The sequence below is a fragment of the Trichococcus flocculiformis genome, assembly GCF_900113645.1.
Classification (GTDB): Bacteria; Bacillota; Bacilli; order Lactobacillales; family Aerococcaceae; genus Trichococcus; species Trichococcus flocculiformis.
Map to the genome: position 1 here is coordinate 1 of NZ_FOQC01000017.1, position 45850 is coordinate 45850.

Annotated in this window: 42 protein-coding genes and 1 pseudogene; 24 read left to right on the forward strand and 19 right to left on the reverse strand. The window is 47.4% G+C overall.

What is annotated here, in order from left to right; translation table 11 throughout:
- From BMZ71_RS07600 to BMZ71_RS07615, 4 genes and pseudogenes are all read right to left on the reverse strand, one after another.
- Positions 1-200 (reverse strand): annotated as a pseudogene (locus BMZ71_RS07600) (IS5/IS1182 family transposase); the annotation flags it as partial.
- A gap of 127 nt (positions 201-327) precedes the next feature.
- Positions 328-1365 carry an Abi family protein gene (locus BMZ71_RS07605; RefSeq protein WP_086989362.1) on the reverse strand — a complete coding sequence of 346 codons (1038 nt, stop codon included), beginning with the start codon at positions 1363-1365 and terminating at the stop codon, positions 328-330.
- Between the two features lie 596 nt (positions 1366-1961).
- The gene (locus BMZ71_RS07610) at positions 1962-2363 is read right to left on the reverse strand and encodes a type II toxin-antitoxin system HicB family antitoxin (protein WP_086989363.1); all 402 of its coding nucleotides are present in this window, start codon (positions 2361-2363) and stop codon (positions 1962-1964) included.
- Positions 2364-2390: 27 nt separating this feature from the next.
- A complete protein-coding gene (locus BMZ71_RS07615) occupies positions 2391-2603 on the reverse strand; it encodes a type II toxin-antitoxin system HicA family toxin (RefSeq protein WP_086989364.1) in 213 nt (70 codons plus the stop codon).
- Between the two features lie 298 nt (positions 2604-2901).
- On the opposite strand from BMZ71_RS07615, the gene BMZ71_RS07620 reads away from it, so the two are divergent.
- The 4 genes from BMZ71_RS07620 to BMZ71_RS07635 all read left to right on the forward strand — a co-directional run bounded on the left by BMZ71_RS07620 (position 2902) and on the right by BMZ71_RS07635 (position 9079).
- The gene (locus BMZ71_RS07620) at positions 2902-4773 is read left to right on the forward strand and encodes a tellurite resistance TerB C-terminal domain-containing protein (protein ID WP_177187539.1); all 1872 of its coding nucleotides are present in this window, start codon (positions 2902-2904) and stop codon (positions 4771-4773) included.
- Positions 4766-6094 carry a BREX system ATP-binding domain-containing protein gene (locus BMZ71_RS07625; RefSeq protein ID WP_086989366.1) on the forward strand — a complete coding sequence of 443 codons (1329 nt, stop codon included), beginning with the start codon at positions 4766-4768 and terminating at the stop codon, positions 6092-6094. The genes BMZ71_RS07620 and BMZ71_RS07625 overlap by 8 nt, the downstream gene beginning before the upstream one ends.
- Positions 6094-8169: a DEAD/DEAH box helicase gene (locus tag BMZ71_RS07630; protein WP_086989367.1), complete on the forward strand. Its 2076-nt coding sequence runs from the start codon at positions 6094-6096 to the stop codon at positions 8167-8169. Before BMZ71_RS07625 ends, BMZ71_RS07630 begins: the two co-directional genes overlap by 1 nt.
- A gap of 196 nt (positions 8170-8365) precedes the next feature.
- On the forward strand, positions 8366-9079 hold the full coding sequence (locus BMZ71_RS07635; protein WP_086989368.1) for a GntR family transcriptional regulator: 714 nt from the start codon (positions 8366-8368) through the stop codon (positions 9077-9079).
- A 249-nt stretch (positions 9080-9328) separates the two neighbouring features.
- On the opposite strand, the gene BMZ71_RS07640 is transcribed toward BMZ71_RS07635, so the two are convergent.
- Positions 9329-9745 (reverse strand): bis(5'-nucleosyl)-tetraphosphatase, encoded by a 417-nt coding sequence (locus tag BMZ71_RS07640; protein WP_086989369.1) that lies wholly within the window; start codon positions 9743-9745, stop codon positions 9329-9331.
- A 328-nt stretch (positions 9746-10073) separates the two neighbouring features.
- Between BMZ71_RS07640 and BMZ71_RS07645 the strand changes: the two genes are divergently transcribed.
- Positions 10074-11387, forward strand: a complete 1314-nt coding sequence (locus tag BMZ71_RS07645) for a uracil-xanthine permease family protein (RefSeq protein WP_086989370.1) — start codon at positions 10074-10076, stop codon at positions 11385-11387.
- 104 nt (positions 11388-11491) lie between these two features.
- Here BMZ71_RS07645 and gloA read toward each other — a convergent pair whose 3' ends face one another.
- Both gloA and guaD read right to left on the reverse strand, forming a co-directional pair.
- Positions 11492-11872: a lactoylglutathione lyase gene (gene gloA / locus BMZ71_RS07650; protein ID WP_086989371.1), complete on the reverse strand. Its 381-nt coding sequence runs from the start codon at positions 11870-11872 to the stop codon at positions 11492-11494.
- A gap of 203 nt (positions 11873-12075) precedes the next feature.
- Positions 12076-13446, reverse strand: coding sequence for a guanine deaminase (gene guaD / locus BMZ71_RS07655; protein WP_086989372.1), 1371 nt, complete (start codon positions 13444-13446; stop codon positions 12076-12078).
- A 131-nt stretch (positions 13447-13577) separates the two neighbouring features.
- On the opposite strand from guaD, the gene BMZ71_RS07660 reads away from it, so the two are divergent.
- The gene (locus tag BMZ71_RS07660; protein ID WP_086989373.1) at positions 13578-14228 is read left to right on the forward strand and encodes a pentapeptide repeat-containing protein; all 651 of its coding nucleotides are present in this window, start codon (positions 13578-13580) and stop codon (positions 14226-14228) included.
- Between the two features lie 32 nt (positions 14229-14260).
- A complete protein-coding gene (locus BMZ71_RS07665; protein ID WP_086989374.1) occupies positions 14261-14917 on the forward strand; it encodes a YczE/YyaS/YitT family protein in 657 nt (218 codons plus the stop codon).
- A gap of 39 nt (positions 14918-14956) precedes the next feature.
- Here BMZ71_RS07665 and BMZ71_RS14850 read toward each other — a convergent pair whose 3' ends face one another.
- Complete coding sequence (locus BMZ71_RS14850; protein WP_177187540.1) at positions 14957-15172, reverse strand: hypothetical protein; 216 nt, start codon at positions 15170-15172, stop codon at positions 14957-14959.
- A 204-nt stretch (positions 15173-15376) separates the two neighbouring features.
- Here BMZ71_RS14850 and licT point away from each other — a divergent pair, with 204 nt between their 5' ends.
- The 4 genes from licT to BMZ71_RS07690 all read left to right on the forward strand — a co-directional run bounded on the left by licT (position 15377) and on the right by BMZ71_RS07690 (position 21385).
- Positions 15377-16216 carry a BglG family transcription antiterminator LicT gene (gene licT, locus BMZ71_RS07675; RefSeq protein WP_086989376.1) on the forward strand — a complete coding sequence of 280 codons (840 nt, stop codon included), beginning with the start codon at positions 15377-15379 and terminating at the stop codon, positions 16214-16216.
- A 131-nt stretch (positions 16217-16347) separates the two neighbouring features.
- The gene (locus BMZ71_RS07680) at positions 16348-18306 is read left to right on the forward strand and encodes a beta-glucoside-specific PTS transporter subunit IIABC (protein WP_086989377.1); all 1959 of its coding nucleotides are present in this window, start codon (positions 16348-16350) and stop codon (positions 18304-18306) included.
- A 239-nt stretch (positions 18307-18545) separates the two neighbouring features.
- On the forward strand, positions 18546-19964 hold the full coding sequence (locus BMZ71_RS07685; protein WP_068558760.1) for a glycoside hydrolase family 1 protein: 1419 nt from the start codon (positions 18546-18548) through the stop codon (positions 19962-19964).
- Positions 19965-19975: 11 nt separating this feature from the next.
- Positions 19976-21385 carry a 6-phospho-beta-glucosidase gene (locus tag BMZ71_RS07690; RefSeq protein WP_086989378.1) on the forward strand — a complete coding sequence of 470 codons (1410 nt, stop codon included), beginning with the start codon at positions 19976-19978 and terminating at the stop codon, positions 21383-21385.
- Between the two features lie 245 nt (positions 21386-21630).
- Here BMZ71_RS07690 and pdxT read toward each other — a convergent pair whose 3' ends face one another.
- Entirely contained in the window at positions 21631-22203 is a 573-nt protein-coding gene (pdxT, locus tag BMZ71_RS07695; RefSeq protein WP_086989379.1) for a pyridoxal 5'-phosphate synthase glutaminase subunit PdxT, read from the reverse strand.
- A gap of 2 nt (positions 22204-22205) precedes the next feature.
- Positions 22206-23096 carry a pyridoxal 5'-phosphate synthase lyase subunit PdxS gene (gene pdxS, locus BMZ71_RS07700; protein WP_086989380.1) on the reverse strand — a complete coding sequence of 297 codons (891 nt, stop codon included), beginning with the start codon at positions 23094-23096 and terminating at the stop codon, positions 22206-22208.
- A 147-nt stretch (positions 23097-23243) separates the two neighbouring features.
- Here pdxS and BMZ71_RS07705 point away from each other — a divergent pair, with 147 nt between their 5' ends.
- The 7 genes from BMZ71_RS07705 (at position 23244) to BMZ71_RS07735 (ending at position 31130) form a co-directional block, all read left to right on the forward strand.
- A complete protein-coding gene (locus tag BMZ71_RS07705; RefSeq protein WP_086989381.1) occupies positions 23244-24659 on the forward strand; it encodes an aminotransferase-like domain-containing protein in 1416 nt (471 codons plus the stop codon).
- A 108-nt stretch (positions 24660-24767) separates the two neighbouring features.
- On the forward strand, positions 24768-25781 hold the full coding sequence (locus BMZ71_RS07710) for a LacI family DNA-binding transcriptional regulator (protein ID WP_086989382.1): 1014 nt from the start codon (positions 24768-24770) through the stop codon (positions 25779-25781).
- A gap of 244 nt (positions 25782-26025) precedes the next feature.
- Complete coding sequence (locus BMZ71_RS07715) at positions 26026-27132, forward strand: Gfo/Idh/MocA family protein (protein WP_086989383.1); 1107 nt, start codon at positions 26026-26028, stop codon at positions 27130-27132.
- A gap of 15 nt (positions 27133-27147) precedes the next feature.
- Positions 27148-27879 (forward strand): ThuA domain-containing protein, encoded by a 732-nt coding sequence (locus tag BMZ71_RS07720; RefSeq protein WP_086989384.1) that lies wholly within the window; start codon positions 27148-27150, stop codon positions 27877-27879.
- Positions 27880-27930: 51 nt separating this feature from the next.
- Entirely contained in the window at positions 27931-28899 is a 969-nt protein-coding gene (locus tag BMZ71_RS07725) for a sugar phosphate isomerase/epimerase family protein (RefSeq protein ID WP_086989385.1), read from the forward strand.
- Positions 28900-28914: 15 nt separating this feature from the next.
- A complete protein-coding gene (locus BMZ71_RS07730; RefSeq protein ID WP_086989386.1) occupies positions 28915-29982 on the forward strand; it encodes a Gfo/Idh/MocA family protein in 1068 nt (355 codons plus the stop codon).
- A 173-nt stretch (positions 29983-30155) separates the two neighbouring features.
- Positions 30156-31130 carry an ROK family glucokinase gene (locus BMZ71_RS07735; protein WP_086989387.1) on the forward strand — a complete coding sequence of 325 codons (975 nt, stop codon included), beginning with the start codon at positions 30156-30158 and terminating at the stop codon, positions 31128-31130.
- A 93-nt stretch (positions 31131-31223) separates the two neighbouring features.
- On the opposite strand, the gene BMZ71_RS07740 is transcribed toward BMZ71_RS07735, so the two are convergent.
- The 6 genes from BMZ71_RS07740 to BMZ71_RS07765 form a co-directional block, all read right to left on the reverse strand.
- On the reverse strand, positions 31224-31847 hold the full coding sequence (locus BMZ71_RS07740) for an HD domain-containing protein (RefSeq protein WP_068558736.1): 624 nt from the start codon (positions 31845-31847) through the stop codon (positions 31224-31226).
- Between the two features lie 156 nt (positions 31848-32003).
- Positions 32004-33101 (reverse strand): RNA-guided endonuclease InsQ/TnpB family protein, encoded by a 1098-nt coding sequence (locus BMZ71_RS07745; protein WP_086989388.1) that lies wholly within the window; start codon positions 33099-33101, stop codon positions 32004-32006.
- Complete coding sequence (locus tag BMZ71_RS07750; protein WP_086989389.1) at positions 33088-33699, reverse strand: IS607 family transposase; 612 nt, start codon at positions 33697-33699, stop codon at positions 33088-33090. Before BMZ71_RS07750 ends, BMZ71_RS07745 begins: the two co-directional genes overlap by 14 nt.
- A gap of 114 nt (positions 33700-33813) precedes the next feature.
- Positions 33814-34257, reverse strand: coding sequence for a YaiI/YqxD family protein (locus BMZ71_RS07755; protein ID WP_086989390.1), 444 nt, complete (start codon positions 34255-34257; stop codon positions 33814-33816).
- A 381-nt stretch (positions 34258-34638) separates the two neighbouring features.
- Positions 34639-36126 carry a threonine synthase gene (gene thrC / locus BMZ71_RS07760; protein ID WP_086989391.1) on the reverse strand — a complete coding sequence of 496 codons (1488 nt, stop codon included), beginning with the start codon at positions 36124-36126 and terminating at the stop codon, positions 34639-34641.
- A gap of 185 nt (positions 36127-36311) precedes the next feature.
- The gene (locus BMZ71_RS07765; RefSeq protein ID WP_086989392.1) at positions 36312-37493 is read right to left on the reverse strand and encodes an acetyl-CoA C-acetyltransferase; all 1182 of its coding nucleotides are present in this window, start codon (positions 37491-37493) and stop codon (positions 36312-36314) included.
- Positions 37494-37752: 259 nt separating this feature from the next.
- Between BMZ71_RS07765 and BMZ71_RS07770 the strand changes: the two genes are divergently transcribed.
- Positions 37753-38925, forward strand: coding sequence for a hydroxymethylglutaryl-CoA synthase (locus BMZ71_RS07770; RefSeq protein ID WP_086989393.1), 1173 nt, complete (start codon positions 37753-37755; stop codon positions 38923-38925).
- Positions 38926-38950: 25 nt separating this feature from the next.
- Here the strand turns inward: BMZ71_RS07770 and BMZ71_RS07775 are convergent, their stop codons facing one another.
- Complete coding sequence (locus tag BMZ71_RS07775) at positions 38951-39178, reverse strand: hypothetical protein (RefSeq protein WP_086989394.1); 228 nt, start codon at positions 39176-39178, stop codon at positions 38951-38953.
- Positions 39175-40515 (reverse strand): hydroxymethylglutaryl-CoA reductase, degradative, encoded by a 1341-nt coding sequence (locus BMZ71_RS07780; protein ID WP_256957871.1) that lies wholly within the window; start codon positions 40513-40515, stop codon positions 39175-39177. Before BMZ71_RS07780 ends, BMZ71_RS07775 begins: the two co-directional genes overlap by 4 nt.
- 162 nt (positions 40516-40677) lie before the next feature.
- Between BMZ71_RS07780 and BMZ71_RS07785 the strand changes: the two genes are divergently transcribed.
- The 5 genes from BMZ71_RS07785 to BMZ71_RS07805 all read left to right on the forward strand — a co-directional run bounded on the left by BMZ71_RS07785 (position 40678) and on the right by BMZ71_RS07805 (position 44786).
- Positions 40678-41175, forward strand: coding sequence for an AI-2E family transporter (locus BMZ71_RS07785; protein WP_245734403.1), 498 nt, complete (start codon positions 40678-40680; stop codon positions 41173-41175).
- Positions 41176-41406: 231 nt separating this feature from the next.
- Positions 41407-41643, forward strand: a complete 237-nt coding sequence (locus BMZ71_RS07790) for a FeoA family protein (RefSeq protein ID WP_232309251.1) — start codon at positions 41407-41409, stop codon at positions 41641-41643.
- Complete coding sequence (feoB, locus tag BMZ71_RS07795; RefSeq protein ID WP_086989397.1) at positions 41643-43772, forward strand: ferrous iron transport protein B; 2130 nt, start codon at positions 41643-41645, stop codon at positions 43770-43772. The genes BMZ71_RS07790 and feoB overlap by 1 nt, the downstream gene beginning before the upstream one ends.
- Before the next feature lie 18 nt (positions 43773-43790).
- Positions 43791-44051, forward strand: coding sequence for a hypothetical protein (locus BMZ71_RS07800; protein ID WP_068558719.1), 261 nt, complete (start codon positions 43791-43793; stop codon positions 44049-44051).
- 213 nt (positions 44052-44264) lie between these two features.
- Positions 44265-44786 carry an NAD(+) diphosphatase gene (locus BMZ71_RS07805; RefSeq protein ID WP_086989398.1) on the forward strand — a complete coding sequence of 174 codons (522 nt, stop codon included), beginning with the start codon at positions 44265-44267 and terminating at the stop codon, positions 44784-44786.
- A gap of 97 nt (positions 44787-44883) precedes the next feature.
- Here the strand turns inward: BMZ71_RS07805 and BMZ71_RS07810 are convergent, their stop codons facing one another.
- Complete coding sequence (locus tag BMZ71_RS07810; RefSeq protein ID WP_086989399.1) at positions 44884-45480, reverse strand: 50S ribosomal protein L25; 597 nt, start codon at positions 45478-45480, stop codon at positions 44884-44886.
- Positions 45481-45850 lie beyond the last annotated feature (370 nt).

A 45850-nucleotide genomic window follows, 5' to 3' on the forward strand; every position in this document is an offset into this window, starting at 1 on the left:
AAGGCACCTAGTGCCATCCTTACCGGTTTGGCGATGTTTCCTCTGTCACTGTTGAACAGAGCAGCGTACTTATCTTCAATGACTGACCAGGGAATCGAATCCGCTTTTTTGACCCAACGGTTTTCTGGGTTCATCGTCAGGCCCAATGGCTGATCGAAGTCATAAATGGTTAATTGCCGATTCGTCTGCTTTTTGTACATTTTCATCGCCTCTTCGTATCATTTTTGAAAAAAGTGCACGGGTTTTTGGTGTTTTGCGCTGGATTCCATGCATCTATTATACCAAAAAACATCTAAAAACGCTGTTATGATAAGGTTTGTTAATTATTCAGTAGACATTATTTACAGGGTCTATTTCAATCACAAGGGCACTTTTCCAGTTTTCTCTTAGTCCATTTAAGCGATAGTTAATAATCTCAGTGTTGTCATTCAAAATCTCTTCTAAATTATCCATGAACAGATTCCATTCAGACTGTACTTGAAGGGAATGGAAGGAGAGAAGGGATTTTAGAACAAGCAAAGCTACGAAGAGGGTGTTTTTATCTCCATTAGTAACACCATATTGTTTCATGTCTTCCTTTTTTAATCTGGGAAGAACAATATACTTCTTCCCGTAAAAACGGCTATGGTGTGCGGATATATTCCGAAGGTAACGGGACACGGAGATCCAGCTAAGGACAAACTTTCTGTTTTCTCGTTCGAAAACCCTATCCGACCATTCATTTCGATAATCAGTATTCAATACGGATAGGAAGGTATCCACTTGGCCGAAGGTGAGTTCTTCCACCAAGACCCAAATAGGAATGCAACCATTCCGCTGCTTGAAATGGTGCTCAATAAATGGTTCCTTGCTCTTATGGAGTGCCCCAGCAAAGCTTTCCATCGTTTCAAGATATGTCTTATGGGAGTTATATAGAGCAGGATCGAGATAGCATTCCGCCTTTACATATTCGGTATTTTCATATATGTGACTGAGGTGATAGGCGACACTTGTTTTGATCCATTTCTCGATTCGAGAGGTGAAATAGTGGATTTCTCTGCGCAGGAATTCATCAATTTGGTAGATTCGTAGAGCGTCTGTGTAGGAATACTTATCCCCTTGACAAGGGAGAAGTTTCGGAAAGATGGAAAAGTTGTAATAGTTATTGTACTGGAAGAATTCTTGAGCAATTTGCCTCTCTTCTTCTGTAAAGGACAAGTTATGACCTTCATCCTCTCCAGAAAGGATTGTTATAAAATTTTCCAAAGTGGAGGGTTCCTTCATCAATTCCCCTACATCTTTACTTTTTTTGAAGTACCTTGGGCGGTTCTGCTGTTCCTCAATTACCTGTACAACTTGTTGGTATGTTTCAAAAAAATAGGTCAAACTAATCCACCTCGCTATCTACTCAAAAAAAAAGACTTACCCTGGTCCGCTATCGATCTTTCGATCAAGGAAGCGTGGTAAGTTCTAGTAGAATTATACTAACATGTCAGGCTGAAAATAACAAGGTTTTGGCTTATGCAATCTACCAATTCATTAGAAAGGTAAATTGATGAGAGATGAGAATTTCTACACATCTATTTCTACCATGATTGGAATATGATCACTGTAACTTATCCACTTGTCATAAGGTTCTATTTCAAATGATTGTAAGATGGTTGCCGGGCAGAAGAAATAATCTATGTGAAAGGGTCGAGTCTGGTGCCTGTATAAATAAAAGGTTTTTTGCGTTTCGCATCCTTGAATTTCTTTGTTCAATACATGATAGGCGCTATCAAGTCCTGCAGATTTTAAGTCATTAACAACTGCTGAGTGATTTCTGCGTTTATGCCCCTTGTTCCAGATAGCATTGCTATTGAAGTCTCCTCCGACAATACAATTTTCTAAATTATACCTATGGATTTGGACGTAGGTGTGAATATCTTCTATCCTAATGTATTTTGTGTGGAATATGTGTATGAAAAAAAGAGTCCAGCAGGCTAGACTCTTAATTTTTCTTTCAACGCTTCTGTTAACGTTGCGGAGAAATTGATGCCGGCTTCTTCAGCTTGTTCAGCCAAATCGACAGGAATCGTTGTATTTTTTCTGACAAAAGGCATTTTTACTTTTTTAGCGGCTGCAATAAGATCAACCATAATATAGCTCACAATCGCTTCGGGATTATCGGCTTGGACATCTGATAAGTGGGATGCTACGGGTAGGTTTTTTTCATCATAAAGCATCAATTCCAATGCTTCAGCACCTTTGGCCAGTGCATCTGGAATTCCGACTCCTTCGGAAATTGCTCCCGGGACATCCGGAAAGGTTACTGTGTATGTTCCTGTATCATTTTCGCTATCCTCGAGAACTGCGGGATAAGCAACATAGTGCGTGTGCGCCATAATAATTTCCCCCTCTATATAAATCATTTATTTTAGTCCGGCTTGCTTCAGAATATTGTTGTAAGTGCCAGGAGCTAGTTCATCTTTGAGACCACTGTAAGGCACCGTTACTTTATGTCCTGTTTCATCTTCGTAACGATGATGGTCACCAATGATGCGAACATCAATGAACCCATGTTCCTTTAATAACTTCAAAACTTTCCTGGCTGTTTGTGACTTCTCTGTAACTCCTGTCCACATTTACATTATATACGCACTATGCGCATTTTCCAATTCTGTAATTCATTGAAACAATTTAATTCTACAGATTTTACCTATTCCATCAATCCCTAGAATTTACGGGAATATACTCTGGAAACTTTAAAATTTCGTCTATGTGCAACTTATTTCGGACCGTGTTTCGCCAATCTAACTCTAATGCAATTGGACAGGGCTTTAATCCAAAATTCATAGAACACGCGTTCTTGAATATATGTCCCAATAGACGTATACTTAAATGGTATTCTACACAGCGACTGGGGAAGGGGGGGCGTCCAACATGTTCGAATTCATAAATAAAATATTCAAAAATAAAAAACTAACCGAAGAAGAAAAGATATCGATCATCGAATTGGTGCATACGGAGGAGTCTTTCATCAATCCACGAGATCTTATCGCGGAGCAGGAACGTCAGAAAATAGCTCAAAAGAAAGCTGAGAAAAAGGCTGCGGAAATGGCTTGGATCAGTTACGTTTCTCCGCCAGTAAGAATGAATGACAATTTTACAGAGCAAGTTGAGGAAGTGGTTGGTGCACTATTTGAAAGATTATGCACCATCGTCGATATGGAATTGAAGAAGAAGCGTAAAAATATCAAACATGTGAAATATGAGCGTTACTATTATCATGTGACTGCTTTTGACGAAATCTACCGGTTATCCAGAGAGGTGGTTTTCTCGTTTTACAGACAGGATAATATGCATCCAGAAGCCTATTTTTCCTATGACCTACAAGCCATGTTGCCCCGGGACATTCAAAAAATACTCGTCTGCGAGGTTGAAAAACATCGTAAATATTTACCTTTTCCGGATGAGGAGACCAGAATAAAATTTGGATTGACGCAATTCGGCACCAAAATTGTTTGGTGGGATCCGTCAGGAATGTTGCGCGAAAAACAAATTTTTGACGGGATCGAAATGGATTATTTCAATCACCTGAGGAGACGGGTGACGAGGTTTACCGAAGTACCGGCTGTCATGACCCTCTGTTTGGGGAAATACGTGGACCTTATGCAAATTGTCTTGCATGATCTTGAGGATGGATCCATCAAATGGAAGATCAAACCCAATAATTATTTCAGGAAATATTTCCACTTGCCACTGGATGATGAGCGTATCTGGGCAGAAACGGTCCGCTTGCCGGTAGACCTTTATCTCCTAGCCGAAAATATGATCCGCAAGGAGGTCGAGGGTCTCCGCGTGGTGCCTGCTGAGGAAAGCCTGCAGAATCTGCAAAAATATTTGCCTGATGAAACGTTCCTGAAAATCCAAGGATTTCTGAGCCAGGAAGTTGAGTTGGAGCTGGATTATCCGACCATCGCAGCCTTGCGGAACGTGAACAAGACCGTCTGGCATGAGGCTGGCAACCTGTTCATCAGCCAACCGCTGGAGCAGCTCAGTGGGCTGCTTGAGGATGTTGCAAAAGATCCGGATCTGAAAAAGATAGCTACGAAAGTGATCAAGCAAAGCGAGGATCAGGAGAAGCGTATCCTGTTTATTTTTTTGATGGAAAAGATGGATTTGCCGGTATCAAAAGCGGTGCAAAAACAACGGGATGGCTTCATTCATCCAACCAGACAGGCCGATTATCAGCAGCTCCTTCTTGATGCGACTCTGCCTTTCGAAAGTCTGCCTGAGCTTTTGAAGGAATGCGCGCAACCGATGCGCAGAGAAATCAAGCTGGACACAGCCTTGATCACTGCTTCGCATTCTGCCTTGGATACCATTATTGATATGGTCGACACCTACCTGAGTGAGGATGAAACAAGCGAAGAGCTGAATGCGGCTTTGAGCCTGAACATGTTTGCCGACATGGAGATGTCGCGGGCTGAGGAACAAAGCGAATCAGAAAGTGCGGTCTCCACATCGGTATCTGCTACCGAAACTATTATAGAAGAACCGGAAAATCTGGACAGTGAGCAGGAGTCTGAGCATATGCTGTTCCTGAAACAGTTGGTGGTAGGCAACGGGATATCTTTGGATGACTTTAAAGTACATGCAAAAAATAATGGAAAACTCCATCAGGCGTACCTAACAGAATTGAATGAAGTGCTGTATGAAATATTTGATGATCAAGTACTGGTGATCAGCCAGCAGCAGGTCATCATCGAAGAGGATTTTATGGAAGAAATGAGGGAATGGCTATATGGCTGAAAGTAGGTTGAGAAAGAAGGATGCCCAAACGATTATCGCCTCGCTTGAGGCAGGGGTCGTACCGGTAAAAGGGGTCCAGCACGTTTTGGTGGGCAGGAGCAATGAAGTCAAGGAAATCATCGAAACCTTGCAAAAGTTGGAAGACGGCAATAGCGATCTGCGGTTTTGGGTAGGTGATTTCGGGTCGGGCAAAAGTTTTGTTTTGCGGACGATCGAATCGTTGGCGTTGCAAAAGAATTTCGTTGTCTCCACAATCGACTTGACCCCGACGCGTCGTTTCTATGATTCATCCGGGAAAGCGTTGGCGTTGTATAACGAAGTCGTCAATAAAATCGTCATTAAGAATAACCGCGACGGTAATGCCATCGAGACAATCGTCCAGCAATGGATTCAGGTTCTGCTCGAGCAGATTGCCGCGGAAAACAGCCTCACCGTTCCCGTTTTGATGGAAAAGTCCCATTGGAAATTGGTGGAGAATGCCATTCTGAAGACGACGAATTCCTTCTATTCATCGGGGCTGTCATATGAATTCGGGCAAGCGTTGATGAAATATTTTGAAGGGATTGCCGGCGACAATATGTCCCTTCAGATTGAAGCGATTCGTTGGATCCGCGGGGATATCACGACAAAAACGGAAGCCTCCAAAGAATTGGGCATCAAGAACGTCATCAACGATGCAAACTATCTCATCGCCTTGAAAAATCTGGCGGAATTATTCCTGAAGATCGGCTACAAGGGATTTGTCATAAACTTTGATGAATCAGTCAATCTGTACAAATTACCCCGTTCTTTGACCCGGGAAAAAAATTATGAAATGATCCTCAATCTGTATAACGAAACGAAAACGAATGAAGCAAAAGGGTTGTTCATCAATTTTGGCGCAACGAAGAACACGGTTTATGACGAGCGGAGAGGGTTGGCCAGCTACGGCGCTTTGAAAACACGCTTCGGGAACGAATTGATGAAAAATAAGGACTATGTCAATGTGAACAGTACCGTCATCGATCTGAAGCCGCTGACACCGGAAGAAATCTTTATCCTTTTGACCAAGCTGTTGGAAATATACAATACGGCCTATCAAACGACTCTGGCGGTGAAGGACAACGAAATCCAGCAATACATGGAAGACCAGTTGAACCGGCCAGGAGCTGCAGCATTTTTGACGCCGCGGTCCGTCATCAAGGATTATATCGAAATTCTGTCCTTGCAGCGCCAGAACCCGGACCATTCTTTCGCTCAGATCCTTGCCGATCGCTTCGGCAGAAAGTCTTCAGTTGTGGCGAAGGATGCAGATGATCACGATGAAATAGAGGTCTACTGATGCAGGCATTCGACAGTCTCAGTCGAGATATCCAACAGTACATTTATGATAAAGGCTGGCCAAGCTTAACGAATATTCAAAGTGCGGCCATCAAACAGGTTGCCAATACCGATCATAACCTGATTTTGTCCGCTCCGACGGCATCGGGGAAAACGGAGGCGGCATTCATTCCGGCGTTGAACAGTGTCGAAGATTGGGAAACAGGGCTGAAGGTGCTGTACGTTTCCCCTTTGAAAGCTTTGATCAATGATCAATTTCAGCGCATCAGCGAGCTCAGTGAATATTTGGATATTCCGATTACGCGTTGGCATGGCGAAGTGTCCCAAACGCAGAAAAGAAAGGTTGTCAATCAACCGAAAGGTATTCTATTGATTACGCCGGAATCGATCGAGGGGATGCTGGTGAACCGGCCGGGTGAAGCGGAGCACCTCTTTAAAGGAGTGGAATGGATCATCATCGATGAACTCCATAGTTTTCTGGGGACGGAACGGGGCATTCACCTACAGTCGCTGCTGCAACGAATCAGCCGATTCATGCAAGCACCGCGGTTCATTGCGATGAGCGCAACCCTAAATAAAAAAGATTTTGGCTATGCGAAAGCCTTCTTCGGCAGCCCGCGCCATACGGATATCCTCGTGGACCGCGATAAAAATGATTTGTTCATCACGATAGACTACACGAGTGGTGAGGCGGGTCCATTCGTCGCACGGGAATCCTTGGAGGCGATCTATCGGTATTCCAAAACAGAAACGATGCTGATTTTTCCGAATTCGCGTAACCGGGTGGAAGAAATCACCCATAAGTTGGACAAGATGGCAAAAAAGGAGAACGCACCGATCCGCTATTTTGCGCATCATTCGTCAGTCGATAAACTGTTGCGTGAAGAAGTTGAATTTTTTGCCAAAAATAACGAGGAGCAGCTGTTCACGATCACCTGTACTTCCACACTGGAACTGGGAATCGACATCGGATCGGTGGACAGCGTGGTGCAGTATGGCTCCCCACCATCCACTTCTTCGCTGAGCCAGAGACTGGGACGCAGCGGACGGAGAAGCCACCAAAGCATCCTTCATATTGTGGAAGACGACTCCTGGGAAATGCTGCAAACCTATGCCGCACTGGATTTGCTCGAGCAGGGCGAACTGGATGCGACGGAAATGATCGAGACACCCTACAATGCCTTAGCGCATCAAGTGATGGCGATCCTCTTCCAAAAGGTCAGTGTACCGATGACACAATTGCTGCAGCTGAACAAGAATTTTCCAGTCTGGAGAACGATTCCGGATGAAGATTTGGCGCTGTTGATCGGCTACATGGTGGAACAGGATTTCATTGAAATCATGGATGACGAAGCCATCGTCGGCTTGGAGGGAGAACGTCTGCTACGCTCCAGGGATTTCTATGCACTGTTTTTCACGACCAGTGATTTTTCTGTGCACTATCAGCATGAGCGCATCGGCAGTCTGCCGTTCACACCGGAAATCCAAATCGAAAGCAAAATTCTGTTGGCGGGCCGGGTATGGATCGTGAAAGATATCGATGTTAAGGCAAAGCGCATCCAGGTGGAAAGATCAAAAGAGGGAAAACCGCCGAAATTCATCAGCGACGAAGGTTTCGTTTCCAATGAAGTACGGGAAAATATGGAAAAGTTACTGCGGACGGGAGAGTACCTGAATCTGAACAACGATAAGATTACGCGCGACTTTGACTTTCTGAAAAGTGCACTCTACTTTGATGCAGGCAATTATTGGTTTGAGGACAATCAGACCAATATCGGCATCGTGACGTTCAAAGGCACCAAGTTCAATATCGCTTTGCTGTTGCTCATCAAGAGTATTGTGGGTGAGGGGGAGAAGTATCAATTGCACGATAAGCATTCCTTGATTACCGGTCCCGACCTGAAAAGAATCATGCAAAGGCTGACTGATGAGGATGTTTCTTTGGACACCGTTGCGGCCTACCTAGATAGAAACGAGAAGGCCATCGAAGAATTGACGGTCCATCAAAAATTTATGCAATTGGTTCCCACATGCTTGAAAATCAAATGGATCCTGAACAACTTCTTTTCGGTTTGAATGTGACAGAGTACGAAATAGGGCATACCATCATTTTTGGTGTTGTGCTCTTTTTCGTGTCTATGAAGGCGGAAAGATTGTCTTAAAGCCATATTTTATGCATACTAAAAATATAGACTTTTTTCTATAAAGCCTAATTATTTTGACTTTTCTTGTTTAAAGCTAGATTATTTAACGAGAGGTGCAGTGCTAAGATATGCAAAAATATGTCGTCATATCCAACGATATTCGGAATAAAATCGTAAATGGAGAGTTCGTTGCTAATCAACAGATTCCCTTCGAAAAAGATATGTGCATCCATTACAACGCAAGCAAAATGACGGTCAAAAAAGCGGTGGATATTTTGGTTGCGGAAGGGTTGATCATCAAACGGAGAGGATCCGGTACTTTTGTGAAGGATCTGAATCTGGAGGAAATCGAGCGCGTGACGATGGCGAATCAATTCCGCGGCACAACTGCGCTCAATGCCGGGAAGAAGGTCCACAGCAAAATACTGAACTTTTCAATCGTGAAGGTGCAGGAAGATGCCGCGAAAAAGTTGAATATTTCTCTTGGCAGCTTTGTATATGACATCTATCGCGTACGCTATGTGGAGGACGAGCCGACCGTCATGGAAAAAATCTACATGCCGATTGATTTGATTCCTAACATCAAAGAAAAAAATATCAACGGATCCATTTATGACTACATCGAAAAGGATCTTCATTTGAAAATACAAAGTGCGCATCGGACGGTTTCTGTTCGCAAAGCCACTGATTTCGAAGCGGATGAGCTGGGACTGGAAAAGGGTGATCCTGTGGCGGTAGCCGAACAGGTCGGCTATCTCGATACCGGTCATGCGTTTGAGTTCTCCACCTCTGTCCATCGCTACGATAAATTTGCCGTCGAAATCGTTTTGACGCGCAATTGAGCGGAAGTTCTGTGAGGGCAGTTGCGATTTGGCGGCGCGGTGGCTTGAACTCCGGGGAAGCTGTCGTTGGACGGAGAAGGGGGGCAATCGCTCCCATCCTCTGGTGGCACAGCGCTAGCCTAAGAAGGATATCCGAAAAGCATCATGAACTCCTGCCAAGCCGTCATTCGCCGGAGAAGCATACATTATTGAAATTTTTAGCACAGAAGGTCCCCCTCGAAAAATGAGGCGGACCTTCTGTGTTTTCTATTAGTTTTTCATGCCTTCAATGAAATCGATGGCGGACTGCAGGATGCTTTTGTCGTTATCATAGGTGATGGCCTGTAAAGCTTCGTTGAACGGCATCCAGGCGAAGTCGGTGACTTCGGCATCCTGTTTTTCAATCGTTTCTGTGTGAGCGAAGGCGATGAAGTAGACGACTTCTTTCATTACGTCGGGAGCCGGAGAGTAGCTGACGGATTTCCGGAAAGCGGTGCTGAGGTCAGCGTTCAAGCCGGTTTCTTCCTTGATTTCCCTCAATGCTGTTTCGACTTCCGTTTCGCCGGTTTCAACGTGGCCTTTCGGGAAAGCCCAATGGCCGCCGTTTTCATGTTTGATCAAAAGTACTTTTCGGTTCGTGTTGTCTGGGGAGAGCACGATGGCTCCGCATGATTTTTCTGATTTCATAGTTGATGCTCCATTCATTTGTTTCGTCATCCATACAGATGTGTGCTTACAGTATAACAAAAAATTTGCCCACATAGCATTCAAATCAGCCATGGAATCTTTTTGCATAATTCGGATATTTCGGTACGAATACCCGTAAAAACTCTGGAATGTTCGCTTCCAATCCCTGTGAAGCTTGAAAATGTGAAGATTCTCATAATGAAAGCCCTTATAATTCGGTATTTACACTTTACAATTGTATGTGATATCGATATAATTTTATTTGTCGTTAATAAACGAATTATATTTTGTTTTGCAATAATTAATGTTCGTTATCAGGAGGAGAAGCATGGAAGAGAAAGTACATTCAGGCCTGACTTACGGTGTGGAAGATAAACCGGATTTAGGCACGACAATCGTTTTAGGATTTCAGAACGTCATCACCGCTTTTGGTGGTTTAGTGGCAGTACCGCTTATTATTGCCGGAATCGCAGGTTTCGGGGTTGAGGATACTGCTTATATGGTCAGCGCGGCGCTTTTGGCCTCGGGTATCGTTTCAATCATTCAATCAAAAGGTTTTGGTCCGAAATGGTTCCGCGTCGGTGCAGGCTTACCGACGATCATGGGAACTGACTTTGCCTTTGTGGCGCCGGCTGCTTCCGTCATCGGTGCTGGCGGCATCACTGCCTATTTCGGCGGTACGATGTTGGGGGCTTTGTTGGAAGTTGGTTTAAGTTATTTTGTAAAACCTTTGTTGAAATTTTTCCCGCCAGTTGTTACCGGATCGGTTATTTCTTTAATGGGGATGACGCTGATGTCCGTTGCGATGGGCTGGGCAGGCGGTGGTTTCGGATCTGAGGATTTCGGTAATCCGATGAACATCGGTATCGCAGTGCTTGTGTTCTTGGTCATCGCTTTGATCAACCATTATGGTCCAAGCAGAATTGCGCCAGCAGCTGTTCTGATTGGTGCCGCAATCGGTTATGTTGTCTGTATTCCGTTGGGGATGGTCGACTTCGGGCAAGTCGTTGCCGCTGAATGGTTCGCGTTTCCACAATTCTTCAAATTCGGAGTGCCTGATTTCAAACTTGAATACGCAATTCCTTTTGTATCCGGATATCTGGTGACAGTCATCGAAACAGTCGGCGTTATGCAGACATTGGGCGCTGTTACGGAAACGAAACTGACGGATGAAAGAATCGCTGCCGGTGTCCGTGCGGATGGTTTCGGTTCATTCATCGCGCCTTTCATCGGTTCCGGTCCTGCCGCAACCTTCAGCCAAAATGCTGGATTGATTCCGTTGACCCGCAATGCTTCCCGCAAAGTAGCCATCATGGGCGGTATCATCATGATCGTGATGAGCCTGTTCCCTAAATTTGCTACGCTGATTTCAATCATGCCGCAACCTGTATTGGGTGGTGCCGGCATCTTGATGTTCGGTACGGTTGCCGCTGCCGGTGTGCAATCATTGTCGCGTGTTGAATTCAACAACCGCAACATGATCATCGTCGCTTCTGCGTTGGGTGTCGGTCTGGGTGTTTCCTTTGTTCCGGATACAGTAGCGCAATTGCCAGGCATCTTGAGCGGATTGTTCTCATCCGGTATCTCCGCAGGAACAATCGTTGCATTGGTATTGAACATCATTTTGAAAGAAAAAGCTTAAACATACGCTGCTTAAGCAGCTTGAATGAAAAGAAACACGTAAGCATCCGCTTGGCTGCTTGCGTGTTTCTTTTCATACTATTTATTTTTAGAGTATTCGAAAAATTATTTTTCGCGCTTTACTTCAATTCGATAGCCATCAGGGTCCGTCACAAAGAAATAAGTCGGTGTGCCGCCTGAAAGTCCTTTTAACTCACCTGTTTCATAAGCAGAAGCTTTACAAACTTCATGCATTTTTTCTAGATCACTGACAGTCACACCTAAATGACTGAAGCCATTCCCTACATTATAAGGCTCGGCATCGTAATTGTAAGTGAGCTCAATTTGCACAGAAGAACCGGGAGAATTCAGATAAATTAAATCAAACTTATTTTCAGGGAATTTTCTGTGGCTGGCAACCTCAAAATCAAATAGATTCGTATAGAAGTCTAAAGTAGCGTCAATATCTCTGACACGCAGGCAAATCTCAACGAGTTTTTGGTTCATATATATTTCATCCTCCAATAGTTTCATATTTTCATTCTAACATGAATAGGTTATATAGGCACTTTATTCGCCTGAAGCCGAGCTTACTAAAAGAGTTAACTATCGATATGAAAAAAGCAACGACAAATGATAAGCTGGTTGTCCGATAACCCGAAAGAATCGGACATTCCGCTCTGCTAGTGTCAAAATATCGAATGCACGGGTTACGTCCGTTTGTGCACGCATTCGCCCTGGACCCAGACCTCGCGGATATTTTCCGGACGGCTCAAAAAGAGAATCTTGTGCAGCAGATCTTCTATGGAAATCTCCGCATCGAATATAGGCAATTTGGCATTAGGCGTGTTGACGTCGATCACTTGGACATCCCAGATGTAGTTTTCTTCCAAGCGTCCGATCGGCAGGCTCAAACTCTGTCCACCGCCGGCAGTCGCATAGTAAAATGCTTCGTTGGCGGAAATGCGTGATTTCGGTAAGCCGCGTTCCGCAGCCGGAAGTGCGGAATCAACACCTTCTTCCAGCATCCGCGCAGCGATGACCGCTTGTCTGATGTTGTCGTATAGACTCGGCGAGAAGCCGCCAGATATGTCAGTGCCCAAGCCGATGTCTATCCCTTTTTGAGTGAAACGTGCAGCCGGCAGGACGCCGTTCGAGAAAAAGACATTGGAGATCGGGCAATGCGCGATTGCGGTGCCGGTTTCGGCGAACAATCCGGCATCCTCATCCGATAGGAAGACGGCATGCGCCATGACCGCTTTGTCCTGCAGAAGACCCATCTCATGGAGCGCATATGCATCACTCTTATTCATCCGCTCATGGACAAAGTGATGCTCCCAATCGCTTTCGCTGCAATGCGATTGAATATGTGTATCATACTTTTTAGCTAACTCGCCGAGTCCCGCCAACGCTTCGTCCGTGCAGCTCGGAATGAATCGGGGCGTCACGACCGGATAGACACCTTGTTTGGTCGTCTTGTTCAATTCCAGGACCTGCTGGATGAAGCTTTCCGTATCCGCCAATGCGGCTTCGGTGCTTTCGTCCCGGTAATATTCTGGATTCTTTTCCTTGTCGTCCATGACCACTTTCCCGACAAAACCGCGTTGGCCTTTGTCGGCGCAGATCTGGGCCAACAGATAGCTTGCTTCCTTGTGGATGGTCGCGAAATAGAGCGCAGTCGTCGTACCGTTAGCCAACAAGGTCGTGACGAGATCCTGGTATACTTTGCGTGCGAAATCCAAGTCGGAGAATTTCGATTCCAGAGGGAAGGTATAGGTGTCTAGCCAATCCTGCAAAGGGATGTCCATGGCAGTGCCGGCTTGCGCCCATTGCGGAGCGTGGATATGAAGATCGATGAAGCCCGGCAGAAAATACTGTCCGTCAGAAAGCTCACGGAATGAGTCCCTTCCGCTGTAGGCAGCTAAGACCTTTGCATATTCAAGATCTTGCGGATGCAGAATGCGCCGGATCAAGCCCTCCGCATCCAGACAAAACAGACAATCCTCCAATGCGCGCACTTCCTGTGGCAACCTGCTCGTGAAAGCTGTCCCCCGAAACACTTTTTCAAATGAGTAATCCATGCTAATTCCCCCATGTCCTGTTTCCTTACCTCTATTATATCACTGCAGACGAAAGGGTGGCTCGCGCAAGCTTTGATATCTAAGCGAAGATTATTCAGGTATACTTAGAGTAAGAGAACCATCAGGAAGGAATGAACCAATTGTCCGCCAAAATTATGGAACCCGTAATGCCAAAAGATTTGCCTGAAAAAAATTTCACCGATTGTTTCGATCCGGATGAACCTTACCTAGAGCATGCCCTCTTCAAAGATACTGCCATTGACCTCGGCGACAGACGAGGAGTGGAGTTCACCGAAGTCAGATTCCAGAACGTGACTTTCAGCGAAGCGACAGTTCCGCAATTGTATTTGCGGGATGTCATCTTCGAAAGCTGCGATTTCGCCAATGTGCAGTTTGATGAAGTGACGATGAAACGCGTCCGCTTCGTGAATTGCCGGCTTATCGGTACCTCGATGACTGAAGGCGTCTTTGAAGATGTATTCTTCCGGGAATGCAACTTGCAGATGGCGGCTTTGGGATTCAGCAAGCAGAAGAATGTCCGTTATGAGAACTGCCGCTTGAATGAAGCCGATTTTTACACCTGCAAACTGAACAAAGTCGATTTTTCGGAGTGCGAGCTATCCGGCATCAATTTCACAGGAACAGCATTGAAGGCTATTGACATCAGCAGCTGCCGGTTCGAGCGCATCAGCGTCACGCTTGAGGACCTCAAGGGAGCAGTCGTCAGCGAGGAACAGGCATTAGACTTTGTTGTGATGCTTGGGTTAATCATCAAAAAGTAAAAAAATGCGAAAGACAGAATAAGGAGGAAGATATGGAGAAAAAAGTGTTGGCAAGTGAACTTGCTTTGGTGATGGGCGTGCTGTGTAATGCCATTGCCGTGTCGCTGATGATCAAAAGCGAATTAGGGGTGTCGACGATTTCCTCTGTACCGGTGGTTTTGAATGAAATGTTTGCGCACGTAACGATCGGCAGCTGGAACTTTCTCTTCCAAGTGGCCCTTGTGGTGGTGATGGCTCTGATTACGCGGAAGTTTTTGGGATATGTCTTTTCGATTGCATTGGCTTTGCTTTTCGGCTACTTGCTGGATTTCTTCGAATTGCTTTTTTCGGACATCGTTGCAAATATCCCGCTGCGGATCATCTTCTTTTTCACCGGATTTTTCATGTTGTCTGTGGGTATCAGCCTGATGCTGAATTGCCGTTTGCCGGCGCTTCCGTTCGACTTGTTCGTTCGTGAGATGGCCGAGCATTTCGGACTGACAGTCAAGCAGATGAAGACGGGATTCGATGTCGTTTGCGTCGGATTGAGCGTGGTATTTTCATTGCTGTTCCTGGAAGGAATCGCCGGAGTCGGGCTTGGGACCGTGTTCGCCATGCTCTTCACAGGCACGGTGACGCAACATTTCGTGAACCGATTGAACGACCGCTTCGTTTTCCGGAAAATGATGACAATCAAAGAGCGCGCGTAACGCAGTGGCCGCCTCCTAGCGAGGCGGCTTCTTTTGTCGTCAAAAGTCAGAATGTCGCCCACAAAGATGAATAAACGCAAAGAATCCATCTTTTTGATGCGGCATACGGCCAAAAAGATGAATAACTATAAAGAATTCATCTCTACGGCGCGAAATGTGATCAAAAACATGAATAAATGCAAAGAATCCATCTTTGTACCGCAGAATGCTGCTCCGCAACGCACTTGTCATAAAGCGAATGATATTCGTTTTCAAAAAAATGCTGTTCCACCAACGTGCTAAATGAAAACAAGTTTTTTTATGGAAAGGGCTTGCATCTTTTTCTTGGAAGTGCTAACATGTTGTTCATAGGATTGTTACTGGTTGTGCAGGCAAAACCTAAATTGATACGAGATGATGTGCACATCATTTGGTGTTAGTTTAGGTTTTTTTTAATGGAAGGGGGAATGGGGAGAAAAGATGAAAATCGGAAAAGTCTACAACAACAATGTGGTCTTGGCAGAGGCCGGAGACGCATCCGAAGTCATTGTGATGGGGAAAGGGATCGGATTCCAGAAAAGAACGGGAGACGCGATCGACAAATCGTTGATTGAGAAAACTTTCGTCATCCAAGAAAATGATTCAGCCGATCAATTAAAGGCCATTTATCAGGATTTACCGCAAGAAGAATCAGATGCCATTTTTAAGATCATTCAAGAGGCCGAGACACGGCTGGATCATACCTTCCAAGCAAACGTCTACCTGACGCTTGCCGATCACATCCATTACGCCATCCAGCGGACAAAGGAAGGGATCGACTTGACCAATCCTTTGGCCTTCGAAGTGAAGAAGTTCTATCGACGGGAATACGAGCTCGGCAAAATCGGGCTGGAACTCATCGCGGAGCATACAGGTGTCTTGATGGCACCTGATGAAGCGACATCCATCGCTCTTCATTTCGTGAATGCGCAGAAGGAAGGGCAATTGATCGAAGAGACGATGAAAGTGACTCGGATCGTTCAGGATATCCTGAACATCGTCCGCTTGCATTTCGGAGTCGCCTTCGATGAAGACTCGATTTCCTATAACCGGTTCTATACCCATCTGCAGTATTTCGCGCAACGGGTCGTCATGGGAGAAGTTTTCCAGACAGCTCCGGACACTTTCTTGTTGGAGCAAGTGAAGGGAAACTATCCGACTGCTTTTACTTGTGCCAATAAAATATCAACCTATGTCGGAGGGGCCCATCATTTCCAGGTCGGGACCGACGAAATTGTTTACCTCACGATCCATATCCATCGGGTTGTGCAGCAAAAGTGAATACCTAAGATGCTCTCAAGAGGATTGTTACTGGTAAAGCAGGCAAAACCTAAGTAGACAGCAGGGAAGAAATTCCCGTGCTCTCTATTTAGGTTTTTTTTATAAAAAAAACAGAAAAAGAGGGATACAACATGAAATATGAAGAATTAGCAAGAGACATTTTGACTCATGTCGGCGGCAAAGAAAACGTCCGCAGCTTGGCCCATTGCATTACGCGTTTGCGTTTCAAATTGGTTGATGAAAGCAAAGCGGACACGGAATACTTGAAAAAACGTGAAGGCATCGTCACCGTCATCCAAAGCGGCGGGCAGTACCAAGTCGTCATCGGCAATCACGTGCCGGACGTATACGCAGCAGTCAACGCAGTCGGGGGATTGAATGGCGGCGGCGAAGTGGAAGCTGAGGACGAAGGTCCAAAAGGCACTATTTTCAACCAATTCATCGATATGATTTCGAAGATTTTCCAACCGATTCTTGGACCTTTGGCAGCTACAGGGATGCTGAAAGGTGTGGCAGCACTTTTGGTGGCCGCGGGTATGTCAACTACTGATGGAGCCTATGTCCTGATTCAAGCGGCGGGCGACGGATTCTTCAACTTCTTGCCGATCTTCCTTGCTTATACAGCCAGCAAACATTTCAAAATGAACAGCTTCACAGCGATGGCAGTCGCTGCTGCAATGGTCTATCCGGGCATGGTCAATCCTGCTGGTGTGGATCCGTTGTACACTTTGTTCGCTGGCAGCATTTTTGAATCACCGATCTACATGACCTTCTTGGGCTTGCCAGTCATTATGATGAGCTATGCCTCATCTGTTGTTCCGATTCTGCTGGCCGTCTTTCTGGGTTCCAAAGTCGAAAATGTCTTGAAGAAAGTCATTCCGGATGTTGTGAAATTATTCATGGTGCCTTTCACGACTTTGTTGATCGTCGTTCCATTGACCATCTTGTTTGTCGGACCTATATCCACGTGGGCTGCAACGTTGCTCGGCGCGGGAGTATCATGGGTTTATAACTTGAGCCCAATCGTTGCAGGTGCTGTATTGGGTGGTGGCTGGCAAGTGTTCGTCATGTTCGGTTTGCATTGGGGCTTGGTGCCGATCGCAATCAATAACTTGGCGACTCAAGGCTATGACCAGTTGTTGGCTACTGTATTAGGCGTATCTTTCGCTCAGACCGGTGCAGTATTGGCTATTATGTTGAAAACGAAAGAAGCAAAAGTAAAACAATTGAGTATTCCGGCTTTCATATCCGGGTTGTTCGGAGTAACTGAGCCTGCCATCTACGGGATCACGTTGCCGATGAAACGTCCGTTCCAATTGAGCTGTATTGCAGGTGCCATCTCCGGTGTCGTGGCAGGTATTTTCAAATTAACGAGCTACCGTATGGGCGGCTTGGGTGTCTTCTCTTTCCCTAGCTACTTGGATGCAAATGGAACAATGAGCTTCAATTTTTGGGCTTCCCTCATCGTATGTGCAGTAGGACTTGCTGCAGGCTTCTTGCTTGTCTTCTTCTCAAAAATCCCGGTTCTTTACGGAGAAACTGAAACTGCAACACCTGCAACAAATTTAGCAACAACATTGAACACAAACTCCGTAGTTGTTGAAGCAATAAAAAAAGACTTGAGTGCAGCGGCTGAAAAAGATTTGGTCGCTAGCCCAATGATCGGCGAAATGGTTGTCTTGTCGGATGTTCCAGACGAAGCTTTTGCGACTGGTGCACTTGGTAAAGGGATTGCAATCCGTCCGACTGTCGGTGAAGTCTATGCTCCTGCAAATGCAACGGTGACGCTTTTATTCCCGACACAACATGCGATCGGTCTGACGACTGAAAACGGAACAGAAATCCTGATCCACGTAGGGATGGATACGGTCCAACTGAATGGAGAAGGTTTCACGAGTCATGTGCAACAAGGTGATAAAGTAATGGCCGGCCAATTGTTGTTGGAATTCGATATCGACTTTATCCAAAAAGCAGGCTATGAAATCATCACACCGATCATCGTCACAAACAGCAACGACTACTTGGATGTCATCACGACGAAAGAAGCAACCTTGACTGACGGCGACTATCTGCTGACGGTCATCGCATAAACAAAAATATTCGGGAAATCAATCTTTAATGCAAGCAATATTCCCGGATAAAAACCAGATATCCGGGAAAAAACCTAGACCGCAAGCCAAGTTCTCGAATAATAACCAGATATTCGGAAATTAGGTTTGTGGTCTCAGGCGCCCGAACCCATTTGGGATGAATTAGGATCATTCAGGGCTGTCACCTAAAGAGACAGACCCATAAATTAAAGATACAACAGAAGAACAGGAGCGATCACATGCAAACAGTATTTCCAAAAGGATTTTTATGGGGTGGCGCAACAGCCGCCAACCAATACGAAGGTGCTTATAATGTTGACGGGAAAGGATTGTCCGTTCAGGACGTAACCCCTCAAGGCGGCTTTGGACCGATTACCGATGGACCGACACCGGACAATATGAAATTGGAAGGGATCGACTTCTACCACCGTTATAAAGAAGATATCGCCTTGTTTGCGGAAATGGGCTTCAAAACCTACCGTACGTCCATCGCTTGGACGCGCATCTTCCCGAACGGCGACGAAACGGAACCGAACGAAGCAGGGCTGCAGTTCTACGATGATCTGTTCGACGAATTGGCGAAATACGGCATCGAGCCGCTGATCACACTGTCACATTACGAAACGCCGCTGCACTTGGCCCGCGAATACGACGGCTGGGTCAACCGCAAAATGATCGGCTTCTATGAGAACTACGTGCGCACGGTCTTCACGCGCTACAAAGACAAAGTCAAATACTGGTTGACGTTCAATGAAATCAACTCGATCATCCACGCGCCATTCATGAGCGGCGGGATTGCCACGGCTCCAGACAAGTTGTCTAAGTCTGATCTGTATCAAGCCGTGCACCATGAATTGGTCGCCAGTGCTTTGGCGACGAAAATCGGTCACGAAATCAATCCTGACTTCCAGATCGGCTGCATGGTGTTGGCGATGCCGACCTATCCGTTGACTGCACATCCCGACGATGTGATCGCTGCGATGGAAGCGGAACGCCAAAACTATTTCTTCTCCGATGTACATGTACGCGGCACTTACCCTGGTTACATGAAACGCTATTTCCGCGAAAACGGTATTGTGTTGGACATTACACCGGAAGACGAAGAAATCCTCAAGAACACCGTTGATTTCATCTCTTTCAGCTACTACATGAGCTCGACACAAACAGCAGACGAGTCCAAGAAAGTGAAAGGGGCAGGGAATATCCTCGGCGGGGTGATGAATCCTTATCTGGAGGCTTCCGAGTGGGGCTGGCAGATCGATCCCAAAGGCTTGCGCATCGTCTTGAACGACTTCTGGGATCGTTACCAAAAACCATTGTTCATCGTCGAAAACGGTTTGGGTGCAGTCGATCAGCTGGTGACCGGTGAGGATGGACAACCGACCGTCAACGATGATTATCGCATCAACTATTTGAACGATCACTTGGTGCAAGTTGCCGAAGCAATTGCGGACGGTGTCGAAGTGATGGGCTACACGACGTGGGGATGCATCGACTTGGTCAGCGCATCGACTGCAGAATTGAAAAAACGCTATGGCTTCATTTATGTCGACCGCCACGATGACGGATCCGGTACTTTGAACCGTTACAAGAAAAAATCATTCAACTGGTACAAAGAAGTCATCGCAACAAACGGCGCATCTTTGGTACAGAAATAGGAGGAATTGTCATGTCAGCAGGTAAAGGATTTCCGGAAGGTTTCTTCTGGGGCGGCGCTACAGCCGCCAATCAATTTGAAGGAGGTTGGGACGCTGATGGGAAAGGTCCATCGGTCATCGACCAACTGACCTGCTCGCGTGACTTCGCTGAGCGCTTCTCCGGAGTGGGCGATTATCACCCTTCACACATCGGTATCGATTTTTATAACCGCTACAAGGAAGATATCGCTTTGTTCGCAGAAATGGGCTTCCGGATGTTCCGGATGTCGATCGCTTGGACGCGGATTTTTCCGAATGGAGATGAACTGGAACCAAACGAAGCGGGCTTGGCCTTTTACGATGACGTCTTCGATGAATTGGCCAAATACGGCATCGAGCCATTGGTGACGATTTCCCATTTCGAAATGCCGCAATATCTGGTCGATCACTACGGCGGCTGGAAAAACCGTAAGCTGATCGGATTTTTTGAAAGATATGCGACTACCTTGTTCGAGCGCTATCAAGGGAAAGTCAATTATTGGCTGACCTTCAACGAAATCAACATGGCGACGTTCCTGCCGCAAATTTCAATCGGTTCGAAAGCCGAAGCGGGCGAAAACCAGGAAGAAATCATGTATCAAGCCTTGCATCACCAATTTGTCGCCAGCGCTTTGGCGACGAAGGCGGCACGGGCAATCGATCCCGACAACCGCATCGGCTGCATGATCGCCTATGCGCCGGTCTATCCGTTGTCGGCAAAACCGGAAGACGTTTGGTCAGCGCAACGAAAAGAAGAAGAAAAACTGTTCTTCTCAGATGTCCATGCCCGCGGGTATTATCCGCCGAGTAAATTGGCTTACTTCGCCACTAAAGGCATCAACGTTACGTTCGAACAAGGCGACGAGGAAATCTTGGCCGCACATACAGTCGATTTCATTTCCTTCAGCTATTATGCTTCCAGCGCAGCCAGCTTTGCGCAATCCGGCGTGCCGGGTGAAGGCAATGCTTTGATGGGCGAAAAGAACCCATACTTGGCGGAATCGGAATGGGGTTGGCAAGTCGATCCATTGGGGCTGCGCGTCGCTCTGAACACCTTCCATTCCCGTTACCAATTGCCGCTGATGGTGGTCGAAAACGGTTTGGGTGCTGTGGATGAAATCGTCGATGGCAAAATCCATGACGACTACCGCATTTCCTACCTCCGCGATCACGTCAAAGCGATGCGTGATGCGATTGTGCTGGACGGCGTGGATCTCGTCGCCTATACGTCTTGGGGCTGCATCGACCTGGTTTCGGCCGGGACGGGCGAGATGGCGAAACGCTACGGCTACATCTATGTGGACCGCAACAACGACGGTTCCGGCAGCTTGGATCGCCTGAAGAAGGATTCCTTCTACTGGTACCAAAAAGCCATCGCCAGCAATGGCGAAGATTTGGATTAAAACATTAAAAATCCCCTGTACCACGCAAGAGCGTGGTGGCAGGGGATTTTTTTATGCTGTCCAGCCGGGAGTTGTCCGATAACGCTTGTTTATCGGACAACTTTGTGTTGGTGCTGGCCGCGATTGTCCGATACTTTGGGGGAATCGGACAACCTGGTTCCAGTAAGGGGCGAACTTGTCTGATACCGGTAAGAAATCGGACAAGTTGGGCCACGATAAGGATAGAATTGTCCGATAAACCCGACTTATCCGATTTTCTTCAAAAAATACTCCAATACCGACAAGTCCTCCGTCAATTCCGGATGGAAAGCAGTAACCAAAATCTGGTCGTTTTCGGCCGCTACAATCTTTCCGTCGATGCTTGCGAGCACGCGGACTTCCTTTCCGACGGAGCGGATGTAAGGGGCGCGGATGAAGACGGCTTCCACCGGCTCTGCTATGCCTTCAAAAGGCAGCAGGGCTTCGAAACTATCGACTTGGCGCCCGAAGCCGTTCCGTTCGACTTCGATATCTATGAAGCCGAGCCGCAATTCTTCTGGAACATGATCGCTGTCCGTGCTGCAAAGAATCAGCCCGGCACAGGTTCCAAAAATCGCTTTGCCGGAAGCATATAACTGCCGCAACGGTTCCTCGAAATGCTGTTCGCGGATCAAACGGCCGATGGCAGTCGATTCGCCGCCTGGTATGATCAGTCCGTCCAAGCCATCCAGATCGGCGGGCAGCTTGACGGCAGATGCGGTGACTCCCAATTTAGTCAGTGCCTGCAGGTGCTCTGTGACGGCACCCTGTAAGGCCAATACGCCGATTTTTTTCGTCATGCTTACCAGCCTCTTTCTTGCATGCGTTCGGAGGCGTGGAGCGTGCTGATGTCGATCCCTTTCATCGGTTCGCCCAAGCCTTTGGACAGTTCGGCCAACAAGGCATAGTCTTCGTAATGGGTTGTCGCACGGACGATGGCGCGGGCGAATTTTTCGGGATTCTCGGCTTTGAAGATGCCGGATCCGACGAAGACGCCATCCGCGCCCAAGCTCATCATCAAGGCCGCGTCAGCCGGTGTTGCGACACCGCCGGCAGCGAAGTTTACGACAGGCAACTTCTCGAGTAGTTTGATTTCCTTGACCAATTCATAAGGAGCTCCGATTTCCTTTGCGAATGCCATCAGTTCATCGTCCGATTTCGTGATTAACTGGCGGATTTGGCCGTTGACTTTGCGCATATGACGGACGGCTTCCACGATATTGCCGGTCCCTGGCTCGCCCTTCGTACGCAGCATCGAAGCTCCTTCACCAATCCGGCGCAGCGCTTCACCCAGATCGCGGCAACCGCAGACGAAAGGAACAGTATAGTCGGATTTCAAAAGGTGGAATTCCTCATCGGCAGGGGTCAGCACTTCGCTCTCGTCGATGTAGTCGACGCCCATCGCTTCCAGGATGCGGGCTTCGGTGATGTGGCCGATTCGGGCTTTCGCCATGACGGGAATGCTCACCGCACTCATCACTGCCTCGACGATGCTGGGATCCGCCATTCGGGCAACCCCACCGGCTGCGCGGATGTCCGATGGCACGCGCTCCAAAGCCATGACGGCCACGGCACCAGCCGCTTCGGCGATCCGTGCCTGCTCCGCGTTCACGACATCCATGATGACGCCCCCTTTTTGCATTTGGGCCATCCCGCGTTTTACTTTTTCTGAACCGATGATTTTTGTTGTCATTAATAATCCTCCTTGGTTTAAATGATAAAATGATGAAAGAATGGTTAAATCATAATCCCTTTTTGCAGGAACGCCTACATCCAATTGGACTGTTTTCGAACCAACCAATTTGGTGTATAATGAGTTAAAACTAGGGAGAGTGAAGGAATGGCGGAGTGGAGACTGGATCAGGATAAGGGCATGCCGCTCTATCAACAGCTTATGCAGCTGATCGAAGAGAAAATCAAAGCCGGCGATTTGGTCCCCGGCCGAGCTTTACCGGCGGAACGCAAGTTGGCGGAGGAACTGAAGGTCAACCGGTCTACCGTCATCCGGGCACTGGAAGAGCTGACGACGCAGGGAATCCTCATCCGCAAAAGGGGCAGCGGGACATTCGTGAATCCGAATAAATGGGGGATGCAGACAAGGCCCACCATCAATTGGCGGACCTCCTTGACCCCGGATAATTTTTCGGTGGACACTCCTTATCAAAGGAACGTCAAGCAGCTATTGTTACAGCACAAGACGCGCGAAATTCTGGATTTGGGGAATGGGGATTTGCCGAAGGACCTCTTGCCGGAACTGAAGATCCCGGATATTTCGCTAGGGGAAATGTTGCACGGGGAAGCGACCTTTACCAAGGAAAACCGCGGCATCAAAGCAACAAGGGAAAGCGTCCAAAAACACCTGCAGACCGCGTACGGGATGACTGTCCCGCTGGAGGAAATCTTCATCACTTCGGGAACCCAGCAATCCTTATTTTTGATTACGCAAGGGCTGCTGAAACCGGGCGATGCGATCGGTATCGAAGCGCCTTCCTATTTTTATTCTTTGCGATTATTCCAGGCTGCCGGTCTGCGGATCATTCCGATTCCGATGGACGACGAGGGAATGACCGTTAAGGGTCTCCAAGAAGCTTCTTTGCAGTATCCTCTCAAGATGATTTTTCTGAATCCGATTTTCCAGAATCCGACAGGAACGGTCATGAGTCCTGAGCGGAAACAGGCCATACTTGATTATTGTTTGCTGAAGCGCATCCCGATCGTGGAGGATGATGCATACGGAAGCTTTGTTTTTGATGAATCCGTCGATAACCGTCCGTTGAAAAGCTTGGATAAAAGGCAACAAGTGCTGTATCTGGGTTCCTTGTCCAAATTTGCCGGCCAGCACATCCGGATCGGTTGGATGGTTGGACCAGCCGCCATTGTCCGGGAATTGGCCGACATCCGCGATCAGATCGACTCCGGCTTGAGTTTCTTGCCGCAGCTGTTGGCCGAACATTATTTGGCGAGCGAGATCACTGAACATCTTCCGATCATCGTTACGGCTTTGAAAGAACGCGCCGACAAATTGCAGACGTGGCTCAGAACCAAATATGGGCAAGAGATAAGTTTTGAACCGGCAAAAGGCGGCTACCATCTTTATTGTCATTTCGCCAATAAAACCGATGCCGAGATGGATGAGCTGCTGCAGGAATTGTTGGAAGAAAAAGTGATCGTGAAGGAAGGTATCCAGTTCGGCGACAAAAAAAATGCGGTCCGTTTCAGTTTCGGTCATTTTTTGGAGCGGGATGCAAAGATATGAGTCCGGAAGCAAATCTGTTGCGCAGTCTATTAAAAAAAATACGTTTACAAAACAAAAAACACATGATATATTATTCCACGTAAACGTTTACGAAATAGGGGATGCTTTGTGAGTACAATACTAGATGTTGCAGAAAAAGCAAAAGTTTCTATCGCTACAGTCTCCAGAGCCTTAAATAATCAGCCTGGATGTTCGGAAGAAACAAGAAAAAAAGTTATGAGAATAGCTCAAGAATTGGGTTATGAACCAAACGAAGTCGCCAGAAGCTTGATAAATAAAAAAACGAACACGATAGGTGTTATCATACCTGAGATTTCGAGCCTGTTGAGTTCAGAATTCATCAATGGAATTGATGCTATAGCCAAGCAAGAAAGTTCAAACTTAATTGTCACCTACACGAAATCGAATATTGTAAGCACAGAAGAGAATCTAAAGATGCTGCACGAGAAGCGAGTGGATGGCATTATATTCGTCAGTGAAATACTGCGAAAGGAATATTATGACTATATAAAAAGAAATAATATCCCTTGTGTATTGCTGTCTACGAAATCAGCTGAATATGCGAGTGTCCCATATGTAAAAGTTGATGATTATGATGCATCTTATGCAGCCACCAATTATTTGATCAAGATGGGGCATAAAAAAATTGGTTTAATAAGCGGAAGCTCTGCTGATCCAATTGCGGGGAATCCACGAATTGACGGTTACAAAAAAGCAATATCAGATAATCTTCACATGGAAGTTGAAGAAAAACAAATAGTATCAGGAAATGGGTTCGGATTCGATGATGGAAGAGATAACTTCATTCAATTAATGAAGCAATTTCCTGAATTGACAGCGATATTTTGTGCGAGCGATGAAATGGCTATCGGAGCGATTTCTGCTGCGTATAAATTAGGTATAAGCATACCGGAAGATGTCTCTATTATGGGCTATGATAATTTGAAAATATCTGAGATGTCAGTACCGCCGTTGACAACAACTGCTCAACCATTGGTGAAAATGGCAGAGAAGGCAACTGAAATATTATTCAAAATTATAAATAAGAAGGCTGACGATGTGCATTCGATTATCATGCCATATCAAATCATTGAAAGAGAAAGTGTAAAAAATATAAAGTAACAAATTTCCCGATTGACGTAAAAGTTTACCTGGAACGACACGGGAAATTTAGTTTTTGACCGTAACGTAAACGTTTACGTATAGAAGTGTGTTGTTTTTGTTTAGTATCAACGTAAACGTTTACGTTGCGAAGAAATGATGATGCGTGTGTGTATTGGATGACACGAATGTATTATCACCAATCCTATCAAAAAGGACGGGTCTATCCCGTTAAAATGAGAATAATAGAAGGAGAGTCAATAATATGATCAAAATTGGAATTATCGGTTGTGGAGGAATTGCAAACAACAAACATATGCCAGCTTTGGCTAAAGTGGAGGCTGCAGAAATGGTGGCGTTCTGTGACATTATCGAAGAACGTGCAAGCAAGGCGAGAGAGGCGTTTGGGACGGATGCTGCAAATGTCTATACGGACTATATGGAGCTTTTAAAAGATGATGAAATTGATGTCATTCATGTCTGCACACCAAATATTTCTCATGCTGAAATCTCAATTGCGGCAATGGAGTCCGGTAAACATGTGATGTGTGAAAAACCGATGGCTAAAACTTCGGAAGAAGCAGCAGCTATGATAGCCGCGATGAATCGGACCGGGAAAAAGCTGACGATCGGTTATCAAAATCGATTCAGAAAAGATTCTTCTTATTTGCATAAAATCTGTCAAAAGGGAGAATTGGGAGATATTTATAACGCTAAAGCGCATGCGATCAGGAGACGCGCGGTTCCTACCTGGGGCGTATTTCTCGATGAAGAAGCGCAAGGCGGCGGCCCGTTGATTGATATCGGAACGCACGCGCTTGATCTGACGTTGTGGATGATGAATAACTATAAACCAAAGTATGTTGTGGGGAATACCTATCATAAATTGGCGGGGACAGAAAATGCCGCAAATGCTTTCGGTCCTTGGAATCCAGCTGAATTTACCGTTGAGGATTCCGCTTTTGGCTTTATCGTAATGGAGAACGGAGCAACCATTTATCTGGAATCCAGTTGGGCCTTGAATTCCTTGGATGTAGGGGAGGCTCAAACGACTCTGCACGGGACTCAAGGCGGGGCTGATATGAAGGATGGCTTGCGCATCAACGGAGAATCTGATGGCATGATGTACGATAAAACAATGGTGTTGGAGCCTGGTGGAGTAGACTTCTACGACGGATCGGGAGATGATCCGGCCTATCTGGAAGCGAAGCAATGGATTGAGAGTATCCAAAACGATACAGAACCGGTTGTGTCACCTGAACAGGCATTAGTCGTGACCCAAATACTGGAAGCCATTTATCAATCTGCCAAGACCGGAGCGCCGGTATACATCAATCAACATAAAGAAGAGTTGGGGAAAATACTGGTCTGAAGAGGGGATAATCGAATGAAAGTAACGGTATGGAACGAGTATCGGCATGAAAAAACGGATGAGGCTGTAGCAAAAGTCTATCCCAAGGGAATACACGGGCGAATCGAAAGTTTCTTGAAGGAAGCAGGTTTGGATGTAAAGACAGCTACACTGGACGAACCGGAGCACGGCTTGACGGAAGCGGTCTTAGCAGAAACCGATGTGCTTGTCTGGTGGGGACACATTGCCCATAACGAAGTAGCGGATGAAATAGTCAACCGCGTCCATGATCATGTTTTAAAAGGAATGGGCCTGGTTGTTTTGCACTCGGCACATATGTCCAAAATTTTTATGAAATTGATGGGAACGAGTTGCGACCTGAAGTGGCGTGAAGCCGAAGAAAAGGAACGGATTTGGGTAGTGAATCCAAGCCATCCAATCGCTGAGGGGATCGGCGAATACATCGAACTCGAAAAAGAAGAGATGTACGGCGAGCACTTTGATGTGCCGACACCGGATGAATTGATTTTTGTCGGATGGTATGAAGGCGGAAATGTTTTCCGCAGCGGGATGACTTATAGACGCGGCAACGGGAAGATTTTTTATTTTCAGCCTGGTCATGAGACATACCCGACTTACTACAATAAAGATATCCAAAAAGTCATCATAAACGGAATCGATTGGTGTAGACCGTCAAAGCGGGCGTATCCTGCTTACGGAAACAGCCAAGCGTTGGAAGAAATAAAAAATGGGCAGCAACCCGTATAAAAAGAGGGTCAATGCTGACAAATCATGAAATGAAGAGAGCGAGGAATCGGTATGAAACTAGGTGTATTTACCCCCTTATTTGCAAATTTAAGTTTTGAAGACATGCTGGATAAAGTCCAGCGAGCAGGTTTGAACGCAGTGGAGATCGGAACCGGTGGGAATCCCGGGAACCATCACTGTCCCACAGATGAACTATTGGAAAGTGAAGAGAAGCGAGCAGCGTACTTGGATGAACTGAAAAAAAGGAACTTAACCATCAGTGCATTCAGCTGCCACAGCAACCCGATTTCACCAGATCCTGTAGAGGCAAAGGCGAGCGATGAAATACTAAGAAAAACCATCAGATTGGCTGCGTTGATGGGGGTACCAGTCGTCAATACTTTTTCCGGAACGGCAGGCGACAGTGAAGAGGCAACAGCACCGAATTGGCCGGTCATTCCGTGGCCGGAAGTCTACACCGATATTTATAAATGGCAATGGGAAAATAAGCTTATTCCTTACTGGAAAGAAATCGGAGAAATGGCCAGCGAATATGGCGTCAAGATTGGCATCGAATTGCACGGCGGTTTCCTATGCCACACACCGTATACGCTTTTGAAATTGCGCGAAAATACCTGTGATGCAATCGGCGTGAACCTCGATCCCAGCCATTTGTGGTGGCAAGGGATTGATCCGGTCGGCGCCATTAAGATTCTGGGTGAAGCCGGAGCGATCCATCATTTCCATGCGAAAGACACCTATCTCGATCAGGACAACATCAATATGTATGGTCTGTTGGATATGCAACCGTATGGAGATGTCAAAACGAGAGCATGGACGTTCCGATCGGTTGGCTGCGGTCACGATGTAAAAGTATGGTCAGATATGATGAGTGCGTTGCGGATGTATGGTTATGACTACGTGGTCAGCATTGAACATGAAGACCCTTTGATGTCCATCGATGAAGGATTGAACAGAGCTGTTACGAATCTGCAATCTGTATTGATTAAAGAGACCCCACACGCTATGTGGTGGGCGTAGAAAAGAGGATTAACGATGAAGAAATTAAAAGTCACGATCATTGGTTACGGGGGCATGGGCAGCTTTCACGCTAAGCTGATTCAGGCAAATCCGGAAGTAGAAGTGCATGGGATATTTGATATTTCAGAAAGTCGGCAACAGGCTGGCGAAGCAGATGGGTATAGCGCCTATGCTAGCCTGGAAGAAGCTTTGAATGATGCTTGTGCAGATACCATATTGATTGCAACGCCGAATGATGTGCACAAAGAGATCGCTGTCCAGGCGTTGGAGGCAGGAAAACATGTCATTTGTGAAAAGCCCGTGACACTGACCAGCGAAGAGCTGTCGGAAATAATGCATACCGCAGAGGAACAGGGCCGCGTATTTATGGTCCATCAAAATCGCCGTTGGGACAGTGATTTTCAGATGGTCAAGGATTTGTATGAGAAGCGAAAAATTGGAGAAATCTTTCATATCGAATCACGTGTTCAGGGAGCCAATGGGATACCGGGTGATTGGCGCCATCTGAAAGCGCATGGCGGCGGTATGCTCTTGGATTGGGGCGTTCATTTATTTGATCAGCTTTTGTATATGGTCGATAGTCCATTGGTGAAAGTTGCTGCAGATTTGAGTTATGTTTTGGGCGATGAGGTGGACGATGGCTTCATCAGCTATCTGACTTTCGAAAATGGCGTAACCGCCCTTGTAGAAGTCGGGACGACCAATTATATCAAACTCCCGCGTTGGTACATAAAAGGGACAAAAGGATCAGCGGTTATAGAAGATTGGGATCTAAAAGGCAAAATCGTGAAGCAAAGCGGACTTGAATTTGTGGTAGCACCCAAACCGATCAAAGCTGGCCAAGGACTGACCAAAACGATGGCTCCGCCTTCCGAAGAGTCGATTATAAAAGAAAAATTTGAAAAAGTGACAACCCAAATGGATCCGTTCTATACGAATTTCGCTAAAGTCGTCAGGGGCGAATCGGAACCTATCGTCAAAAATGAAGAAGTTTATCAATTGATGAAGATCATCGAATCCATTTTTAAGGCAGCAGAGACGGGACAAGTTGTTGACGTAAGGGAACACAGCTACAGCAAATGAAAACGTCCAGACCGTTCAATTTATATTTTATAAAATGTTAGCAATCAGGTTCTGCTAGTTGTTGGTTAAGGCATACTATTTTTTGTCTAATCATACTGGCAGGCCTGATTTTTCGGTATGTTTAATCAGGCATCATAGAAGGTGAAAAAGTTTTGATTTGGAGGCAATACGAGATGCAGAAAAAAGTATTGGGAATAGATTTGGGTGGAACTTCAGTGAAGTTGGCCATATTATCCAAAGAAGGGGACGTGCTCCAGAAATGGAGTATCCCGACAGACAACAGTGACGGCGGGGTTAAAATTGTGCCGGGAATTATCGAATCCATCAAACATCATTTGGACTTATACCGACTCACTTCTGAAGACTTTTTGGGCATAGGCATGGGTTCTCCTGGTGCAGTCAACAGAAGCGAAGGGACCGTTACGGGAGCATTTAACCTGAATTGGAGAGATGTGCAACCGGTAAGGGAGACAATGGAACAAGAAACGGGCATACCATTTATCATCGACAATGATGCCAATGTAGCTGCGCTGGGAGAAAAATGGCGTGGTGCGGGCGAGGACAATCAGGATGTCGTTTTTATCACCTTAGGGACAGGCGTCGGCGGAGGGATCATTGCTGAGGGCCAACTGATCCACGGAACAGCCGGCTCGGGCGGAGAAATCGGGCATATGACGGTTGATCCTGATGGTTTTGACTGCACTTGCGGGAAAAGGGGCTGTTTGGAGACCGTTGCCAGCGCTACCGGGGTCGTCAAGCTAGCGCGCAAACATGCAGAGGAATATGCCGGAGATTCAACCTTAAAAAATCTGATCGACGATGGCCAGGAAATCACTTCAAAAATGATTTTCGATTTCGCTAAAGATGACGATGGATTAGCGGTTATCGTTGTGGATCGCTTTGCCTATTTTTTAGGTCTGGCATGCAGCCATATCGGTAATCTGTTGAATCCGGCTTCCATCATCATCGGTGGCGGCGTTTCTGCTGCAGGGATATTTTTGCTTGAAAAAGTCAATAAATACTATTTGGGATTTGCTTTTCCGAATGTACAGCAATCAACAAAATTGAAGCTTGCAGAATTGGGGAACGATGCTGGCGTTATCGGGGCCTGTTATTTAGCAGTGGCTCATGCGAGTAAGTATCAATAACTTGCTTTATTTTCAGATTAGAAATGCCATTTTAATGGAAAAGAGTGGCTCCAAATCATTCGAACTGATTTGGAGCCACTCTTATTTGTGTTGTTACTGGTGGCCATCCCATTCGGAATGGAAGTCCTTGAGGAACTGTTCCATCCGAGTGTGGCGGGCGACCGCCTTTTGTTTGCCGGCTTCCGTGTGCATGCCGTCCTTCAGCAGGAGCAGTTTTTCGTGGAAGTGGCCAATCGTATCGCTGTCCGGATCCTCACTGTGCTCGGGATCATAGAGAGGCCGGTCTTTATGCCCGCCATATGCAAAAGCGCGTGCGATGCCGATTGCGCCGATCGCATCCAGGCGATCAGCATCCTGCACGATCCGGCCTTCGATCGTTTCCAGCACGTGCTTGTTTTTCCCTTGCTTGAAGGAAAGGTTGTTCACGATGTAGATGACCTGCTCGATGACGGAGTCGCTCAGCTCGAAAGGTGTGAGGATGTCGGTGATGATAGCTTCGCGGTCGGCGTCAGTATAGCCGAATTTATGGTCGGCGACGTCATGGAGAAGTGCCGCCAAGCCGATGATGAGCCGATCGCCTTTTCCCTCCGCTGCAGCGATGTCCATGGACGTGTTGTAGACCCGCAACGTATGCCACCAATCATGCCCCGTTGCTTCGTTCCTCAGCTTGTCAGCGACGATGTGTTTCACATCTTCGATAATGATTTCATTGCGCATCTTGAAGCACCGTTGCCATAAATCTAACTAAATCTAGTTTATGTTTGCTTCCCTGTTCTTCGTGCCCGATTTGGTCCTGACGGACTACTTTCGTTTGTTGCAGCACTCCGAGGGCGTAAATTCCGACGCAACGAATCGTACATATCCGAGTTACCCTTAGACTGCTTGGTAATCCCTCAGATTGTAGCTTGCGTTCAGATCCCTATCGCAATGGTGACCGCACGCGCAGTGGCAAACCCTGTCACTGCGTTTCAGGTCCTTTTTGAGCGTTCCACAATTGTTGCACAACTTGGAGCTCGGGAACCATTGGTCCGCTTCCACAAATTCAATGCCATTCAGTTCGCATTTGTATTGCAGGCATTGCTTGAAGAAATAGAGTTTCTGATTTGCGACCGCCTTTGCCATATGCTTATCCTTCATCATACTGCTGATGTTCAACGTTTCCATCACAATGCGGGAGGGTTTGGTTTTCACGATCTCCGCCGTTGCTTGATGGACATGATTGGTTCGGATGTTGGCTAAGCGTCTGTGTTGCTTTCGGATTTCACCTTCTAGTTTTAGGAGATGTTTAGATTTAGGCGTTCCTTTCTTGTATTTTCTGCTTGCACGCCGCTGTAATCTCTTGAGGCGTTTCTCCGCTTTCCTCACGGAGGCTGTTTTGTTGATGTTGTTGTAGAAAACACCATCGGAGGTGACAGCCAACTCCTTGATGCCTACATCCACCCCTACAACCCGATCGTCCAATTCGACGATTTTCGGGGTCACCTCGACGCCGACCGTCAGATACCAATATTTGCCGTCGAACTTGATGCGCGGGTTGTAGTATTTGCAATCCACGGGCAACGGTTCGTTGGTTTTCACCCAACCGATTTTTTCCAACAGGATGCGGTTGCCTTTCACTTTCAGCTTGATGCAGTCATTGTAGAAACTCGGTGTGGAGCGGCGTTTGGTCTTGAATCGGGGATGCTGGGCTTGCCCTTTGAAGAAGACTTTATAGGCTTTGCAGGCATCCTTGACCGCCTGTTTGACGACATTATTGGAAACCTCGTTCAACCAAGCGTATTTTTTTCGCTTCTTCATCTTAGTGATATGCTTGCGCAACTCATTGTCGCTGATGAACGTCCCGCCGAAGCGATGGTTCATCTCTTGCATCCGGATCGTGTAGTTGTACGCCCAGCGGGCAACGCCAGCTGCTTGGTAGAGTTTGGAAGTTTCGTCTGTCACAATCAAACGGATCTTCTTAGTCAGCATCATCTTGGATCAGCTCCTGAATTATCTTTCTGGCTTTGTTTGCGCGTTTGCCTTGCAGACTGCCACTGAATACGGTGACAATCTGAACGAGGTCTTCGACAAGTTCCTGTTCTTCGGTTTTTTCAGTATGGTCGATGATTTCTATCATGGTGCCATACTTTCTGCAGAGGTTCTCGATCAGTTCAAAACCAAAACGAACCAGACGGTCCTTGTGTAGGATGACAATTTTGTCTACCTGATTGTCGGTGATCCTGTCGAGGAGTTCGTTCAACCCTTTGTTGTTGTAGTTGATGCCGCTGCCGATGTCGGTTACGATTTCGAATTGGTAGCCGTTAGCCAGCATATAGGTTCTTACGTCTTCTTTCTGTCGCCGCAGGTCGTCCTTTTGCTTGGGTGAACTCACCCGGCAATAGCCGATGGTCACCTTACTTTGACCTGTAGTCATAGTCTTGCCCAAAATTTTGTTCAGCTGTTCGTCCGAGTAATACCGGGTTCCGCCGTCGGACACGAACGCAGGCTTGAATTTGTCCTCTCTATCCCAGCGCCTCAACGTCGATGTGGATATCCCAGTTGCTTTGGAGAATTTTCCGATTGCATACATTAGCCACATTCCTTTCTATACGGCAAGTATAGCAACAAATGTGGCTAAAATCAAAAATTTAACGAGATTTAGATAAATTTATTTTGGCTGTTAAAACCCCCTTTCCTGATTCTGTTAATCTTCCTGCAGCTTGGAAATGAGCAGTTTCCGGAATTTGTGCCGATCCGCATCCGTGAATGGTTTCGGGCCTTTTGTGCGTTTGCCGCTTTTGCGGACCATGGCGCTCATGTAGCGGTCTTCAAGCAGCCGTTCCATATTGCTGTTATCGTAGGCGAAACCCTTGTGATGAAGAACGGTAAGTCCCTTCGGCAAAGCGAGTGAGGCCAAACCGTAGTCCTGCGTGACCAGCAGATCGCCTCTTTTTGCTAGCTGGATGATCTTGAAATCGGCCGCATCGGCACCGGAATCGACGTAGACCGTCTTCACTCCGGAGGGGTGGGGGGCGTTGGAGTAGTGGGCAAAGCTGGTGACGATCGTGACCGGTATGTCGCGTTTGATGGCTTCTTCGATGATGATGTCTTTTACGGGGCAAGCATCCCCGTCGATCAGTATATTCATATGGCGCCTCGATTCTGTTTCTTTCTGTCTTTATTCTACCAAAAATTGGCAAAAAAATCCTTGTTGGTTCAGGTGTCTCAAGCGAATCTCTGTGATTTGTTTTTGGTGTCGGCTGTTCGCAGCCAGCCGAACGCGGAACAGTCGAGAGAAATACAATCTGTCGGCTGTTTGCAGCCAGCCGAACACGGAATAGTCGAGAGAAATGCAATCTGTCGGCTGTTCGCAGACAGACGAATGCGGAACAGCCGAGAGGAATCTAATCTGTCGGCTGTTTGCAGACAGACGAATACGGAACAGCCGACAAGGCAGCCAGTACGCGCAAAAAAGCCGACGGTCCGGAAACATTCCGGACCGTCGGCTAGGCGTTTAAACATATCTGAATCAGTTCAAGCCCAGGATGGACTCGACGCTCTTCTGCATTTCGTCGGAAGCGACAACGGTGTTGTGGCGAACTTCCGCATGCAATAATTCTTCGATTGCCGCAGGGAAGGCGACGCCGCTCAATTCTTTCAGGCGGTCCAACATTTCTTCCATGGAATCATCCGAAAACTCAGGGTCGATGGCAGTCAGGACGGCTTGCGGGAATTTATACGGGCTGGCAGTCGATGCGATGATGATCGGTGTGTGATCATCGGTTTCGGCTACATAAGTGTTTGCGACATGCGCCGCCACAGCTGTATGCGGGTCGATGACATAGCCATCAGCATGATAAAGTGCAGCAATCTGTGCCGCCACTTCTTCTTCAGTCGCGTAGTCCGCATAGAAATCTTTCGCTTTTTCTTTCATTGCTTCCGTCACTTCGTAGCGACCGATTTCCTTCAATTGATCCATGAAAGTTTGGACTGCTTCCGTACTTTCGTCGGCCATCAGGTACAACAGACGCTCCAAGTTGCTGGAGACCAGGATATCCATGGATGGGGAAGTCGTCAAAATGAAGTCGCGGTTGCGATCATATGCGCCGGTATCGAAGAAATCGACCAAGACTTTGTTCTCGTTTGAAGCGATGATCAGTTTTTGGATCGGCAAGCCCATTTGCTTAGCGAAGTAGGCAGCCAAGATGTTCCCGAAGTTGCCGGTAGGAACTACGACGTTCATCGGCTCTCCGGCAGCGATGGCACCTTGTTTCACCATTTGGCCGTAAGCGTAGACGTAATAGACCACTTGCGGAATCAGACGGCCGATGTTGATGGAGTTCGCAGAAGAGAATTGGAATCCTGCTGCGTCCAAACGTGCCGCCAAGTCTGCGTTTCCGAACATGTTTTTGACGTTCGTCTGTGCGTCATCGAAGTTTCCGTCGATGGCCACAACAGAGGTGTTGTCGCCTTTTTGTGTCACCATCTGTTTTTCCTGGATGGCGCTGACGCCGTTCTTAGGATAGAACACGATGATGCGTGTGTTCGGCACATCAGCGAATCCGTCAAGCGCCGCTTTTCCGGTGTCACCAGAAGTCGCCGTCAGGATCACGATTTCTTTCGTGCTGCCGTTCTTTTTGGCGGAAGTCGTCATCAAGTAAGGCAGGATCGAAAGGGCCATGTCTTTGAAGGCGATGGTCGGTCCGTGGAACAATTCCAGATAGTGGTTTCCGCCGGCTTTCACTAACGGAACGATGCTGGAGTCATCAAATTTGTCGTCGTAGGCTGCATTGACGCAATGTTTCAATTCTTCCTCAGTGAAGTCGTCGAAGAATTTCTTCATCACATCGTAAGCTAATTCTTGATAAGTCATGTCGGGCAGGCGATCCAATGCGATGTCCAAAGCCGGAATGTGATCGGGCACGTACAATCCGCCGTCTGGCGCTATCCCTTGTAATATTGCTTGTGAAGCCGTCAGTGTTTTTTCTGCATTTCGTGTGCTATGATAGGTCGTCACGGATTCAGTCTCCTCTACATTATTCTCATTTTTAAATTAAAAATTTCTCATAAAGAGTATGCCACATTTTTGTTGAAAACTCAATAACATATCGAAATGCGCGTTTTTCTGACGCTCTTTTTTATGAAAAAACTCCCCTGTCAAAATCAAATGACGGGGAGTGATTGTGTGCGGTCAAAAACAGTTCAAGGGCGCTCAACGATCATGGCGATGCCCATTCCGCCACCGATGCAAAGGGAGGCGAGTCCGAGCTTCGTATCAGTCCGTTCCAACGCATGCAGCAGAGTCACCAGAATGCGAGATCCGGATGCGCCGATAGGATGTCCCAAGGCGATGGCGCCTCCGCTAATATTGATTTTTTCCTCAGGCAAGCCCAAATCCCTGATTACGGCGATGCTCTGGGATGCGAACGCTTCGTTCAATTCGAAAAGGTCGATGTCATCTGCAAGCAATCCGGTTTTGGACAATACTTGCTTGATGGCATAGTAAGGCGCGTATCCCATGATGGCAGGATCGATCCCTGTTTCGGCATAACCTTTGATTGTGGCCAGATAAGGGACGCCTTTCGCTTCGGCCTCCGACTTCGACATCAGCACCAAGGCTGCCGCTCCGTCATTGATTCCGGATGCGTTGCCGGCAGTCACCGTGCCGTTCTTTTGGAAGGCCGGCCTTAATTTGCCCAAGCTTTCGATAGTAGCGTCTTTGCGGATGTATTCATCCTCGGCTACGACCTTCTGCTGGTTCTTGCGGTCTATGAGGATGATAGGCGCAATCTCTTGATTGAAGTAGCCGGCTTCTTGAGCAGCGGCCGCTTTTTGTTGCGAATGCAGCGCGAAAGCGTCCTGCTCTTCACGGCTCACTTGGAATCTTTCTGCCACCGTTTCGGCCGTGATGCCCATATGCTGCTGATCAAAGGCATCCGTCAGGCCGTCGTGCACGAGGCTGTCGATGGTGTTGATGTCGCCGAGTTTGCTGCCCCAACGTTGGTTCGGTAAGAGATAAGGGGCCTGCGACATGCTTTCGGTTCCTCCGACGACCACTGTTCTGGCATCGCCGAGACGGATAGCTTGGCTCGCCAGGATGATTGCTTTCAATCCGGAGCCGCAGACTTCGTTTATCGTCATGGCTGTTTTTTCATAGGGGATCCCGGCAGCAACAGCGATTTGCCGTGCCGTGTTCTGGCCGATGCCTGCCTGCAGGACGTTCCCGAAAATGACGGAATCCACTTCATCGGGGGATAAGCCGGCGCGATTCAACGCAGCTTCTGTGGCCGTTTTCCCCAGCTCCACTGCGTTACAATTTTTGAGGCTGCCTCCGAATGAACCGATGGGGGTTCTGGCAGCACTGACAATTACGACTTCTTCCATTGAATGTCTCCTTTTTGCGTTCATTGATGTGGAAAGCTGTTCCTCCACACGGTGTATCTCTTATTTTACGATAATCAGTGCACTTTAGCATATAAGAATTAGTAAAGAATTACAAACAGAACGCAATTTTTAAATATCAGATTTCTAAGATATCCTTAATTTGGATGGCCCGAGGTTGTTTTTTTGTGCGGTCTGGTCTATCATTTGGGATGAGAGGCATCAAAAATGTTATATATATGAACAATAAGGGGTAATTGATGTGAAGATTGGGATAGATAAGATTGGCTTTTATGCGCCGCATTTCTTTGTGGATATGGAAAAATTGGCGGAGGCCAGGGGAGTGGATCCGGCCAAATATACGATCGGCATCGGGCAAGAAAAGATGGCTGTCGCGCCCATCACGCAGGATGCCGTTACGTTAGCCGCTAATGCCGCATTGCGCATCATTGATAAAGAGGATCTGGAGAAAATCGACTTGGTCATTTTCGGAACGGAATCCGGCATCGACAATTCGAAATCAGGGGCTGTCTACGTGCATGATCTGCTTGGAATCCAGGAACATGCCCGTTGCATCGAATTGAAGCAGGCGTGCTATGGAGCGACTGCCGGCATCCAACTGGCGAAAGGACATGTCGCTTTGAATCCGGAAAGCCGTGTATTGGTGCTCGGTTCGGACATTTCCCGCTATGGAATCGGTACGGCTGGCGAAGTGACGCAAGGTGCTGGTGCAGTCGCCATGATCATCAGCAAGGAACCGCGCATCCTCGCGCTGGAGAACGAAAGCAGCTATCTGACCGCCGATGTGATGGATTTTTGGAGACCCATCTACTCGGAAACGGCTTTTGTCGACGGTAAATATTCAAATGAGCAGTACATTTCGTTCTTCGTGAACGTTTGGGAAGACTTCAAAGCGAAATACGGCGCCACATTGGCTGACTTCGGAGCCATCTGTTTCCATCTGCCTTACACGAAAATGGGCATGAAAGCTCTGCGCGAAGTGCTGAATGAAGGTTCCGAAGCAGACCGCGAACGTCTTGCAGCGCATTACCAAACCAGCACTGTCTACAACAAAATCGTCGGCAATATTTATACGGGATCCTTGTATCTGAGCCTGCTGTCCCTGCTGGAACTTTCTGACGACCTGAAGGCGGGCGACAAAATCGGTCTCTTCAGTTACGGCTCCGGAGCGGTCGGTGAGTTCTTCTCGGCCACGCTTCAAGAAGGGTTCAAAGCGGTTTTGACCGCGGCTGAGCACGGGAAAATGTTCGCGGGACGGACAGAAGTGAGCGTCAAAGAATATGAAGAGATCTATTCTCGTGTTTTGCCGATTGATGGTTCAAGCATCGAATTGGATGTGGATGCAGATCCTGCGAGTATCTGTATTGAAGGAATGGAAGACAACAAACGCATCTATCTGAACAAAACCAGATGATCGCATGAATGAAGACAGCACACCGTCAGCCAGACAACTGGTGAACGGTGTGCTGTTTTTGATTTTTAATGGTTCTGGCGGCCGGCACCTCCGGCCAAGCCGGCCTTGGCCGGAGGTGAAACGAATTTCGGCCTTGTACTCCGGTGAGGCCGCCGTGACCGGAGAATAAAGCAAAATCCGGTACCTCTACTCCGGCGATCCAGCCCGGCAGCTCGCTCTGGAACCCTCCGCCATCGATCTTGTTGTGACTCAATCGACTGCATCCGCACCGCGGATTTGCGCCAAAAGTGTCTGTGCTGTCGCCAAATTCATATTTTTTTCACCTTTAAGCCGCTCTGAAAGCTGTTCGATTTCTTTACCGACCGCGCCAGCGCTGATTGCCAAGGAACGCGAATGCAGACCCATATGTCCTTTTTGGATGCCTTCCGTCACCAGCGCTTTGATGGCGGAGAAATTTTGCGCCAGTCCGACCGATGCGATGATGGACTCTAGTTCGGATGCCGAACGGTAGCCGAGAATTTCTTTCGTCATTTTCGCGGCAGGGTGGAAGTTGATGGATCCGCCCACAGCTCCAATCGGCAACGGCAACGTCAGACTTCCAAGCAGATCTCCATTTTCCGCTTTTTTCCAGGTTGTCAGCGAACGGTACTGTCCGTTGCGGGAGGCGTAGGCATGCGCTCCAGCAGAAATGGCGCGCCAGTCGTTTCCGGATGCCAGCACGATGGCGTCGATGCCGTTCATGATGCCTTTGTTATTGGTGACGGCGCGATAAGGATCGACGTAGGCAAACTGATAGGCTTCAATCAATCGGTCGCGCACTTCATCACCGGAAAGACTTCCTCTGCCCAAGAGACTTGATGGTATCCGACATTCGGCGGTCGCCAAGCAGTCGGTCGCGTAATTGGTCAGGATTCCCATCAAAGCTTCGCCGCCGGTCAAATGCTCCAAGTAAGGGATGACGCCTTCCATCATCGTATTGATGATGTTAGCCCCCATCGCCTCCAACGTCTCGACATGGAGATGTACAACAAGAAACGCCGGAATTCCTTCATCGGGAACGGCGGCCAAGTACCTTACGCTGATGCGGCGAGCTCCACCGCCACGTTTCACGATGGAAGGGTGGGCAGCATTGGCCGCCTCCAGGATTTCATCCCGATGCGAAAGGATCAGTTGTTCAGCAGCATCGCTGTCAAGGATATTTTTTAAGGCAACCTGGCCGATCATGACCCGTTTCTGGATCGTCGTCCGGAATCCGCCCGCCTTGGCGATGATTTTCGCTCCCGCGCTGGCCGCAGCAATGACGGAAGGCTCTTCGATGGCCATCGGGACGATATAGTCTTTTCCGTCAATCAAAAAGTTCAAGGCGACACCGTAGGGCAAGTCGTACGTGCTCAATTGGTTTTCGATCATGTTGTCGGCGATTTCCTGCGGCAAGCTTAATCCTGAATGAAGCTTGGCTGTCGCTTCTTCATTCAGGAGGCCGGCCGCGTGTAAGGCAGTGATCCTTTCGGCTGGGGTTTTATCGTAAAATTTCTGAAGATATTTGGATTCCATTTTATGCTCCTTTTCCCGAGTGTTTTTGCGTGTAATCGGTGTCTGTTTCCTATAATCTTATCATAGAACCATCCTGATGGCATCAGCCGTCAAGCGACTCGCTTCCAACGGAACGGGAAAGAATCCGACCAATGGCCGATGTTTGGCTGGTGCACGGGCGTGTATACTGAATGTATAAAGAGAAAGCGAGGGATTGAAGTGGATACGATCAGCTATTATATCAAAGAAATCATCAACGCAACCGGAAAAGGCTTGAAGGGTTATCTCATATCAGCCATCAAATTGGCTGCCATCAGCTTTGTTCTGCTGTGCATCGGGTTTCTGTACTTCGGCATCGATTTTTGGTTCCTGAAGGCTTTGGGAATCGCGGTTTTCGATCTCATCCCGATTCTGGGGAGCGGGATGGTGATGATCCCTTGGGCGGTGATCCATCTGCTGCTCGGGAACACAACGTTGGCTTGGCAAATCGGATTACTGTACATCATTCTTGTGGTCGTCCGTCAGATTGCGGAGCCGTTCATTACCGGCAAGGAACTCGGAATCCGGCCGCTGTACACGTTTCTGGCGACAGTCGTTTGTATCCTCTTGTTCGGACCAATCGGAGCCGTTCTGGGTGCAGTGGTCGCGGTCGTGATCAAAGCCATTTTGGAAGTCACGAGTGTCAGCCGAAACAATTATGACAAACATCGTCGCTGAAAAGAGACAACATTTCACAAGCGCGAGAGAAGTTGACTTCTTTCGTGCCTTTTTATTTTTCAAACCCTTATGAGCCTGATGCATCCACGCATTACTGATGAAAAAAAATAAGTAAAAATGCACGAATTATCTTGACCCGAAGGAGTCTATGCCTTAAGCTATGACTTAATGAGAACGGTTCTCAATTAGTGTCGGAAAATTATTATTACTTAAAGAATGGAGGGGACGATTTTGACGAATGTAAGGGACTTGCCGATCGGCGTAAGCGCGATTGTGAACAAGATAACAGGACAAGGCGCTACCCGCAGAAGATTGATGGATATGGGCATCACGAAAGGCACTGCCATTTATGTCAGAAAAGTCGCTCCATTGGGCGATCCGATCCAAGTGATGGTGCGCGGATATGAATTATCGATACGCAAAAAAGATGCCGAGATGATCGAAGTTACGTTCGGGGAGGGAAAATGATGGGGAAAACCATAGCGCTGGTCGGAAATCCCAACAGCGGGAAAACGACTCTATTCAACCATTTGACAGGTTCCACCCAACGCGTCGGCAACTGGCCAGGGGTTACCGTCGAACAGAAGGCCGGCACGCTACTGCATGACGGCAAAACGCAGGTCATCGATCTGCCGGGCATCTATTCGCTTTCCCCTTACACAATCGAGGAAATCGTCACGCGCGATTATCTTACGCTGGATGCACCGGATCTGATCATCAATATCGTCGATGCCTCCAATCTGGAGCGAAATCTTTACCTGACTACCCAATTGATGGAATTGCATCTGCCGATTGTCGTTGTTCTCAATATGATGGACATCGTCGAGAAAAGGGGCGATCAACTGGACGTCGCCGGTTTGTCGCGCGCATTCGGATTGCCGTTCGTAATGATTTCGGCACTGAAGGAAAGCGGATTGGAAGAGTTGTTCAAGGCCATCGCTGAACCTATATCAGTAGCAGAACCGATTACATACAGTATCGTTGTGGAAAGCATCCTTGATACGATCGAAGAAATTCTTGCGCCATTGGTTCCGAAAAAATTACGTTGCTACTACAGCATCAAGCTTTTCGAAAGGGACAGACAAACTGCCGGAAAACTTGCGATTCCCGAAGAAGACCAAGCTGTCATGGAAGGTCTGCTCAGCCGTTATGAAAAGGAATTGGACGACGACTCCGAAGCAATCCTGATTAACGAACGCTATAAATTTGTGACGAAAATTACGCGCCAAGTGCTCGTGAAAAATAGCGAAAAAGCCTCCTTCTCAGTCGTGATCGATCATATCGTAACGAACCGCTGGCTTGGGTTGCCGATTTTCGTCCTGATCATGTATGCGGTCTACTACTTCGCCATCACGACTGTGGGGACGTGGGGGACTGACTGGGTAAACGATGTGTTGTTCGGAAGCATCGTTCCCGAGGCTGTGCAAACGTTCTTCGACAGCATCGACATCCATCCAGCAGTCAGCAGTCTCGTGGTCGATGGTGCCATCGGAGGAGTAGGCGCAGTTCTTGGCTTCCTGCCGCAGATGGCCGCCTTGTTCCTCTGCTTGACATTGCTGGAGGACAGTGGCTATATGGCCCGCGTCGCTTTCGTGATGGATAGGGTATTCCGCGGCTTCGGTCTGTCGGGTAAATCGTTCATTCCCTTGCTGATCGGTTCCGGTTGCTCGGTTCCGGGCATCCAGGCTTCCCGCACAATCGAGAACCTGCAGGATCGCCGCATGACGATCCTGACCACTTCTTTCATTCCCTGCGGCGCGAAACTTCCGGTCATCGCCCTGATCGCCAACGCCATCTTCGGCGGCGCATCCTGGGTTGCCTTGTCGATGTACTTGTTGGGGATTGCGACTGTCATCTTTTCCGGTGTATTGCTGCGTAAGACAGCGATCTTTTCCGGGGAAGCATCGCCATTCGTCATGGAGTTGCCGATGTATCACTGGCCGCAATGGAAAAGCATTTTCCGCGCGGTAGGAGCCCGTTGCCTGGCCTTCGTCAAAAATGCAGGAACTGTCATCTTCCTCAGCTCTAGCTTCATTTGGTTTTTATCTTCCTTCAACTGGCAGCTTCGAATGACGGTTGAAAGTGACCAAAGCATCCTGGCCAAAATCGGCAGTGCAGTAGCTATATTCTTCGCGCCGTTGGGCTTCGGCTCTTGGCAAGCGACGGTGGCGACCATCCAAGGATTGATCGCGAAGGAAAATGTTGTCGGCACATTTGGTGTATTGATGAACACAACCGGTTCGGAGGCGGAGGTAGCTGCCGCATTCAGCACACTGTTCAACCCGGTGAGCGCAGTAGCCTTCCTTGTGTTCAATATGATCTGCATGCCTTGTTTCGCGGCTGTCGGAGCGATGCGCACCGAATTCGGCAGCGCTAAATGGACGCTTTTCGGCGTCTTGTATCAAACTACTTTGGCTTATGTCTTGGCCTTCATCATCAATCAGCTCGGATCCGTCATCGTGTTGGGTGCACCTTTTGGGGCGGGAGCCAGCATAGCGGCTGCAGCAACGGCAATATTGGTGTTCTTGGTCGTCAGACCTGCACCGAAAAAAGCTTCGCCGATGTGGGGCAGCTTGGCGAAACCGATGGTCAAATAGGAAGAGGAGGCGTAAGTGATGAATGTTCAATCTTGGATCGTTTTGTTGTTGTTTATGACCTTGATGGGGTACATCTTATTCCGTCAAATCCGTTTGATCGCGAGCGGCAGAAAGAAGTGCAATGCCTGCACGGTAACGGTTTGCCCGATGAATGAGCCTGCTCCGGTAGAATCGGAAGCGGATTGCATTGCCGGCACCACAATGCTGGCACAATTTGGTGTTGTGAAAGAGAGCGCATCGGCAGAAAAGCACTGCCCGACCTCCCAAATCATCAAATAATATAAATGAACAGCAAAAAAAGTCGGTGACTCAATTGTTTTTGATTGAGTCACCGACTTTTTATCTGGAGAAAAGAGTGGAATCTCATCCTCCATCAACAGATTTCAATCAAAAAGATGGCATGTTATAATATTCCATATTGTCCTAAGCTTTTTGTTGTTGATAAAGGCTTCATGAGGAAACGAACGGAATCGGAAAGGGCGTACAAAATAGATGAATTATTGCATGGAATGCGGAACAGAACTGGAAGCGAAACATCTGGAAAATGAAGGGAACATCCCTTATTGCAACAGTTGCGAGGGATATCGATTCCCTGTGTTCAACACGGCTGTCAGCATGGTCATTTTGAATAAGGAACAGAATAAAATTTTGTTGATCAAGCAGTACGGTGGGGCAGATTATATTCTCTGTGCGGGATACGTCAATAAGGGCGAAGATGCGGAGCAGGCAGCGGCTCGTGAAATCGCCGAAGAACTCGGACTACAAACGGTCGGATTGCGCTACAACAAAAGCGAATATTTTGAAAAAAACAACACACTGATGCTGAATTTTTCCTGTATCGTCGCGAGCGAACGCCTCGATGGCATGACGGATGAAGTGGATCAGGCGGAATGGTTTTCCATCGAAGCTGCAAAGGCCAATATCAAAAAAGGCAGTTTGGCTCAGCGCTTCCTGGAAAACTATTTGGAAAAAAGTAATGGACTGAAGTTGGTCACCGCTTTGAAGGCCTTCTGATAAGGATAGTCCAGCAAATAATTTGAAACAAAAAAAGATTCGGCTTTGACGTTCAAAGCCGAATCTTTTTGTCTATACGTAAATTTTGATTTGGTGATTATTCAGCGACTTTTTCAGTTGCTTCTGCTGAAGCTTCGTCCTCGTCTGCTGTTTCTGTGGCAGGTGCTGCCAAGATGGCGACTGCTGCTTCTGGATCCGTAAGGACCGAAATACCGGCATCGACTTTGATATCGGCAACCGTCAGGGTATCACCGATGTTCATTTCATTAACAGCGATTTGGAATTCGGTAGGGACATGGGCAGCGTCCGTTTCAATCTCCAATTCGTTCAAAGTTTGGGTCAGGACGCCTTCTTTGAGGTCTTCGCTGCCGACTAAATGGATCGCAACGGTCATCGTCAATTTTTGACCTTTTGTAAGAGCCTGTAGTGCAACGTTTTGGATTTGGTTCTTGAGGGCAGCTTGTTGGATATCCTTCACGATGACTTGCATCGTTTTTCCATCGGACATACTGACTTCGAAGATTGCATTTTTACCTAATTGCTTGAGCACTTCGTCAAATTCTTTTGCATCAAGTAATACTGGAGTGGCTTCAACATCTTTACCATAGATGACTGCAGTGAGTTTCTTGTCCGATCGTGCACGCTTTGCTGCAGATGAGCCAACCTTTTCGCGTTTCTCTACTTGTAATTTCATATGTTTTCCTCCTGGAAGTATACCTGTACTGGCTTGGATTTGAGCTGGCTATAAAAAATATAACGTCAGCAAATAGATAGTACTTCTATACCTTACCGCAAATCCACTGAGATAGCTAACGATAAGCCTTATGACTTGTCCGGACCGTGGTTCATCACGTAAGGACCCATCCCACGAAAACGTTGCTATATAAATTGAGTTAAATTGCATTCGTTTTTCCTCCTGTAGGCGTATACTAAAGAAAACACTTGAGGAGTGGGGAACATGGAAACAGAACGCCAAATCCGTGAATTGGAAAAAGCGATGACTACGACAGACAACCGCCGGTTGTACGAGCGTTGCCTGGCAGTCAAGTTGGTTCTCGAAGGCC

What these genes read in the sequence shown, in the direction of transcription:
- BMZ71_RS07610 (WP_086989363.1), bottom strand. Translation starts at nt 2,363, where the DNA reads ATGGCGCACACGCACTATGTTGCTTATCCCGCAGTTCTCGAGGATAGC.
- BMZ71_RS07615 (WP_086989364.1), bottom strand. Translation starts at nt 2,603, where the DNA reads ATGTGGACAGGAGTTACAGAGAAGTCACAAACAGCCAGGAAAGTTTTG.
- BMZ71_RS07620 (WP_177187539.1), top strand. Translation starts at nt 2,902, where the DNA reads ATGTTCGAATTCATAAATAAAATATTCAAAAATAAAAAACTAACCGAA.
- BMZ71_RS07625 (WP_086989366.1), top strand. Translation starts at nt 4,766, where the DNA reads ATGGCTGAAAGTAGGTTGAGAAAGAAGGATGCCCAAACGATTATCGCC.
- BMZ71_RS07630 (WP_086989367.1), top strand. Translation starts at nt 6,094, where the DNA reads ATGCAGGCATTCGACAGTCTCAGTCGAGATATCCAACAGTACATTTAT.
- BMZ71_RS07635 (WP_086989368.1), top strand. Translation starts at nt 8,366, where the DNA reads ATGCAAAAATATGTCGTCATATCCAACGATATTCGGAATAAAATCGTA.
- BMZ71_RS07640 (WP_086989369.1), bottom strand. Translation starts at nt 9,745, where the DNA reads ATGAAATCAGAAAAATCATGCGGAGCCATCGTGCTCTCCCCAGACAAC.
- BMZ71_RS07645 (WP_086989370.1), top strand. Translation starts at nt 10,074, where the DNA reads ATGGAAGAGAAAGTACATTCAGGCCTGACTTACGGTGTGGAAGATAAA.
- gloA (WP_086989371.1), bottom strand. Translation starts at nt 11,872, where the DNA reads ATGAACCAAAAACTCGTTGAGATTTGCCTGCGTGTCAGAGATATTGAC.
- guaD (WP_086989372.1), bottom strand. Translation starts at nt 13,446, where the DNA reads ATGGATTACTCATTTGAAAAAGTGTTTCGGGGGACAGCTTTCACGAGC.
- BMZ71_RS07660 (WP_086989373.1), top strand. Translation starts at nt 13,578, where the DNA reads ATGAACCAATTGTCCGCCAAAATTATGGAACCCGTAATGCCAAAAGAT.
- BMZ71_RS07665 (WP_086989374.1), top strand. Translation starts at nt 14,261, where the DNA reads ATGGAGAAAAAAGTGTTGGCAAGTGAACTTGCTTTGGTGATGGGCGTG.
- licT (WP_086989376.1), top strand. Translation starts at nt 15,377, where the DNA reads ATGAAAATCGGAAAAGTCTACAACAACAATGTGGTCTTGGCAGAGGCC.
- BMZ71_RS07680 (WP_086989377.1), top strand. Translation starts at nt 16,348, where the DNA reads ATGAAATATGAAGAATTAGCAAGAGACATTTTGACTCATGTCGGCGGC.
- BMZ71_RS07685 (WP_068558760.1), top strand. Translation starts at nt 18,546, where the DNA reads ATGCAAACAGTATTTCCAAAAGGATTTTTATGGGGTGGCGCAACAGCC.
- BMZ71_RS07690 (WP_086989378.1), top strand. Translation starts at nt 19,976, where the DNA reads ATGTCAGCAGGTAAAGGATTTCCGGAAGGTTTCTTCTGGGGCGGCGCT.
- pdxT (WP_086989379.1), bottom strand. Translation starts at nt 22,203, where the DNA reads ATGACGAAAAAAATCGGCGTATTGGCCTTACAGGGTGCCGTCACAGAG.
- pdxS (WP_086989380.1), bottom strand. Translation starts at nt 23,096, where the DNA reads ATGACAACAAAAATCATCGGTTCAGAAAAAGTAAAACGCGGGATGGCC.
- BMZ71_RS07705 (WP_086989381.1), top strand. Translation starts at nt 23,244, where the DNA reads ATGGCGGAGTGGAGACTGGATCAGGATAAGGGCATGCCGCTCTATCAA.
- BMZ71_RS07715 (WP_086989383.1), top strand. Translation starts at nt 26,026, where the DNA reads ATGATCAAAATTGGAATTATCGGTTGTGGAGGAATTGCAAACAACAAA.
- BMZ71_RS07720 (WP_086989384.1), top strand. Translation starts at nt 27,148, where the DNA reads ATGAAAGTAACGGTATGGAACGAGTATCGGCATGAAAAAACGGATGAG.
- BMZ71_RS07725 (WP_086989385.1), top strand. Translation starts at nt 27,931, where the DNA reads ATGAAACTAGGTGTATTTACCCCCTTATTTGCAAATTTAAGTTTTGAA.
- BMZ71_RS07730 (WP_086989386.1), top strand. Translation starts at nt 28,915, where the DNA reads ATGAAGAAATTAAAAGTCACGATCATTGGTTACGGGGGCATGGGCAGC.
- BMZ71_RS07735 (WP_086989387.1), top strand. Translation starts at nt 30,156, where the DNA reads ATGCAGAAAAAAGTATTGGGAATAGATTTGGGTGGAACTTCAGTGAAG.
- BMZ71_RS07740 (WP_068558736.1), bottom strand. Translation starts at nt 31,847, where the DNA reads ATGCGCAATGAAATCATTATCGAAGATGTGAAACACATCGTCGCTGAC.
- BMZ71_RS07745 (WP_086989388.1), bottom strand. Translation starts at nt 33,101, where the DNA reads ATGATGCTGACTAAGAAGATCCGTTTGATTGTGACAGACGAAACTTCC.
- BMZ71_RS07750 (WP_086989389.1), bottom strand. Translation starts at nt 33,699, where the DNA reads ATGTATGCAATCGGAAAATTCTCCAAAGCAACTGGGATATCCACATCG.
- BMZ71_RS07755 (WP_086989390.1), bottom strand. Translation starts at nt 34,257, where the DNA reads ATGAATATACTGATCGACGGGGATGCTTGCCCCGTAAAAGACATCATC.
- BMZ71_RS07765 (WP_086989392.1), bottom strand. Translation starts at nt 37,493, where the DNA reads ATGGAAGAAGTCGTAATTGTCAGTGCTGCCAGAACCCCCATCGGTTCA.
- feoB (WP_086989397.1), top strand. Translation starts at nt 41,643, where the DNA reads ATGGGGAAAACCATAGCGCTGGTCGGAAATCCCAACAGCGGGAAAACG.
- BMZ71_RS07800 (WP_068558719.1), top strand. Translation starts at nt 43,791, where the DNA reads ATGAATGTTCAATCTTGGATCGTTTTGTTGTTGTTTATGACCTTGATG.
- BMZ71_RS07805 (WP_086989398.1), top strand. Translation starts at nt 44,265, where the DNA reads ATGAATTATTGCATGGAATGCGGAACAGAACTGGAAGCGAAACATCTG.
- BMZ71_RS07810 (WP_086989399.1), bottom strand. Translation starts at nt 45,480, where the DNA reads ATGAAATTACAAGTAGAGAAACGCGAAAAGGTTGGCTCATCTGCAGCA.